This window comes from Streptomyces sp. NPDC088706, from assembly GCF_044752765.1.
Lineage (GTDB): Bacteria > Actinomycetota > Actinomycetes > Streptomycetales > Streptomycetaceae > Streptomyces.
Map to the genome: position 1 here is coordinate 1 of NZ_JBIVLW010000016.1, position 57,671 is coordinate 57,671.

General features: G+C 71.8%; 39 protein-coding genes (1 of these 39 running past the window's edge). 20 read left to right on the forward strand and 19 right to left on the reverse strand.

Annotation, left to right across the window (positions count from 1 at the left end; genetic code table 11):
* Nucleotides 1-915: 915 nt before the first annotated feature.
* Nucleotides 916-1,272, reverse strand: a complete 357-nt coding sequence (locus tag ACIQAK_RS27105; RefSeq protein ID WP_366392838.1) for a helix-turn-helix transcriptional regulator — start codon at nucleotides 1,270-1,272, stop codon at nucleotides 916-918.
* A 1,834-nt stretch (nucleotides 1,273-3,106) separates the two neighbouring features.
* Nucleotides 3,107-3,946, reverse strand: coding sequence for an NAD(P)H-binding protein (locus ACIQAK_RS27110; protein ID WP_366392837.1), 840 nt, complete (start codon nucleotides 3,944-3,946; stop codon nucleotides 3,107-3,109).
* Nucleotides 3,947-4,018: 72 nt separating this feature from the next.
* Here ACIQAK_RS27110 and ACIQAK_RS27115 point away from each other — a divergent pair, with 72 nt between their 5' ends.
* Nucleotides 4,019-4,978 (forward strand): AraC family transcriptional regulator, encoded by a 960-nt coding sequence (locus ACIQAK_RS27115; protein WP_366392836.1) that lies wholly within the window; start codon nucleotides 4,019-4,021, stop codon nucleotides 4,976-4,978.
* A gap of 143 nt (nucleotides 4,979-5,121) precedes the next feature.
* On the opposite strand, the gene ACIQAK_RS27120 is transcribed toward ACIQAK_RS27115, so the two are convergent.
* The 6 genes from ACIQAK_RS27120 to ACIQAK_RS27145 are packed head-to-tail and all read right to left on the reverse strand — an operon-like array spanning nucleotide 5,122 to nucleotide 21,163.
* Nucleotides 5,122-6,303 (reverse strand): cytochrome P450, encoded by a 1,182-nt coding sequence (locus tag ACIQAK_RS27120; protein ID WP_366392835.1) that lies wholly within the window; start codon nucleotides 6,301-6,303, stop codon nucleotides 5,122-5,124.
* A gap of 55 nt (nucleotides 6,304-6,358) precedes the next feature.
* On the reverse strand, nucleotides 6,359-7,414 hold the full coding sequence (locus ACIQAK_RS27125) for an NADP-dependent oxidoreductase (RefSeq protein ID WP_366392834.1): 1,056 nt from the start codon (nucleotides 7,412-7,414) through the stop codon (nucleotides 6,359-6,361).
* Complete coding sequence (locus ACIQAK_RS27130) at nucleotides 7,411-9,135, reverse strand: NAD(P)/FAD-dependent oxidoreductase (RefSeq protein ID WP_366392833.1); 1,725 nt, start codon at nucleotides 9,133-9,135, stop codon at nucleotides 7,411-7,413. The genes ACIQAK_RS27125 and ACIQAK_RS27130 overlap by 4 nt, the downstream gene beginning before the upstream one ends.
* Nucleotides 9,132-10,832 carry an NAD(P)/FAD-dependent oxidoreductase gene (locus tag ACIQAK_RS27135; protein ID WP_366392832.1) on the reverse strand — a complete coding sequence of 567 codons (1,701 nt, stop codon included), beginning with the start codon at nucleotides 10,830-10,832 and terminating at the stop codon, nucleotides 9,132-9,134. The genes ACIQAK_RS27130 and ACIQAK_RS27135 overlap by 4 nt, the downstream gene beginning before the upstream one ends.
* Nucleotides 10,822-20,199: a non-ribosomal peptide synthetase/type I polyketide synthase gene (locus ACIQAK_RS27140; RefSeq protein ID WP_366392831.1), complete on the reverse strand. Its 9,378-nt coding sequence runs from the start codon at nucleotides 20,197-20,199 to the stop codon at nucleotides 10,822-10,824. The genes ACIQAK_RS27135 and ACIQAK_RS27140 overlap by 11 nt, the downstream gene beginning before the upstream one ends.
* A gap of 10 nt (nucleotides 20,200-20,209) precedes the next feature.
* Nucleotides 20,210-21,163: a sterol desaturase family protein gene (locus tag ACIQAK_RS27145; protein ID WP_366392830.1), complete on the reverse strand. Its 954-nt coding sequence runs from the start codon at nucleotides 21,161-21,163 to the stop codon at nucleotides 20,210-20,212.
* A 614-nt stretch (nucleotides 21,164-21,777) separates the two neighbouring features.
* Between ACIQAK_RS27145 and ACIQAK_RS27150 the strand changes: the two genes are divergently transcribed.
* Nucleotides 21,778-22,983 (forward strand): cysteine desulfurase-like protein, encoded by a 1,206-nt coding sequence (locus ACIQAK_RS27150; RefSeq protein ID WP_366392829.1) that lies wholly within the window; start codon nucleotides 21,778-21,780, stop codon nucleotides 22,981-22,983.
* A gap of 35 nt (nucleotides 22,984-23,018) precedes the next feature.
* Here the strand turns inward: ACIQAK_RS27150 and ACIQAK_RS27155 are convergent, their stop codons facing one another.
* Nucleotides 23,019-24,047 (reverse strand): saccharopine dehydrogenase NADP-binding domain-containing protein, encoded by a 1,029-nt coding sequence (locus tag ACIQAK_RS27155; protein WP_366392828.1) that lies wholly within the window; start codon nucleotides 24,045-24,047, stop codon nucleotides 23,019-23,021.
* Between the two features lie 143 nt (nucleotides 24,048-24,190).
* Between ACIQAK_RS27155 and ACIQAK_RS27160 the strand changes: the two genes are divergently transcribed.
* The gene (locus ACIQAK_RS27160) at nucleotides 24,191-25,183 is read left to right on the forward strand and encodes a helix-turn-helix domain-containing protein (protein ID WP_366392827.1); all 993 of its coding nucleotides are present in this window, start codon (nucleotides 24,191-24,193) and stop codon (nucleotides 25,181-25,183) included.
* On the opposite strand, the gene ACIQAK_RS27165 is transcribed toward ACIQAK_RS27160, so the two are convergent.
* The gene (locus ACIQAK_RS27165) at nucleotides 25,170-26,153 is read right to left on the reverse strand and encodes a MerR family transcriptional regulator (protein WP_366392826.1); all 984 of its coding nucleotides are present in this window, start codon (nucleotides 26,151-26,153) and stop codon (nucleotides 25,170-25,172) included. The two genes, ACIQAK_RS27160 and ACIQAK_RS27165, sit on opposite strands and share 14 nt — an antisense overlap.
* Before the next feature lie 176 nt (nucleotides 26,154-26,329).
* On the opposite strand from ACIQAK_RS27165, the gene ACIQAK_RS27170 reads away from it, so the two are divergent.
* The gene (locus ACIQAK_RS27170; protein WP_366392825.1) at nucleotides 26,330-26,995 is read left to right on the forward strand and encodes a sigma-70 family RNA polymerase sigma factor; all 666 of its coding nucleotides are present in this window, start codon (nucleotides 26,330-26,332) and stop codon (nucleotides 26,993-26,995) included.
* A 96-nt stretch (nucleotides 26,996-27,091) separates the two neighbouring features.
* Nucleotides 27,092-27,673: a DUF4383 domain-containing protein gene (locus ACIQAK_RS27175; RefSeq protein ID WP_401849174.1), complete on the forward strand. Its 582-nt coding sequence runs from the start codon at nucleotides 27,092-27,094 to the stop codon at nucleotides 27,671-27,673.
* A gap of 103 nt (nucleotides 27,674-27,776) precedes the next feature.
* Here the strand turns inward: ACIQAK_RS27175 and ACIQAK_RS27180 are convergent, their stop codons facing one another.
* Both ACIQAK_RS27180 and ACIQAK_RS27185 read right to left on the reverse strand, forming a co-directional pair.
* A complete protein-coding gene (locus tag ACIQAK_RS27180; protein ID WP_366392719.1) occupies nucleotides 27,777-28,616 on the reverse strand; it encodes a DUF1206 domain-containing protein in 840 nt (279 codons plus the stop codon).
* Nucleotides 28,617-28,960: 344 nt separating this feature from the next.
* Nucleotides 28,961-29,143 carry a hypothetical protein gene (locus ACIQAK_RS27185; protein WP_401849225.1) on the reverse strand — a complete coding sequence of 61 codons (183 nt, stop codon included), beginning with the start codon at nucleotides 29,141-29,143 and terminating at the stop codon, nucleotides 28,961-28,963.
* Nucleotides 29,144-29,322: 179 nt separating this feature from the next.
* On the opposite strand from ACIQAK_RS27185, the gene ACIQAK_RS27190 reads away from it, so the two are divergent.
* Nucleotides 29,323-29,838, forward strand: coding sequence for a MarR family winged helix-turn-helix transcriptional regulator (locus tag ACIQAK_RS27190; RefSeq protein WP_366392718.1), 516 nt, complete (start codon nucleotides 29,323-29,325; stop codon nucleotides 29,836-29,838).
* 155 nt (nucleotides 29,839-29,993) lie between these two features.
* Nucleotides 29,994-32,132 carry an MMPL family transporter gene (locus ACIQAK_RS27195; protein ID WP_366392717.1) on the forward strand — a complete coding sequence of 713 codons (2,139 nt, stop codon included), beginning with the start codon at nucleotides 29,994-29,996 and terminating at the stop codon, nucleotides 32,130-32,132.
* Between the two features lie 37 nt (nucleotides 32,133-32,169).
* Here the strand turns inward: ACIQAK_RS27195 and ACIQAK_RS27200 are convergent, their stop codons facing one another.
* The gene (locus tag ACIQAK_RS27200; protein ID WP_366392716.1) at nucleotides 32,170-32,700 is read right to left on the reverse strand and encodes a DoxX family membrane protein; all 531 of its coding nucleotides are present in this window, start codon (nucleotides 32,698-32,700) and stop codon (nucleotides 32,170-32,172) included.
* A gap of 203 nt (nucleotides 32,701-32,903) precedes the next feature.
* Between ACIQAK_RS27200 and ACIQAK_RS27205 the strand changes: the two genes are divergently transcribed.
* Both ACIQAK_RS27205 and ACIQAK_RS27210 read left to right on the forward strand, forming a co-directional pair.
* Nucleotides 32,904-34,919: an NADPH-dependent 2,4-dienoyl-CoA reductase gene (locus ACIQAK_RS27205; protein WP_366392715.1), complete on the forward strand. Its 2,016-nt coding sequence runs from the start codon at nucleotides 32,904-32,906 to the stop codon at nucleotides 34,917-34,919.
* A gap of 54 nt (nucleotides 34,920-34,973) precedes the next feature.
* Nucleotides 34,974-35,504 (forward strand): PadR family transcriptional regulator, encoded by a 531-nt coding sequence (locus tag ACIQAK_RS27210; RefSeq protein ID WP_366392714.1) that lies wholly within the window; start codon nucleotides 34,974-34,976, stop codon nucleotides 35,502-35,504.
* A gap of 65 nt (nucleotides 35,505-35,569) precedes the next feature.
* Here the strand turns inward: ACIQAK_RS27210 and ACIQAK_RS27215 are convergent, their stop codons facing one another.
* Nucleotides 35,570-36,559 carry a hypothetical protein gene (locus tag ACIQAK_RS27215; protein ID WP_366392713.1) on the reverse strand — a complete coding sequence of 330 codons (990 nt, stop codon included), beginning with the start codon at nucleotides 36,557-36,559 and terminating at the stop codon, nucleotides 35,570-35,572.
* Nucleotides 36,556-37,455: a phosphatase PAP2 family protein gene (locus ACIQAK_RS27220; RefSeq protein ID WP_366392712.1), complete on the reverse strand. Its 900-nt coding sequence runs from the start codon at nucleotides 37,453-37,455 to the stop codon at nucleotides 36,556-36,558. The genes ACIQAK_RS27215 and ACIQAK_RS27220 overlap by 4 nt, the downstream gene beginning before the upstream one ends.
* 160 nt (nucleotides 37,456-37,615) lie before the next feature.
* Here ACIQAK_RS27220 and ACIQAK_RS27225 point away from each other — a divergent pair, with 160 nt between their 5' ends.
* From ACIQAK_RS27225 to ACIQAK_RS27250, 6 genes are all read left to right on the forward strand, one after another.
* On the forward strand, nucleotides 37,616-38,245 hold the full coding sequence (locus ACIQAK_RS27225; protein WP_366392711.1) for a TetR/AcrR family transcriptional regulator: 630 nt from the start codon (nucleotides 37,616-37,618) through the stop codon (nucleotides 38,243-38,245).
* 245 nt (nucleotides 38,246-38,490) lie between these two features.
* The gene (locus ACIQAK_RS27230) at nucleotides 38,491-39,288 is read left to right on the forward strand and encodes an SDR family oxidoreductase (RefSeq protein WP_366392710.1); all 798 of its coding nucleotides are present in this window, start codon (nucleotides 38,491-38,493) and stop codon (nucleotides 39,286-39,288) included.
* 64 nt (nucleotides 39,289-39,352) lie between these two features.
* A complete protein-coding gene (locus tag ACIQAK_RS27235; RefSeq protein ID WP_366392709.1) occupies nucleotides 39,353-40,366 on the forward strand; it encodes an SPFH domain-containing protein in 1,014 nt (337 codons plus the stop codon).
* Nucleotides 40,363-41,262, forward strand: coding sequence for a hypothetical protein (locus tag ACIQAK_RS27240; RefSeq protein ID WP_366392708.1), 900 nt, complete (start codon nucleotides 40,363-40,365; stop codon nucleotides 41,260-41,262). Before ACIQAK_RS27235 ends, ACIQAK_RS27240 begins: the two co-directional genes overlap by 4 nt.
* 89 nt (nucleotides 41,263-41,351) lie before the next feature.
* On the forward strand, nucleotides 41,352-41,852 hold the full coding sequence (locus ACIQAK_RS27245; RefSeq protein WP_366392707.1) for an NUDIX domain-containing protein: 501 nt from the start codon (nucleotides 41,352-41,354) through the stop codon (nucleotides 41,850-41,852).
* Nucleotides 41,853-42,040: 188 nt separating this feature from the next.
* Complete coding sequence (locus ACIQAK_RS27250) at nucleotides 42,041-42,532, forward strand: ATP-binding protein (protein WP_366392706.1); 492 nt, start codon at nucleotides 42,041-42,043, stop codon at nucleotides 42,530-42,532.
* A 118-nt stretch (nucleotides 42,533-42,650) separates the two neighbouring features.
* Here ACIQAK_RS27250 and ACIQAK_RS27255 read toward each other — a convergent pair whose 3' ends face one another.
* The 3 genes from ACIQAK_RS27255 to ACIQAK_RS27265 all read right to left on the reverse strand — a co-directional run bounded on the left by ACIQAK_RS27255 (nucleotide 42,651) and on the right by ACIQAK_RS27265 (nucleotide 47,136).
* Entirely contained in the window at nucleotides 42,651-43,826 is a 1,176-nt protein-coding gene (locus tag ACIQAK_RS27255) for a spore photoproduct lyase family protein (RefSeq protein WP_401849182.1), read from the reverse strand.
* A 50-nt stretch (nucleotides 43,827-43,876) separates the two neighbouring features.
* Entirely contained in the window at nucleotides 43,877-45,388 is a 1,512-nt protein-coding gene (locus ACIQAK_RS27260) for a cryptochrome/photolyase family protein (RefSeq protein ID WP_366392705.1), read from the reverse strand.
* Between the two features lie 257 nt (nucleotides 45,389-45,645).
* On the reverse strand, nucleotides 45,646-47,136 hold the full coding sequence (locus tag ACIQAK_RS27265; RefSeq protein ID WP_366392704.1) for a hypothetical protein: 1,491 nt from the start codon (nucleotides 47,134-47,136) through the stop codon (nucleotides 45,646-45,648).
* Nucleotides 47,137-47,413: 277 nt separating this feature from the next.
* On the opposite strand from ACIQAK_RS27265, the gene ACIQAK_RS27270 reads away from it, so the two are divergent.
* The 5 genes from ACIQAK_RS27270 (at nucleotide 47,414) to ACIQAK_RS27290 (ending at nucleotide 55,562) form a co-directional block, all read left to right on the forward strand.
* Complete coding sequence (locus tag ACIQAK_RS27270) at nucleotides 47,414-50,821, forward strand: hypothetical protein (protein WP_366392703.1); 3,408 nt, start codon at nucleotides 47,414-47,416, stop codon at nucleotides 50,819-50,821.
* A 17-nt stretch (nucleotides 50,822-50,838) separates the two neighbouring features.
* Entirely contained in the window at nucleotides 50,839-52,449 is a 1,611-nt protein-coding gene (locus tag ACIQAK_RS27275) for a TolB family protein (RefSeq protein ID WP_401849186.1), read from the forward strand.
* A gap of 131 nt (nucleotides 52,450-52,580) precedes the next feature.
* Nucleotides 52,581-53,630: a hypothetical protein gene (locus ACIQAK_RS27280; protein WP_366392701.1), complete on the forward strand. Its 1,050-nt coding sequence runs from the start codon at nucleotides 52,581-52,583 to the stop codon at nucleotides 53,628-53,630.
* Entirely contained in the window at nucleotides 53,627-54,979 is a 1,353-nt protein-coding gene (locus ACIQAK_RS27285; RefSeq protein ID WP_366392700.1) for a hypothetical protein, read from the forward strand. The genes ACIQAK_RS27280 and ACIQAK_RS27285 overlap by 4 nt, the downstream gene beginning before the upstream one ends.
* A 25-nt stretch (nucleotides 54,980-55,004) precedes the next feature.
* Nucleotides 55,005-55,562, forward strand: coding sequence for an SLATT domain-containing protein (locus ACIQAK_RS27290; RefSeq protein ID WP_366392699.1), 558 nt, complete (start codon nucleotides 55,005-55,007; stop codon nucleotides 55,560-55,562).
* A gap of 511 nt (nucleotides 55,563-56,073) precedes the next feature.
* On the opposite strand, the gene ACIQAK_RS27295 is transcribed toward ACIQAK_RS27290, so the two are convergent.
* Nucleotides 56,074-57,671, reverse strand: the end of a protein-coding gene (locus ACIQAK_RS27295) for a hypothetical protein (protein ID WP_366392698.1). Its footprint extends 2,044 nt past the window's final position; the window shows 1,598 of its 3,642 coding nt (coding positions 2,045-3,642); its start codon lies beyond the right edge, outside the window; the stop codon is at nucleotides 56,074-56,076.

Sequence of the window (57,671 nt, forward strand, 5' to 3'; positions counted from 1 at the left end):
CGAACTCCACGACGCCTTCGTCTCCCTGGCTTGCAGCCTGATCTGCTGGAGACGCCTCAAGAAGACACGCACATGATCGTGTTACGAGCTCTAAGGACGTCGCCGATGTCTGGCTCGGCTCGACAAGCGCCGCCTTCTGCGTACGGCAGTCCGACACGAATCCGGACGTCGACGACCATACGCCCGTCGCCACGTTGGACACCGGCGGGTGGCCCGGCCGTATCCATATCGAGAACCGCACCAGCAGCCAGTGCAATAACCGCGCCGACCCCATCGTGGTCGTCACCACCAAGCAGAACGAGGGCGGCGAGTACAAGCCGTTCTCCCTTCTGGCCCCGTACCGTTCCACCCTCAGCTCCACAGTACGGTCACACTCCGGACCGGGGTGCGCCTTCCCGCACCGATGCGGATTTCATCTTCAGCAATCGGGGACAGTGCCTTGTCGGGGTGGGCGGTGTAGACGTAGCGGACAGCGGTTCCCGGGGTGGATGCCGAACAGGTGCACCAGCTGTACTGGGTCGGCGGTCTGCCGGGCCTCGTCCAGTACGCGGTTGCTCCACATCTGGCGCGGGGTGATTCCGGTGCGATCGAACGCGTGGCGCAATGCGCAGTAGCTGACGGGCGGCAGGGCGAGGTGGTGCGCCGAGTGCGTTGTGACCAGCAGGGGCGGGTTGGGGGATGCGGGCCACTGGTCGTGCCGTCGCAGGAGCCAGTCGTCCAGCAGTCAGCGGGTCAGCGTGTCGAGGTAGACCGTGTGCGACTGGCCGCGCGGGTGGACTTTGAGGGTCCGCTGATACTGGCAGCGGCAGCACACCCGCGCCGGGAGTGCTGAAGATCCCACTGCTGGCACCCGACGCACCGCCAACTGCGCCGCGGCTGCGCCGGAGCCACCGCCGGGCAGTCCCTCGCACCGCCTCATCCGCTGCGTCGCGCAATTCGAGTCGGGGGTTGCAGGCGTCGCGGGCCGTCGCCTAGCGGAACCGGACGTACCGGGCCAGGTGGCCTTTCGCCACCTGGGACCGCCCGTGTCTCGACCTCTTCATCACGAGCGGTCTCGGTCGGCTCCGCTTCCAGGAGGTCTGCTTTGGTGCTTCCCAGCGCCTGGCAGATCGGATCTAGGTTCTCCAGCCTCACGGTGACCTGAGTGCCGCCCCACAAGGCGGGCACCTTGCTCGACGACGGATTGAAGCCCACCCGCCGGAACGCCGTCAGCAGGTCCGTCGGCCGCCAGATGTCCTGCCGCGCCGCCACCCAACGCAGATTCCACTTCACCCAAGGCTCCCTGTGTCCGCCACCAGCCGCTGCCCGGCCCACTCGGCCGAAGCCTCGCCGCGCCGCCTGCTCCGGATCTCCCTGAGCGGTCAGGAGGTACCGAACCGTGGTCGTACTCCACCAGTGACCCAGCAACCGCTGCACCTCTCACAGGGACATCCCCCGCTCGTAGTTGTGCGTCGCACACACGTGACACAGCAGGTGGGGAAACAACTCCTCCACCGGGCCTGGGAGATGTTCCACCGAGGCAGCCCGAAGCGCCTGCCTGAACGTCGAAGGCACCATCTTCGGCGCGACCGGCATATCCAGTGACGCGACCGCCACGGGCAATCGCTTGGAGGGAAACAACGGAGCCGACGGATGCTCAGGATCATCCCGGAACAACCCTCGGACTCCTCCACGTACCACCAAAGTAGCTACCGCTCCCTGCTCGAACAAGAACCCTTCGCGCTGCCGGGACCCCGACCCGCGAGCTCCCCGCGAGCTCCCTTGCCATGGACGAGGAAGCGGCCCCGTTGACCCGACTCCCAGTGCACATCCCGCATGCACACTCCGCACAGCTCTGCCGCTCGCACTCCCGACAAGTAGGCGATCTTCGCCATGACGTAGTCGCGGCACGGCAACCGCCTACTTGCGTACCTGCGGCAGTGCACGCCGCCACAAAGAGAAGAACGCGAAGTACCCCTCAATGAGGTTGATCTTGGCGCGCACGGTGGATCGGGCCCGCCTACCCGGCCCAGCGAAGTAGCGGTCGAGGTCCCGCGGCCGCAGGCGCCCAGATACTCGCAGATCTCGATCACAGGCTTCACGAGCTTGTCGACCGTCTCCGGCGTCAGACCCGCCGCATCCCTTGCCCACTGGTACTCGGCGAGAGTGTCAAAGAAGTAGTCACGCTCTGACAGGGTGCCCCGCTCGGCTCGACAACGGTGCAACTGGAAGACCTCAACCGGCCCGGCGCCACCAGGCTCCTCCGCCGACCTCGGCTCCACCGTGCCCCGACGTGTTCGACATTCATCCACGAACACGCAGATTTCGAACCATGCTCGCCGATTTTGCGAGTTTCTTCGGAAACTCCAACGAATCAGGGACACGTCGAACACAGGTCCCAGACCTGCCGACATGCAACAAGTCGCGCGCGGAGATCGCCTACGAACCTGCGCGTACTCCAGTTATCAGGTGGGCGGGAGCCTTCCTCGCCATGTGGGCCGCCTTGGCCGGGGAGCCGATGAGGCCCATCCGGGGCTGCGGCCGCTGGAAGTCGCTGCGGCCCGCCCCGTCCAGTACGGCGGTCCGGGAGCCCAACGCTCCTCCCAGGCCGGTGAGCTCGGTGTAGGCGGGCGTGATGTCAGCGTTGCGAGCAACGGGGTGATACGGGGCAGACCGGACGCGGGAGCGCCCCCGCCCGGACGGACGCCGGTCGCACCGGTCCGCGAGGGCCTCGGTACACCTACCTCCACAATTCCCTGCGGGTCGGATGGCCGGGGAGCGGACCGCGCGCCGGGAAGGGGGAGAACCGTCTCAGGTGGGAGGGGAGGGGCCTGACGCGTGCGAGCCGCTGCCCGTGGGACGATCCTCACCCTTCGCGGACACCGGCGCATCCCGGCGGGCTCACCGCGTTCGGCGTCCCCTCCGGTCATGGTGCCCCACCGGATCCGTCCGGTGGGGAGCCCTCCGCCGCGTTGCCCGGTCCGGCCTTACCGCTCGGCCTTCGCCAGTGGGGTCGGCCCGTTGGCCCGCAGTTCCCGTGCGGCTGTCGCACCGGCGGAACCGAGGCCCACGACGACGGCGCCACAGCCGCCGCGCGGGCAGCGGGTGCGACCGGACCTTGTGCAGGTCAGTCGCGCCACGCCCCGGCGGCCGCGGCATCCGACACGAACTGGGTGAAGGGGCGGGCCGGACGGCCGAGGGCCCGCTCCAATCCGTCGGACAGGTGGCTGTCCATGTCCCGTCGGATCGGTCCGACGGCGTCGGCGTAGTCCTCGGCATCGGCCTCGGGCCAGCCCTCGGCGACCAGTTCGGCCACGAAGTCCTCCGGCGTAACGGCCGTGTAGCGCACCGGACGGCCGGTGGCCCCCGCGATGATGGCGGCCGCCTCACCGATGGTCACCGCGCTCGGCCCGGACAGCTCATAGGTCTCGCCCACGTGCTTGTCCTCGACGAGGGCCGCGACCGCGGCGATGTCCTCGGCGTCCACGAAACTCGCAGCCCCGTCGCCGGCCGGCAGGCGCAGCTCCCCGGCGAGCACCGCGTCGCGGAAGGGGCCCTCGCTGAAGTTCTGCGCGAACCAAGCGGGCCGCACGACCGTCCATGCCAGGCCGCTGCCACGCACGGCGTCCTCGCCGTCGATGTGCGTCCGGCCCACGATGCCGTCCTTCGACGCGTAGCCGGGTACGTCGGCGCCCCGGCCGGAGAGCAGTACGACGCGTTCGACCCCCAGCTCCTTGGCGCGCTGGACGAACGGCCGTGTCAGCAACTCGCCGTCGCGCGGTACGAGAAAGACCTTCCTTACGCCCTCAAGGGCGGCATCCCACGTGTTCCGGTCCGTCCAGTCGAAGCGGGGGTTACCGGAACGCGACCCCACGCGCACCGGGAGGCCCTTCGTGCGGAGCTGGGTCACAGCGCGTCCCCCGGCTTTGCCCGTACCGCCAGTGATCAGAATCGGGTGTTCAGTCATGGATCGACTCAAGCCTCCGGGCCAGGGGGGAAACCATGGTTGAGACACCCACGTCGATGTTCGAGCGTCTACATGGGACGGGTGGATGCGTTGGCGGATCCGCTGGACGGGGTACATGCGCACGGCGCCCTCTTCACGCGTACGGTCGTGAGCCCGCGATGGTCCCTGCGCTTCGCCAGTGGCGCCCAACTCACCTTGGTCGCCGCGCTCGATGGCCGGGTCTGGATCACGCTCGCCGACGACGAGCCGGTCGAGGTCGGCCCCGGTGACACCGCCGTGCTACGCGGGCCCGCCTCGTACGCGGTCGCGTTGGACCCCGCTTCGCCGCCTGGGCAGGTCATCACCAGCGCGGACTACTGCGCGCGCACCGCGCAGGCGGTGGCGAGCGGCGGCCCCTCTCTCGGCGCGCGTACGTGCGGGATGGGCGAAACGGGCTCGCCCCTCTTCATCAGCGGGGCCTACGAGAGCCGGGGCGGAATCAGCGACCGTCTCCTGGGTGCCCTGCCGAATGTTCTCGTCGTGTCGGCGGCCGACGGCGACCGTACGCTTCTCCCTCTGGTCGCCGATGAGGTGCGGCGCGAGAGACCCGGTCAACAGGCCCTCCTGGACCGCCTGTTGGACGTGATGCTCGTCTCGACGCTGCGTGCCTGGTTCGACCGGCGGCGTAGCCACGCGCCCGCCGGGTACCGCCCGCCGGACGACTCCGTCCTGGCGAAGGCGCTTCGGCTCATGCACGAACACCCCGCCCACTCGTGGACGGTGCGGGCTCTCGCCACCGAGGCCGGCACCTCCCGGTCCGGCCCGGCCCGCCGCTTCGCCCGCCATGTCGGTGAACCTCCCATGACGTATCTGGCCACGTGGCGCGTCGCTCTGGCCGCGGATCTGCTGCGCGACACCGATGCCACGGTCGGCTCCATCGCCCGCAAGGTCGGGTATGCCGACACGTTCGCCCTCAGTGTGGCGTTCAAGCGGCGCCGCGGCGCCACGCCCACCCGACACCGTGCGGCCATCCTGCGCACCGGACCGCGATGACCACCTGAAACGCGTCGAGAGGGATGCTTCCGGATAGGTGTGACACCGGGAGAGTGACCGAAACCGAGCAGCAGAGGGCCGGCGGCTCGAGCGAGCCACCGGGTCGGGCTTCGAGCAGGCCTGCCGGAGGGGGCCGTGCTGCGCTACCACCTCGCCCGCAGGCTGCGCGGGCTGCGTGACGTCGTTCCGGTCCGCCAGGTGATGGTGTCCATGGGCTCCGCGAGGCGCAGGTCCGGGAAGCGGGCGGATAGACGGTGCAGGGCGACCTGGAGTTCCGTGCGCGCCAGCCAGGCACCCAGGCAGTAGTGCGCCCCGGCCCCGAAGGAGAGGGTGGGGGCCTCCAGCGGGGCGAACAGGTCGTCGAGCGTGTGGCGGGGGAAGACCTGCGGGTCGCGGTTGGCGGCGCCGCAGTCCGCCAGGACGACCGCGCCGGCCGGGATCACCACCCCGCCCACCTCGATGTCGGCGGCGGCGTGGCGTGCCGTTCCCCGGTCGTCGCCCAGCGGGATGAGGTGGATGAGCCGGTCCGCCGCCCTGGTGGCCGCCTCCTCGTCCTGGGCGATGCGGCACCAGCTCTCCGGGCGTTCGCCGAGGAGGTAGAGAAGTGCGTTGCCCAGCATGGTCATCGTGCTGTCGTGGCCCCCGACGACGAGCCCGCACACCAGGCTCACCAGCTGCGCCTCAGGGAGCCCGCCCTCCTCATCAGCGGCCGCCACCAGGCTGCTGATCAGGTCGTCGCCGGGGTCGCGCCGCCGCTGGGCGAGGAGATCCGCGCCGAACGCGCCGAACTCCTCGAGCACGGACTCCACCTCGTCCCCGGCGTGGGAGCCGTCCGAGAAGGCGTGCTCGCTCCAGTGACGCATCCGGTCGCGGGCCGACGCGTCCAGACCCATCAGCCGGCTGATCACCGCCACCGGAAGCGGCAGGGTGAACTCCTCCACCAGGTCCACCGGTTGGGCCCGGGCGCCCAGCCGGTCCAGCAGTTGTTCCACGATGGCGGCGATCCACGGGCGCCAGCGGGCGACGGCCCTCGGGGTGAAGGCGCGCCGCAGGGTCCGCCGCAGGCGCAGATGGTCGGGGCCGTCCTGGTTGAACATGAGGTCGGGGTCGTTCACGAGGTCGGGTACCTCGGAGAGGCGCGGTGCGTCGGCCGCGTACAGCTGGGCCCGGCCGAAGCGGGGATCGGAGAGCACCTGGCGGACGTCGGCGTACCGGCTGACCAGCCAGGCGGGGGCGCCGCCAGGCAGCTCGGCGGGGCGGGGCGGGCCCGGTTCCTCGAAGCGCAGGCAGTGCAGGGGGACCAGGGACGGGTCGGTGGTGGTCATCGTGGCTCCCGGGGCAGGGCGTACGGATGAGAAGGACGGGGAACGACAGCGGTCCTCACAGCGCCACCAGCACCTTGCCCCGGCTCTCCGCCCGGTCGCGGTAGAGGCTTCCGTAGGCGGCGGGGATGGCGTCGAAGCCGTGGTGGAGGGTGTGGTCGCAGATGATCTCGCCGCGCCGGACCCGGCCGCCCAGTTCGGTGTGGAGGTCCTTCCAGTTCTGCTCGGTGAACCACTCCGGCGAGAAGATCCCCCGGACCGTCGCGCGCGGGAACATCAGGTACGGCAGGAGCCGCGGGCCGGTCCCCTCGTTGCCCACCTGGGTCGCCCACTGCCAGCACACCGCCACCTGGCTGCCCACGTTGAGCATGGAGAACACCACGTCGGTGACGGTGCCGCCGAGGTTGTCGAAGTAGCGGTCGACGCCGTCGGGGGCCGCCCGGCTCAGCGCCTCGCGGACAGTGCCGGCGCTGTCCGTGTGCCGGTAGACGACGACCGTGTCGAAGCCGAGGCCGGTGAGGTACTCCGCCTTCCGCGGGGACGAGGTGGTCCCGATCACCCGGGCGCCCGCCAGCGCGGCGAGCTGGCCGACCAGGGCGCCCACCGCGCCGGTCGCCCCGCTGATGACGAAGGTGTCCCCGGGTCTGATCGTCATGTACTTGGCGAGAGTGCCCCACGCCGTCATCCCGGGTCCGCCCAGCACGCTCAGGGCGGTCGGGAGCGGCAGGGCCTCGTCGTACCACCGGGGGTCGAGTCTGCGGTAGGCCGGGAAGACCATGGGGAAGGTGCCGGTCTGCCAGAGTTCGGCCGCGCCGGTGGAGACGACGTGGGACCGCCAGCCGCCGAAGCCCTGCACGAGGTCGCCGACGCGGTGGGCGGCGCGCGGTCCGGCCTCGACCACTTCCATGATCGAGTCGGCGCCCATGTGGGCCCCGATCGGGGTGTCAAGGGCGATGCCATGGAGGTAGGGGTCGACGGAGACGTACAGCGTGCGCAGGAGCATCTCGTCGGGGGCCAGAGCCACATCGACCTGCTCGACGACCTTCTCGTAGACGCGGTCCACATCGGGCACGCCCTCGACGTGCTCGCGGACCACCCATTTCTCGATCTTCATGTGCTCTTCCCTGTCGTCGGTACGACGGTGGCCCCTCGGCCGGCCGGTACGGGGATGACGCGGTGCGTCGGTGGGGGCGCGGTGCGGTCGACCGACGCGGTGAACTCCCGTCCGTCGTCGCGGCAGATGAACTGCGTGACGTGGCGCCCGGCGGCGGCGGCCCGGATCAGCCCGCCGGTGGTGGCCCAGACCCCGGACTGGTAGAAGTTCGCCAGGCCCGGCAGCCCGGGGCCGTGCTTCTTGACGATCTCCTCGAGCGTTTCGCCGCTCTCGACGAACGGCTGCCAGCCCAGCACCGTGCCGTCGTAGTTGCCGGTGTAGCGGACCTGGGTGAGCGGGCTGGAGACATCGCGGACGACGATCGCGTCCCGCAGGCCGGGGAAGCGTTGTTCCAGGAAGTCCACGAGGGCTTCGCGCGCCCGCTTCTTGGCCGCGTAGTAGCCGCGGCCGTGGCGTACGGGCAGGGTGTGCAGCTCCTGGCCGCCGCGGGTGCGGGTGACCTGTTCGGGACCTTCGTCCAGGGCCCGCCAGGGGGCGATGTCGCAGAAGTACGTGGCGTAGACGACGGCGGTGCCGTCCGGGGAGAGTTCGGGGTAATGACGGCTGCGGAACTGGACGTTGATGCTGGCATGGCGGATGCCGGTGAGCTGGGCCGCCGTGTCCTCGTCGAGCAGGTACGTCGTGCAGGGGTCGCCCTCGGGGAAGGGGCGCGAGAGGCCGAGGAAAAGGGTGAAGTAGCCGGGGAAGACCATCCCCGGCTCGTGGATGGTCCGGGTGTAGAGCTTGCGGTACTCCTCACCCAGGTACTTGCCCTCCAGGAACCTCATGGTGGTGGTGTAGCCGTCGCAGGCCGACACCACGATGTCGGCGCGCAGTTCGCTGCCGTCGCTCAGCCGGACGCCCACCGCCCGGTCGTTCTCGACGATGACCGTCTCGACCTTCGTGTTGTACGAGATCTCCCCGCCGAGCCGGCGGTAGCGGGCCTCGATCGACCGGGCGAGGCCGAGGGAGCCGCCTTCCGGGACTCCTGCGGAAAGGTTGGCGTGGGAGGCGAGCTGGAAGTGGAACGGGAGGACGGGGAAGGCCGGGTGCTTCTCGTACAGGATGAAGTTGAACGCCTCCCGCAGGAGTGGGTCCTTGAACCTGGCCGAGTACTCGGACATCAGGACGGTGATCGTGGTGCGGACGGCGTTGAAGTAGGGCACGAACGAGGCGAGCATCCGCCACCGCTCGACGCGGCCCATCAGTCCGACGGGTTTGAGGAACGGGTAGACCGCGAGCGCCTTGCGGAAGCTGCGCAGTTGGGCGCAGAACCTGCGTACGGTACGGGCGTCGGCGGGCGAGATCCCGATGAGGTGGGCCTCCAGCCGGTCCGGGTCGGAGTAGAAGTGGACGGCCCGTCCGTCCAGTCCGCGCACGATGTTGAACACGTCGAAGTGGCGGATCTCCTTGCCCTGCAACGCGCCCAGTTCCAGCCAGATCCGGTGCATCTCGTTACCGGGGCCGCTGCCGAGGAGCCAGCTGACGCAGGCGTCCAGCGTGAAGCCGCCACGTTCCCAGGCGGTGCAGCAGCCGCCGGGCAGTTCGTGCATCTCCAGGATGTGGGTGCGGTAGCCGTTCATCCGCGCGTAGCAGCCGGTGGAGAGGCCGCCGAGGCCGCCACCGATGATGATCATCGATTCGCGGGGACGGCGGGTCCTGTCGGTCGTGGACGTGGTCATGAACTGGTGTCCTCCCGTGCTGACCAGCGGTCCAGCTGAGGCAGCTTTCCCAGCTTCCCGGTGTGCCACGGCTCGGTGGCCTCGCTCTCCCACGCCCGGAATTCCAGGCCCAGTTCGCGGCAGAGGTACTGGACGGCGAAACGTCCGGTGGAGGCGGCGCGGATCAGGCCGCCCATGCCGATCCACTGCCCGGCCATGGAGAAGCCGCTGAGGCCGGGGAGCCGCATGCGGTCCCTGCCGATCAGGCGGGAGGCGGTGTCGTCGGCGTCCGAGAAGGCCTTCCAGGCGAGGATCGAGCCGTTGTGGTTGCCGGTGTAGCGGTGCGTGGTGGCGGGCGAGGCCACGTCGATGAGGTCGATGCGGTCGGTGATGCCCGGGGAACGGCGCTCCAGGAAGCCGCGGACGAAGTCGGCGACCTCGTTCTTGCGCGTCCGGTACTCCCTGCGGTTGCTGGTGCGCAGATTCTTCCAGTAGGTGTAGTCGCTGAAGTAGGTGCAGTGCAGGACGGAACGGCCCGGGGGCGCGAAGCCGTCGCAGTAGCGGGAGCGCGCCTGGACGACCAGGCTGTTCTGCAGGGCGCCGGGGAGGCGCCTGCCGTCCTCGTCGGAGAGGAGGTGGGTCGTGCTGTGGGCTTCGCGGGGGTCGAATTCGCCGCGCAGGCCCACGAAGGCGGAGACGACCGCGGGGAAGAGGGTGCCGGGGCGGTGGAGGAGGTCGGTGTAGAGCTTGTCGATCCTCGGTCCGGTGTACCGGCCGCCGAGCAGTCCGTGGACGGTGGTGTGGCCGTCGCAGGCGGAGACGATGTGCTCGGCGAAGTACCTGTCACCGTCGCGGAGTTCGATGCCGACCGCCCGGTCGTTCTCGACCAGGATATTCTCCGTGCGGGCCCGGTAGGTGACGCTCCCGCCGAGGCCCAGGTACCGCTCCTCGATCGAGCGCGAGAGTCCGAGTGAACCTCCCTGGGGGAAACCGGCGTTGAGGTGGTACGCCGCCGCCATGTTGAACAGGTACGGCAGGAGCGGGAAGCCCTCCGGGTCCTGGAAGAAGATGTTGCGGAACGCCCGGCGCAGCAGCGGGTCCTGGAACCTGTCGGCGAAGACGTGCATCGGGGTGGCGGCCGTCCGCCAGAACAGCCGGAACGCCGGCAGCACCGTACGCAGGGTCGCCGCCCGCTCCCGTACGGTGCGCAGCGCCGGTGCGGTCAGGAACGGGTACAGCTCGATGGCGATGAACCGCTTCAGGTCGCGGGTGAACGCCCGGATCAGGGGCGCGTCGAGGGGTGAGATCGCCAGCAGGTGCGCTTCCAGCCGGTCCGGGTCGTTGTAGAACGTGACCGACCGGCCGCTCTCGTCCTCGACCTTGTTGAACAGCTCGAAGTTGGTGACCGTCTTGCCGTCGAGCGCGCCCAGCTCCCGCCACACCTGGTGGGCGTCGTTGCCGGGCGCGGTGCCGATCAGCCACTCGATGCAGTAGTCGAAGAGGTAGCCCTCGCGCGACCAGGCGGTGCAGCAGCCGCCGGGGAGGACGTGCTTCTCGAAGATGCGGGTCCTGGCTCCGCTCATCTGGGCGTAGCAGCCGGTGGAGAGGCCGGCCACGCCCGCGCCGATGACGATGACGCGGGGTGGTGTGCCGGGGGTGCGCTCGCGGCTGCGCCAGTCGTCGGCGGCGTGTCGGGAGGTGCCGATGTCATCCGCCATGGGCCGTGCCTCCCGTCAGTGCGGTGCGTACCAGGGCGGCGTTGCGGGCGAGGTGCTTGGGGTCGAGCAGGTCGGCGTGGACGCCGGAGCCGCGGAGCACGACGGTGGTGCCGGTGGAGCTGCCGTGCCAGGTGCCGCGCTCACCGGCGGCGTACAGGGCGGTCTTCTCCTCGTCGGTGATCACGGTGACCGGAGCGGCGACCGTTCCGGTGTTGGGGGTGCGGCCGCAGAAGGTGAGGTACTCCGCGGCGTGGGCGAGGGTTTCGCGGGTGACGGCTTCCGATCCGGTGTGTTTGCGCAGGTGGTCGGCGAGTTCGGCCTCGAAGGCGCGGATCCCGTCGTCCCCGGGTTCGTAACGCTCCAGGATGCGGCGGGAGTCGAGGATGACGACGTGGCCCACCCGGCGTCCGCGCCGCTCCAGCTCCTTGGCCGTCTCGAAGGCGAGGTTGCCGCCGAGGGAGTAGCCGAGGAGCAGGCAGGCGCCCTCGGGCCGGGCGGTCTCGATGAGGTCGGCGTACCGGGCGGCCTTGTCGTCGCCCGGCAGGTAGTTGAAGCCGATGACGGCGTACTCCGGGAGTTGGGCGGCCAGGCCCCGGTAGACGAGTCCGTGGCCGCCGGCGGGCGGGAAGCAGAAGAGGGGCGGGGACTGTCCGGCGTTGAAGGTCAGATACGGCAGTTCGTCGGTGCCGGTGCTGTGCAGCACCTCCGCCACGGTGGCGGCCATGCCGTGCAGGGTGGTGACCTGGTAGAGGCGGCTGACGGGGACGCTGACGCCGAACTCGGTGCGCAGGTGGTGCAGGAGCTCGATGAGCTTGACGGAGGAGCCGCCGATCTCGAAGAAGTCGTCCTCCAGGCCCACCTGTTCCAGGCCGAGCAGGGTCTTCCAGTGCCGGGCCACGCTGATCTCGTAGAGCGTCACCGGCTCCTCGTGGGGTCGCGCTCCGGTCTCGGCCCGGGGTGCGGGCAGGGCGGCGGTGTCGAGCTTGCCGTTGGCGGTGAGCGGCAGGGCGGGCAGCTCGACGAAGTACGACGGGATCATGTACGAGGGAAGGGAGGCGGCCAGGTGGCGGCGCAGGGCCCGCCGGTCGAGCTCGGCGCCCGGTGCCGGCACACAGTAGGCGCAGAGCGCGGCCTCTCCCCCGGTGTCCGTGGTGACGGTGACGACAGCCCGGGCGAGCGGGGGCCAGTTGGCGAGGTGCGCCTCGATCTCGCCGATCTCGATGCGGTGGCCGCGCAGTTTGACCTGGCCGTCCGTGCGGCCGAGCAGGTGGACGCGGCCGTGCGCGTCCCAGCGGGCGTTGTCGCCGGTGCGGTAGAGCCGTTCGGGCCGGGCGCCGGGTCGGTTGCTGAGCGTACGGGTGACGAAGCGGTCCGCCGTCTGCCCGGGGTCTCCGGCGTAGCCGAGCGTGACGCCGTCGCCGCCGATCCAGAGCTCGCCGGGGACCCCGGGCGGGACGGGTTCGCCGTGGGCGTCCAGGACGTGCAGGGTGCTGTTGGGCAGGGGCCGGCCGATGGGGACCATCAGGCCCGGCTCCAGGTCGTCGACCGGCCCCTCGAAGAAGGCGCTGTCGATGGTCGCCTCGGTGAGGCCGTAGGAGTTGACGAGCCGCGTCGCCGGACCGCACAGCGCGCTCAGCCGCTGGTACTCCGCCACCTGCCAGGCGTCCGAGCCGACCACCAGCAGCCGCAGGAAGTCCAGCGTCAGCCCCTCCCTCACGCAGTGGTCCATCAGAGTCCGCACCACCGCCGGGACGAACTCCGCGCAGTCGACCCGCTCCTGACGCATGGTCCGGTAGAGGCGTGTGGTGTCGAAGAGCAGGTCGCGGTCGGCCAGGACCAAATTGCCGCCCGAGCAGAGCGCGCGGACCAGGTCGCCGGTGAACACGTCGAACGACGGCTCGGCCATCTGGAGGTGCGTCCGGACGTCCGTCTCCAGCCGGTACTCCTGGCACCAGGCCCCGTACGCGGAGGCGAGGTTGCGGTGGCTGACGCGGACGGCCTTGGGGCGGCCGGTGGAACCTGAGGTGGTGATGACGTACGCGGGTGAGTCCGGGGCCGTGTCCCGCCGGGGCCCTTCCGGGTGGGGCCGGGCCGCGTGCAGGGCGTCGAGGGTCAGGGTGATCACCGGCAGCGCCGCCGTTCCCTCGCGTGCGGGCTCGCCGGAGACGATGACGATCCCCGCTCCGGTGGCCCGGACCAGGTGCGCGACGCGGTCGGCCGGCCGGCCGGGGCGCAGCGGCAGGTAGGCGCCGCCGGCCTTGAGCACGGCGAGCAGGGTGACGATCAGCTCCGGCGACTTGTCCAGGCAGACGACGACCACCGAGCCGTCCCCGACGCCGAGGGTGCGCAGCCGGGCCGCTGCCTCGGTGGCGCGCCTCTCCAGCTCCCCGTAGGTCAGCCGGCGCGCGCCGCCCCCCGGGAGCGGCATGGTCACGGCGACCGACGCGGGGCGGGCTGCGGCGACCTCGCTGATCAGGGCGTGGACCGGGGTGAAGGGTGAGTCGACGGTAGCCGCCGGCAGGGCGGGGCGGCTCCACTCCCCCACCAGTTGTTGACGTTCCCTCTCGTCGAGCATCCTCAGCCGCGAGAGGGGCTGTTCGCCGGGGGCGCGGGTCATCCCATCGAGCAGGCGGGTGTAGTGGCTGGCCATCCGCCGCATGGTCCGGGGAAGGAAGAGGTCGGTGTTGTACTTGAAGACGCAGTGGAAGCGGTGGTCCGCCTCGTCCTCGTAGACGGAGAGGGTGATGTCGAACTGGCCTTCCTCCTCGGGCAGTTCGATGTACTCCAGCCGGTAGCCGTACTGCTCGGTGGCGACCTTGTGGGTGAGCAGGATGAACATCGCCTGGAAGACGGCGGAGCGGCTGGGGTCGTGCTGGAGGCCCAGCTCGTCGACGAGCAGGACGAACGGGTATTCCTGGTTGTCCAGGCCGCCCAGGACGGTTCGGCGGACCTGTGCCAGCAGTCCGGCCACCGTCGGGTCGCCCGCGAGGTCGGCGTGGAGCGGGAGCGGGTTGACGAAGTAGCCGTACACGGAGGCGAATTCCTGCCGGGTCCGGCCGGTCACCGGGGAGCCGACGACGATCTGGTCCTGCCCGGAGTAGCGGTGGAGCAGGAGGTAGTACGCGCTCAGCAGCACCATGAACGGCGTGACGTCGTGGGCACGGGCCAGGGCGTGGACACGGGCGCTGAGTTCGGTGTCCAGCACGAAGAACTCGGAGGCCCCGTTGTGGGTCTGGACGGCCGGGCGCGGCTTGTCGGTGGGGAGGTCCAGGAGCGGGACCTCGGCGGGGAGGTGGGAGCGCCAGTAGTCGAGCATTCCGGCGGCCTCGCGCCCGGCGAGGAAGGTGTTCTGCTGGTTGAGGAAATCGACATAACGGGCTTCCACCGGAAGCAGTTGGGGCTCCTGGCCCTGCCGCAGTGCCTCGTAGACCTGGAAGAGCTCTTCGATGAAGGTGAAGGTGGAGATGGCGTCCGAGACGATGTGGTGGACGGCCTTCATGATGACCCAGCGGTCGTGCCCGCGCCTGAAGAGGCGGAAGCGGACCAGCGGGTCGTGGGCGAGGTCGTAGGGCTTGCGGTACTCCGCGACGACGGTGGCGTGGATGGTCTCCCAGTCCTCGCCCTCGACGTCGAAGAGGGCGAGATCGGGTTCGGCGTCCTCGGAGACTCGCTGCACGGCCTGCCCGTCCTCCAGGAGGAAGTTGGTGCGCAGGGCCGGGTGGCGGGCGATGATGCGGCGGACGGCCTCGAACATCAGGTCCGGTTCGAGGGCGACGTTCACCTCGACGGCGCCGCCGATGTTGTAGGCGTACCCGTCCGGGTCGAGGTGCTTGAGGAACCAGAGCGCCTTCTGGTTCTGCGTCAGCGGGTAGCGTGACGCGTCGTCGTGGAGGGCGACGGCCCGGCCGGTGGAGTCGGAGTCGTCGGCCGATGCCAGCTCCGCCAGTCCGTCGTGGAGCAGTGCGGCGAGCTCTCCGGCCGGGGTCCCGCTGAGCAGGGCGACCACGGGCAGGGCGACGCCGAGTTCGGCGTGGATGCGGGCGCGCAGTTCCATCGCCAGCAGGGAGTCGAGTCCCAGTCGGCCGAGGCCTTCGGCGGGGTCGATGCGGTCCGTGCCGGTGCGCAGGACGGCCGCGCAGAGGGCGGCGAAGCGTGACGCGACCAGTGTGCGGCGGGTCTCCTCGTCGGCGGCGCGGAAGGTGTCGAGGAAGCCGTCGCCCTCGGCGGCGGCCGGGGGCGGGGCGGCTGCCGCGGCCAGGGCGGTGACGAGTGGGGGCGGGGAGGGGTACCAGGCCAGGAAGGTGGGCCAGTTCACGACGGTGGCGACGACCAGCTGGGCGTGTTCCTGGCCGATGACGCGCTCCAGGACGGCCATGCCGGCGTCGGGGGCCAGGGAGCTCATGCCGCGGCTGTGCAGGTAGTGGCCGGCCAGGCCCAGCTCCTCGATCATCCCGGTGGCCCACGGGCCCCAGTCCAGGCTGAGTGCGGGCAGGCCCTGGGACCGGCGGTGGTGGGCGAGGGCGTCCAGGAAGGCGTTGCCGGCCGCGTAGTTGGTCTGTCCGGCCGTGGTCAGCAGGGAGGCGATCGAGGCGAAGAGGACGAAGTGGTCGAGGGGTTCGTCCCGCAGGTGCCGGTGGAGGAGGTAGGCGCCGACGGTCTTGGGGTCGTGCACGGCGTCGAAGGCGGCCCGGTCCAGGTCGGTGACCAGGGCGTCGCGGACCTGTCCGGCGAGATGGAACACCCCGCGCACGGCCGCTCCGCCGGTGCGCCGGTAGGCGTCGAGCCAGCCGGTCAGGGCGTCCTCGTCGGTGATGTCGAGGGGAGCCAGGACGGCATGGACGCCGAGCGTCTCCAGCTCGCGCAGGAGGCCCACCGCCCGGCCCTCGGGGGTGGCGGGGTCGATGGAGCCCCACTTCTCGCGGGTGGGCACCGGCGTGCGCCCCACCAGGATGAGCCTGCGGGCTCCTCGCCGGACGAGGGTGCGGCACAGCAGCCGGCCGAGTGCGCCGAAGGCGCCGGTCACCAGGTAGCTCCCGTCGGCCCGCAGCCGCAGCGGCAGCGGCCGGGTCAGGCCCTCGGCCGGGCGCAGACGGCTGGTGAGCCGGCCGTCCGCCCGCAGGGCGATCTCCTCCTCGTCGTCGGCCAGCACCTCCCTCAGCAGCGTCTCGGCCTCGGCGAGGGGCCCCTCCGGACCGGGCCGACGCTCGGGGTCGAGGTCGATCAACTTCCCCGGGTGGTCGCTGAGTTCCTGGTGGCGCAGGACGCGTCCGACGCCCCAGGCGGGGGCACCGAGGGGTTCGACGGGCTCGTCGGGCAGGACGGGCTGGGCGCCCCGGGTGACGATGTGCAGCCGCCCGGCCCCGCCCCGGGCGAGCAAGGTCCGGGCCAGGGCGATCAGGGAGTACGAGCCGGGGCCCGCGTGGTCGCGGACGTCCTGCCGGTCGCAGGCCGCCAGGGAGGGCCGGTCGAGGTTCCACAGGTGCAGGACGGCCCCGTGGAACGGCTCACCACCCCGGTCCAGGTCGGCGAGGAGGCGTTCCAGATCGGTGGTGGAGCCGGGGCGCGCGGTGAACGACCCGTCCGGCCCCGCCCCGGCGTACGCCTCACCTCGGCGGACCAGGTGGCAGCGTTCGCCCCGGGAGGCGGCGAGCGCGGCGAAGGCGTCGGCGATGCCCTGGGTGTCGGCGAGGACCAGCCAGCCGTGGTCCCGGGCGGCTATGGCGGCGGGCGCGAGCCGGTCCTCCTCCCCCAGCTGCGGGCACGGCGTCCAGACCGTCTCCGCGAGCCAGGAGTCGATCGTGCTGCGGGCGACGGCGGTCGCCGCCTTCTCCACGTCGGCGGCCCGCAGTCCCTGGATCCGGCCCAGCGGCGCACCGTCGTCGGCGTACAGGGCGATGTCCCCGAGCGTGGTGTCCGCGTCCGAGGGGCGCACCGTGGCGTGCGCCCAGAGCGGCTGGTCACCGACCGGTTCGAGGGCGACCTCCGCCAGCGAGAGCGGCAGCCTGATGCCGCTCCCCGGTGCCGGGTCCTGGAGGATTCGCGGGGTCAGCAGCGCCTGGAAGCAGGCGTCGAGCAGGACCGGGTGCAGGTGGTGGCCTGCCGCGTCGACCATCTCGGGCGGGCGGATCCGGGCGAGGACCTCGCCAGGGCCGATCCACACCTCCTCGACGGCCCGGAACGCGGGCCCGTAGTGGTAGCCGAGCGCGGCCAGTGCGGTGTAGCAGTCGGGGCCCTCCAGCCTGCGGACGGTACGGGCGCGGATCGCGGCGGCGTCGAGCCGGGCGGCGGTCCTGCGGCGCTGCCCGGTGCGGACGATCCCGCTCGCGTGCACGGTCCGCTCCGCGTCGTCCCCGGTCGCGGCGGAGGCGATCGTGAAGGCCGCGTCCTCCAGGGAGAGCGACACCTCCACGGTCCGGTCCTCGCCGTCCGGCAGGTAGAGCGCCTTGCGCAGGTCGATGTCGGTGAGGTGGGCGGTGGTGGCTCCGGTGAGCCGGAGGACGGCCTGGGTCGCCATCTCGATGTAGCCCGCGGCGGGGAACACCACGGTGTCCTGGATGCGGTGGTCGGACAGGTAGGGCAGGGACTCGGTGTCCAGGCGGGCCTGCCAGGCCGGTTCCGTGCGGTCGGTGCGCCGGCCGAGGAGCGGGTGGTCGATGTGGCCCAGGCGGACCTGGGCGACCGGCCGCGGCTCGGTCCAGTGCCGGTCGCGGCGGAAGGGGTGGCGGGGCAGGGTGACCGGCCGGCCGGAGGGCTGGAGGACGTCCCAGTCGATGTCGGCGCCCAGGTTGTGGAGCGAGGCGAGGGAGAGCGCGAACCGCTCGCTCTCGTCCTCCTGGCGGCGGATCGAGGGCAGTGTCAGCCCGGCCGCCCCGACCGCCCCGGCCGCCTCCAGGCACTCGCGGATCGCGTGGCCGAGGACCGGGTGCGGGCCGATCTCCAGGAACACCTGGTGGCCGTCGCCGGCGAGGCGGTCCACGGCGGCCCGGAACCGTACCCGGTCGCGTACGTTCTTCCACCAGTAGGCGGCGTCCAGCTCACCGCCCTGGGCCACCCCTTCGGTGCCCGTGAGGTGGAGCGGGAGCCGGGCCGGGCGCGGCGCCAGCGGCGCCAGTGCCGTGAGCAGGTCGTCCTTGATCCGCTCCATGCCGACGCTGTGGTAGGGCACTTGTACGGTGAGGAACTTGGCGAACAGCTGCTCGGCCCGCAACTCCTCGGCCAGCAGGGCCAGGGCCGCCGCCTCGCCGGCCAGCGTGATGGAGGTGGGGCTGTTGACGGCCGCGATCGAGACCCGGTCCCGGTAGGGGTGCACCCGGCGCTCCGCCTCGTCCTCCGGCAGGCTCACCGCGAGCATGGTGCCGGTACCGGCCAGGGTCTGCTGGAGGCGGCTACGGTGCACCACGATCCGGGCCGCGTCCTGGAGGGAGTAGACCCCCGCCTCGTAGAAGGCGGCGATCTCCCCGGTGCTGTGGCCGACCACGGCGTCCGGGCGCACGCCGTACGCCCGCCACAGCGCCGCGAGACCGACCTGGAGGGCGAAGTTCGCGGGCTGCGCCAGCCAGGTCTCGCCCATGCGCGAGGCGGATTCGTCGGCGGACATCTCGTCGATCAGGGACCAGTCGGCGAATTCCCGCAGCGCGCGGTCGCATCGGGTGACGGCTTCGAGGAACACCGGTTCGTCACGGAGGAGTTGGCGGCCCATCCCCCACCACTGAGGACCCATGCCGGTGAAGACCCAGACCAGGCGCCGCGTTTCGGCGTCCCGTTCCCGGCCCTGAACGGCCCGGGGGTGGGCCTCGCCCCGCTGGACGGCGGCGAGCGCCTCGTCCAGGGAGGCGCGCGAGGAGTGGACGACGCAGAGCCGGTCGGTGAGGTGCTGGCGGCGGTGGGCCAGGGTGTGGCCGAGGTCGGTCAGCGCCACGGCCGGGCCGTCGTCGCCGGCCAGTTCGCCGCGGATGCCGGCCGCCAGCTCCGGGAGGGCGTCCGGGTGCCGGGCGCTCAGCGGCAGGATGCTCCAGGTCCGTTCGGCGGGGGCGGCCTGGTGGGCGGGCGGTGGGGCCTCCTCCAGGACGACGTGCGCGTTGGTGCCGCCGAATCCGAACGAGTTCACGCCCGCCCGGGCGGGTCCGTCGTGCTCGGGCCAGGGGGTCGGCCGGGTGGGGATCTCGTACGGCAGCGCGGTCTGGTCGATGGCGGGGTTGAGCCGCTCCAGATTGATGTGGGGCGGGATGTGCCGGTGCTCCAGGCACAGGACGGTCTTGATCAGCCCGGCGATGCCGGCGGCGGACTCGGTGTGCCCGATGTTGGTCTTCACGGAGCCGACGTACGCGCGGGCGCCGGGCTTGCGTCCGATGGCCAGGGCCCGGGCCAGGGCTCCCGCCTCGATCGGGTCGCCGACCGGGGTGGAGGTGCCGTGCGCCTCCATGTACTGGAGGTCACCGGGTGCGATGCCCGCCTCGGCGCAGACGCGCCGGATGAGGGCGACCTGGGCGTCGGGGTTGGGCACGGTGATGCCGTTGGTGTGACCGTCCTGGTTGACCCCGCTGCCGAGGATCACCGCGTGGATCCGGTCCCCGTCGCGGACGGCGTCCTCCAGCCGCTTCAGCGCGACGAGGCCGACGCCCTCGGCCCGTACGTAGCCGTCGGCGGCGGCGTCGAAGGTGCGGGAGCGGCCCTGGGGAGAGAGGAAGCCGCCTTTCGTCTCGGCGATCGTGTACTGCGGGGCCATGTTGAGCAGGGTCCCGCCGGCCAGTGCGAGACCGGTTTCGCCGCTGCTGAGGGCCTGGCAGGCCAGGTGGACGGCGACCAGGGAGGAACTGCACGCGGTGTCGAGGGAGAGACTGGGGCCGCGGAAGTCGTAGCAGTACGAGATCCGGTTCGACACCATCGTCATCATGGTGCCGGTAGCGGTGTGCGCTGCCAGCGAGGCGAAGCCCAGGTCGGCGAACTGGAGGATCTTGTAGTCCAGGGTGAACGCGCCGACGTAGACGCCGACGTTCTCGCCGGCCAGGTCGGCCGGGCGCTGACCGCCGTCCTCCAGCGTCTCCCAGGCCACCTCTAGCAGTTTTCGCTGCTGGGGGTCCATATGGTCGGCCTCGCGGGGGCTGATCCCGAAGAACGCGGGGTCGAACTCGTCGAAGCCGTCGATGTATCCGCCGCGGCCGCCGACGAGGCGGCCGGGTTTGTCCCGGAAGCGGCTGCCGAGCGTGGTGACGTCGTACCGGTCGGGCGGAGTGGGTGTGATGCAGTCCTTGCCCGCCATCAGGTTCCGCCAGAACGTCCGGTGGTCCGAGGCGCCGCCGGGAAGGCGGCAGCCCATGCCGATGATCGCCACCTTCTGACGTAACGCGTCGCTGTTCGCGTCGGCCATGTCGCACTCCTCAAGTCATCGATTCGTCGTCATGTCGTCGCAGCCCCGGCCGTCGCCGCCAGGGGTGCAGGAGGCCGGCGACGATCTCTCCGGTGCCGGGGAAGGACGCCGGGTCGTGGAGGCCGACGGCGGCGGGTTCGCGGCCGGGGCGCCAGGTGAAGCTGCCGAAGAGGTGGTCCCAGCACGAGAGGTCGGAGCCGTAGTGGCCGGCTTCGGAGAGATCGGTGCTGTGGTGCAGTCGGTGCTGTTCGGGGCTGGCCAGCAGATGGTTGAACCGGCCGATGCGGACGTCGATGTTGGCGTGGACGAAATAGCCCTGGGCGACGACGAAGAGGCCGGTCACCAGCACGGCGGAGCGGGAGAATCCGGCCACGGCCAGGGTCAGTTGGACCAGGCTCTGGGCGAGCACGATGTCCAGCACGTGGTTGACGCCGTTGTTGGCGACGTTGACCTTCTGCGGCACGTGGTGCACCCCGTGCAGGCGCCACAGCAGGGCGCTGGTGTGGCCCAGCCGGTGCACCAGGTAGCTGACGAGGGATCCGGCCAGCAGGGCGCCCGGGATCTCGGCCCACAGGTGGCCGGCCTGCTCGTCGGGCGAGATCCACCCCACGGCGGCCGTGACCAGAAGTTGCGCCAGTCCGCTTCCGGCCGTCGTGAGCAGAAAATAGATGCCGTACCAGCGCCACTCGTCCTTTCCGGGGTGCCAGGTCCGGTCATAGGGAATCAGTCGTTCGAGAAGGGCCAGATACCCGAGGGTCCCCATGAGGAAAAGCGGACTCACGATGGCCGGATCCCAGCGCCGAATCACTGCGGACGCACCGACGAGAGCGACGGCCAGCAGGAGCAGCGGATAGGCGGTCCGACGGAGGACGGAAGTCGGGGAGATTCCGGCACCACTCTTCCCGCCATCCGAATAGCCAACCGAATCGATCGCGCCATCGGCGGACCGTGCGCACTCGTCCATCCGTGCCCCTCCACAGGAGATGGGATCTAGGAGAGAACATCGCATCGGTGCAGTTCAAGGCGGACCCGGGGGGTGGCTGGCACCCCGGGCGTGAACAGCCGTTCCCGTAACCGATCGATTGCGGACGCCCGGCTCCGGTGAAACCGGCCGTGGCGTGGACCGATGCCCCCCAGCTCCATCGGCCCAGGTCATTCATTTCCGATTCCCACGGCTTTAACCGCCACCTCGTCACCGAAATCACGGTTTCCTTCGTGGGCGTTCGCCACTCACCCGCCGCGCCGAGGATTTACGGACGAGAGGAATGCAGGGAACTCTTTGCCGCCACCTGAGCGGGTCAATTAATACGAGGAATTCTCTCATAGGATCATCCCTGTGCCGTGTGACGGCGCATAAGTGTGCGCTGTGACGTGCGCGTGTGCGCGGCGGCGCACGATGAGCACGGGGCGATGCGCCCGCGCACCGCTCGGCGCGAGGCGTCCTTTCACGGGTGGGGACACCCTGCGATGATCGGCGCCGAACCGCGCGCCCGCCCCCCGGGGGCGCTGCCGCGGCGACGTTACTGTCGGCGCCATGGCCGTGCCCCGGCCCGGGCGCCCACGAGCGAGGGAGTCTCCATGACGTACGACCTCAGCACATTGCGCGCGCAGTTCCCCGCCCTCCGGGCCGGTACGGCGCACTTCGACGGGCCGGGCGGCACGCAGACCCCGGCACCCGTCATCGCGGCGTTCACCGAGGCACTGAGCCGGCCGCTGTCGATCCGGGGCGCCACACTGCCCGGGGAGGTCCACGCGGAGACGCTCGTCGGCGACTTCAGAGCGGCGCTGGCGGATCTGCTGGGCGCGGACCCGGGCGGGATCGTCTTCGGACGCAGCTCGACCCAGCTCACGTACGACATCTCCCGCGTGCTGTCGCGGAGTTGGGTGCCGGGGGACGAGGTCGTGGTCAGCCGGCTGGACCACGACGCCAATATCCGCCCCTGGGTGCAGGCGGCCGAGCGGGCCGGTGCGGTGGTGCGGTGGGCGGAGTTCGACCCGGCGACCGGGGAGCTGCCCACGGAGGCGGTCGGCGCGCTGCTGACCGAGCGGACCCGGCTGGTCGCGGTGACCGGGGCGTCCAACCTGATCGGCACCCGGCCCGACGTCGCCGCGATAGCGGAGCTGGTCCACCGGGCCGGTGCGCTGTTCCACGTCGACGGGGTGCACCTGACGGCGCACGACTTCGTGGATGTGGAGAAGCTGGGCGCCGACTTCTTCGTCTGCTCGCCGTACAAGTTCTTCGGCCCTCACCACGGCGTGCTCAGCGCCCGCCCGGAGCTGCTCGAAACCCTGCGCCCCGACAAGCTGGTGCCGTCCAGCGACGCCGTCCCGGAGCGCTTCGAGCTCGGCACCCTCCCCTACGAGGTGCTGGCGGCCACCCGCGCCGCCGTCGACTTCATCGCGGAGCTGGGCTCCGGCGGCGCGGCCACCGGGCGGCGGGACCGGTTGCGGTCCGCCTACGCGGCGATCGGGGCCCACGAGAGCGCCCTGCTGGGGACGGCCGAGAAGGCGCTGGGCGAGCTGCGCGGGGTGACGGTGCACTCCCGGGCGGCGGACCGCACGCCCACGCTGCTGCTCACCTTCGAGGGGCGGGACGCCTCGGACGCGTACCGCTTCCTCGCCCGCTCCGGCGTCCACGCCCCGGCCGGCTCGTTCTACGCCCTGGAAGCCTCCCGCCACCTGGGCCTCGGGGACGACGGGGGCCTGCGCGTGGGGCTGTCCCCGTACAACGACACGGACGACGTCGAGCGGCTGCTGACGGGGCTCGCGGACTTCCTGCGCTGAGGTGGCGAGCCCGGCATGACCCGAACAGCGGGGCCCTAGGAGTGCAGTTCCACCGTGATGTGCGGGGAGAGCGCCCTCAGGAAGTCGTGGGCGTCGAACATCTCCCCCGCCGAGGCCACGCCGGCCACCCGGGTCCGTCCGGTCAGGACACGGTCGACCGCTTCGACCACCAGGGGCGCGCTGACCGCGTAGATGTCCTGGCCGCGGGCCACGGCCCGGCGTTCGGCCCCGCCCGCGCGCACGACGACCTCGACGATGAAGGTCTGGTCGGACCGCCCGCGCTCGTCGACCGCCGCCGGGGCCGGCGTGTCCGGGGCCGCGATGTCCCGGGCCGCCTCGGCCGTCATGTAGGTGCGCACCTCGGGGATGGGCAGGTGACTGGGTACGGTCACGACGTCGGCCATCGTGAACTCGCCGATGACCTGCCGGGGGCCCACGGGGGCGGGGAAGGTCCATTCGAGGGCCGGCGGGGCGTCGTCGCGGTGCTGGAGCCGCCCGCCGGTGTGGACGATGCGCCGGCCACCGCGGCGCTCCCGCGAGACCGCACCCGCCGTGCGCGTCCCGGCGGTGGGGTGCCAGCTGCTCAGTCCGTACGCGATGTGCGCCTCGTCGGCCGTCGTCCAGTCGCCCATCGCCGCGGTGGTCAGCAGGTCCCCGAAGCCGCCGAAGAAGGCCATCGCCGGGACGATCACCGCTCCCGCGTCCCGGGCCCGGTCGGCGAAGTGGGCGAAGGTGTCGAGGTTCGCCTCGATCTCGGCCGCCACGTCCAGGTAGGGGATGCCCGCCCGCAGAGCCGCTTCGATCACGGGGGCACCCGTCGTGGCGAACGGCCCGGCGCCGTTGATGACGGCCGCCGCTCCGGTCAGCGCCCGGTCGAGCGAGGCCGGGTCGTCGGCCGAGGCCGTGCGGGCTTCCAGCCCGGTTCCGTACGCCAGCGCCTTCAGCTTCCCGGCGTCGCGGCCGACGAGGAGCGGGAGGAAGCCGCGCTCCGTCAGCTCCGCCACCACGAACCGCCCGGTGTGCCCGTACGCGCCGAACACCGCCACCGTCTGGCCCGATCCCATGATTTCTCCCCTGGTACGCGGATGATCCGCCGCCCCGGCCGTGACCGCGACCCGGCTTCCCGTCTTCCTGATACCGACATCCTGGCCGGGACCGGCCACCCGCCGCGATGGTCCGGAACGCCATGCCCCGTACACTTTCGGACATGACCGCTGTCGCGCTGGCCGTCACCGACGGCATGCTGCATTTCGAACTGGCCCTGGCCTGCGAGGTCTTCGGTTCGCACGCACCCGCCGGGGCGGACTCCTGGTACGACCTCTCGCTCTGCGGGCCGGGCGCCGTACGGGCGGGCCGGTTCCGGCTGGAGCCCGACCGGGGGCTCGACGCCCTCGCGGGGGCCGACACCGTGATCGTCCCCGGCTGGGTCGATGTCGATCAGCCCCCGCCCGCCGAGCTGATCGACGCGGTGCGCGCGGCCCACGAGGCGGGCGCACGGGTGGCCTCCCTCTGCACCGGCGCCTTCGTGCTGGCCGCCGCCGGTCTGCTGGAGGGCAGGCGGGCGACCACCCACTGGGCGCACACCCAGGTGCTCGCCGAGCGGCATCCCCGGGTGACGGTCGACCCGGACGTCCTGTACGAGGACGACGGGCGCGTGCTCACCTCGGCGGGCAAGGCCGCCGCCATGGACCTGTGCCTGCACCTCGTCCGCCTCGACCACGGCTCCGCGGTCGCCAACGCCCTCGCCCGCCGCCTGGTCGTACCGCCCCATCGGGACGGCGGCCAGGCGCAGTTCGTCACGACCCCGGTCCCCGCACCGGGCAACCATCCGCTCGCCGAGCTCTTCCCGTGGGTGATGGCCCGACTGGACCAGCCGCTCGGCGTGGAGGACCTGGCCCGCCGGGCGCGGATGAGCTCGCGCCATCTGGGCCGCCACTTCAGATCGGTGACCGGCACCACCCCGTTGCAGTGGCTGCTCACCCAACGAATCCGCCGTGCCCAGGAGTTGCTGGAGACCACCGACGACACCCTCGACGCCATCGCGACCGCCACCGGTATGGGCACCGCCACCACTCTGCGCCGCCACTTCCACCGGACGGTCGGGGTGCCGCCGGACGCCTACCGCCGTACCTTCCGGGTGCGGGCCCGCCTCGGCGGGGACGGACAACTCCCTGGCATCCAGGGGGTCATCGTCGACTGATGGTGGCGAGCGCGTCCAACGCCTCGGCCAGACCGGACGGATGGCGGACCCCGGACGGCAACTGCCCGGCCCAGCCCGGTCCGGCGACCAGGACGACCGGCCGTCGGCGGGCACCCCGTACGCCCCACTCGATGGCCTCCACCCGCGCCACCAGCGCACGGCTGGCGGTGGACCGCGCCTGAGCCCAGAGCACGACGGCGGCGGGCCCGGTGCGCCGCACCGCCTCCTCCATCGCCTCCACCGGCAGGGCCGCACCGAACATCCTTACGGGCAGGCCCTGCTGGGCCAGTCCGGCGGCCAGCGCCTCCAGGGCCAGCGTATGGCTCTCGCCCGGGGTGCAGGCGAGCAGGGAGACACCACGACCGGCGACCGGTGTGCGCTGCGCGGCGGCCCGGCGCAGCGCGCTGGAGACGTGCCAGGACAGGAGGTGCTCGACCTCCACGTACCGCTCCCCCGCGGTCTCCCACTTGCGGCCGACGGCGTGCAGCGTCGGCATGATGACCGACTCCCAGGCGGCGAGCAGCCCGTACCGGTCGATGGCCGCGGCCAGCAGTTCGTCCATGGCCTGCGCGTCCAGCCGGACGGCCGCCCTGGCCAGCCCGCGGCACTCCCGGCGGGCCCGGCCGACCGGAAGCGCCCCGGGGCCGTGGAAGGACTGCGCCCCGCTTCGGCTCTCCTGCTCGTCCGGCCGGGGTGGGGCCCCCTGGGAGGCCGCCGCCAGGGCCGTCCGCGCGGCTTCGGCCGGGGGCATACCCGCGTTCGTGAGGCCGCACATGCACTCCAGCAGCCCAATGTCGGCCGACGTCCACCGCCGGTGCCGACCGCCCTCGCGGGAGGCCGGGCCGATCCCGTAGCGGCGGTCCCACGAGCGCAGGGTGGTCGGCGCCACGCCCAGCAGGCGCGCCACCGCGCCGGTGGTCAGGCCGCCGGCGGCGGGCCCTCTGGTCAGCGTGGAGACCGCGTCGTCCATGCCTTCACCATACGACGCAGAAACGATGCACGTTGCCCGGCGCACGGCCACCCGGTTGGCTGAAGATCAGCGGGGCGCCGGGCATGCCCGGAACACGGCCCGTCCCGTACGGAGAACCGCATCGGCCGGCGCCGGTCCGAGCAGCGGATCCGCGGCGGGGCGGAGAGGACGGACACATGACGGTGCTCCTGAGTCCGGTCGGCCCGGCGGCCGCGACGCCCGCCAGGGCCGAGGACCGTGTGAGTCCGGTCGGCCCGGCGGCCGCGACGCCCGCCAGGACCGAGGACCGTGCCGAGTCGGCACGGCTGGCAGCGGGGTTCGTACGCGGCGACGAGGAGTGCTTCGCCCTGGTCTACCGGCGGTGGGGCGACCTGGTGTACTCGCTGGCGGCACGCTCCCTGGGGGACGCCCGGGAGGCCGAGGACGTGGCGCAGCAGACCTTCCTCGCCGCATGGCGGGGCCGCCACGGCTACCACGCGGTGCGCGGACCTCTCCCGGGCTGGCTCGTCGGCATCGCCCGCCGCAAGATCGCGGACGCCCACGCGGCCCGTTCCCGGCGTACGGAGCTGGCAGCCGCGCACGCCGCGCGCGAGGGGTCCGAGGCGCCCGGGGCGGCCGGACGGCCCGAGGCGGCGCTGGACCGCGTGCTGGTGACGCAGGAGCTGCGCAAGCTGCCCCCGGTCCAGCGGCGCATTCTGTGTCTGGCGTTCTTCGACGACCTCACCCACGTCCAGATCGCCGAGCGGACCGGGTTGCCGCTCGGCACAGTGAAGAGTCACGCCAGACGCGCGATATTGCGCATCCGGCGTTCCGTCGCGGAGAGCTCCGCCTCGCCGGAGTGAGGTGACGGGGAAGCGGGCCGGAGGAACCATAGGAAGGGGGGAGCGGACATCGGGGCCCGCACGGGCTATCGCATCAGGCACCGACAGGAGAGGGCAATGAAACTGAGCGACGAACTCCCCGTGGACCACCGGCTCGCGGCCGTGTACCGGATAGGGGCGGGTCTGTGCGGAGCCATCCTGCTGGTCTTCGGCATCCTCGGCTTCACCAACCAGCTGGGTTTCTTCGACACGAGCGGCGCACAGGTGGCCGGGTTGTCGACGAACGGCCTGCTGAGCCTGATCTCCGTCGTGGTCGGCCTGGTGCTGATCGCCGGGGCGTTGATCGGCGGAAACGTCGCGTCCATGGTGAACATGACGGTCGGCGTGCTCTTCCTGCTCAGCGGATTCATCCACATCTTCATCCTGGACAAGGGCGCGAACCTTCTGGACTTCGGCATGTCCAACGTGATCTTCAGCTTCGTGATGGGGCTGCTGATCCTGATGTTCGGGATGTACGGGCGGGTCACCGGCGGGCTGCCCCACGACAACCCCTACTGGCGTAGCTGGCACCCGGAGCAGGCCGCCCGTGAGGACACTTCCCGCCGGGGCGCGGCGGCCGGCGGCCCGCCGCGGCTGACCGGCAGCGCGGGTCCGCGCACGGCCTCCCGGGACACCGGCCCGCGGCTACCCGGGGCCTGACGGCACAACGTCGACGGGTCGGGACCGTGCCGATGAGGCACGGTCCCGACCCGTCAGCAGCGTCGGCTCAGGTTCTGCGGTGATGCAGACCTTTTCGCGGGGGTCAGACCTTGCGGTAGCGGGCGTTGAACCAGGAAAAGACACCGAAGGCGACCAGGCCGAGGGCGATGACCACCAGGAGCCACGGGCCGACGGGGGTCTCGGTGAAGGAGCGCAGGGTGTCGTCCATCCCCTTGGACTGATCCGGGTTGTGCTTGACGGCCGCGGCGACGGCGAACCCGCCGGCGGTGGCGAAGACGGCACCCCGCGCCGTACCGCCGAACACGCCGGTGAAGTCGACCGTGCGGCGCACCTTACGCGACATCTCCGACATCTTGAGGTGCTTGTGGTACTTACGCATGATCGCCCGGACCGCGATCCAGATACCGGCACAGGCGATCGCGGCACCCCCGATACCGACGATCCACTGGCCCCCGGGCCACTCCAGCGCCTTCGCGGTGACGTCCTGGGACTGCTGGTCGGACGAACCGCCGCCGCTGCCCGAGTCACCTGCGGCGAAGGACAGGACCGAATAGGCGACGAAGCCGTAGAAGACGAAGCGTCCGGCGGCCATGGCCCGCTTGGAGGCCTTGTCACCGTCGGGGCCGACCTGGCCGAAGAGGGCCTCGGACAGCCGCCAGAGCGCCATGCCCACCAGCGCGATGCCCAGCAGCCACAGCAGGACCTTGCCGAACGGCTTCTCGGCTATCTCCGCTACCGCGCCGCCCCGGTCGGCCTGTTTGCCGCCTCCGGAGAGCGCGATCTGCAGGGCGAGGGCGCCCACGAGGACGTAGATCACCCCACGGGCCACGAACCCGGCGCGGGCCCCGGCCTTCATCGCGGTGCTGTTGGCGGCTCTCTTGGCCTGGCCGCGCCCCTGTGCTGCTACTGAACCGGTATTCATGTCATGCCGGTTGCCCCGGTCCGGCGGATCAACTCCTGCCGGGCCGGGGCGGGCCACCGCGGCCGGGCCGGAGGCGGGCCCGCCGGCCGCAGCTCGAAGCCGATTCGTCGCCGCGGGAGGCCGACCATCGGCCGCGCACGAGCCGACTCCCGGCCGCGCACAAGCCGACTCCCGGCCGCTGGAAGCCGCGCAAAAGCCGACTCGTGGCCGCTGAAAACCGACGCGCACGTAATACCGGGCAGACGAATACCTCCGCGCACCTTTTTCGTACGCGCGCAGGGAAATTCCCGTACGGTCGGCTTTCGCCGATCGATCATCCCGATCCGACACCGGTCACGGCATTACTACGACCCGGCGGCGAAGCTGTCCGGAAATTCAGTGTCGGGCAGATTCTCGTACCGGCTCAGAGCCAGCCCCAGCCCGAAGAAGGTGGGCGCCCATTCACCGACGAAGATGCCCCACCGGTCGGCCCGGTCGACCCCCTGGGCCTCCGCCAGAACGGTGGCCCGACCCAGGTCGTGCCCCAGGGCCGGGCCGACGTCGTGACGGCACCCCGCCCGTGGTCGGTGCCCGGACCGGGTGCCCGGACCGGGTGCCCGGACCGGGTGCCCGGACCGGGTGCCCGGACCGGGTGCCCGGACCGGGTGCCCGGACCGGGTGCCGGTCCGGGCACCGGCCACGGGCCACGGTTCTATACGCTGGGTACGTGACCAGCGCTGACAGCCGACAGACCCGGAGCGCCGCCTCGGAATCCTCGGCGGCCCCGGAGCCCGGATCCGCCGCCGGTCTCCAGGCGTTCGCGGTCGAGCTCCGCCGGATGAACGGCGAGATCAACCGGATGACCCACGGCTTCGCGGCGCACCAGCAGCTGCACCCCACGGACGTGAGCGCGCTGGCGGCCATCCTCGACGCCCCCACCCCCCTGACCCCGGGGGCGCTGCGCGAGCACCTGGGTCTCACCTCGGGCGCGGTGACCGCCTGCCTCGACCGCTTGGAGCGGGCCGGTCACATCCGGCGGGCCCGGGAGAGCGCCGACCGCCGGGTGGTGCACGTGTACTACGAGGCGAGTGCCCGGAAGGCCGCCCGCGCCTACTTCATGCCGCTCGCCGAGGCCACCGACCGGGCGAGGGCACGCTTCACCGAGGCGGAGCTCACCACCGTCCTGCGCTTCCTCGCCGCCATGAACGAGGAACTGTCCGAGGACCCTGCGGCGCGTCGCTGAGATTTCCCCCCGCCAGGTGCATCCCTAAGGGCATGGCTCGCCGAAACACTTCCCTTACGCTCCCCGCCAGGCTTCCTCTTCGAGCGCTCCGCTAATGTATTTCAACGATTGAGATTGTTCATCGCTGAGATATCACTCGTACCCCCGGGAGAGGCATGTCCACATCCGCACGGTCGGCCCGCTGGCTGATCCCTGTCGTCCTGCTCATCGCCTGGCTCGGCATCGGCGGCGGGCTCGGTCCGTACGCGGGCAAGCTCGGCGAGGTCGCCACCAACGACCAGGCGGCGTTCCTTCCGCAGAACGCCGAGTCCACCCAGGTCATCGATGCGCAGAAGGCGTTCCAGCAGAACGAGACCCTCCCCGTCATCCTCGTTTGGACGTCGAAGGACGAGGGCGCGCCGGTGCGTGCTGCCCAGCGGGAAGCCGCCACCGGTGCGCTCGCCTCGCTCGCGGGCACCGAGGGGGTCGTCGGGAAGCCGTCCCCGGCGCTGCCCTCCGAGGACGGCCTCGCGCTCCAGGGCATCGTGCAGCTGAGCCCCGGTCTCGGGGAGGAGCTGCCGACGGTGCTGGAGGAGGTCAAGAAGGCCGGTGCGGCCGTGCCGGGCGCGACGGTGCAGCTGGCGGGGCCGGCCGCGAGCCAGGCCGATCTGTCCGAGGCCTTCGCGGGCATCGACGGACTGCTGCTCGGGGTGGCCCTGGTCACGGTGCTGGTCATCCTGCTGCTCGTGTACCGCAGTGTGCTGCTGCCCTTCCTCATCATCCTCGGCGCCGTGTTCGCCCTGGGGCTGGCCTGCGCGATCGTCTACGTGCTCGCCGACCACGACATCGTGCGGGTGGACGGCCAGGTGCAGGGCATCCTGTCGATCCTGGTGATCGGCGCCGCGACGGACTACGCGCTGCTGCTCACCGCCCGCTTCCGGGAGGAACTCGGCGTCCACGGCGACCGGTTCACCGCGATGCGGGTCGCGCTGCGCGAGTCCTTCGGGCCGATCACGGCCAGCGCCGCGACGGTGGCCGTGGGCCTGCTCGCCCTGCTGCTCAGCGACCTCACCAACAACCGGGCGCTGGGGCCGGTCGGCGCGATCGGCATCGTCTGCTCGGTCCTCAGCGCCCTCACCTTCCTGCCCGCCGCCCTGGTGCTGCTGGGCCGCGCCGCGTACTGGCCGGCGAAGCCCAGGCCCGCGCAGGACGGGTCCGGCGGTCACGGCATCTGGAGCAAGGTCGCCGCGCTGGTCGACCGGGCCCCGCGCAAGGTCTGGGCGATCACGCTGGCGTTCCTCATCGCCTGCGCCGCCTTCGCTCCCACCCTCACGTCCAAGGGCGTACCGCTCGACGAGATCTTCGTCAACGACGCCCCCTCCGTGGCCGCCCATGAGACGCTGGGCGAGCACTTCCCCGGCGGCTCCGGCAATCCGGCGGTGATCATCGCGTCGGCCGGCAAGCTGACCGAGGTGAGCGGGGCGGCGAGGCGCACCGACGGGGTGGCCTCGGTCGCGCCGGTGGGCGAGGGCGGCCGACCGGGCGGCGGCGAACCGCTCGTCGTCGACGGCAAGGTCCGGATCGACGCGACCCTGAAGGACGCCGCCGACAGCGACGACGCCAAGGAAACGGTCGCCGCACTGCGTAAGGCGGTCCACGCCGTGCCGGGCTCGGACGCCCTGGTCGGCGGCTACACCGCCCAGCAGTACGACACCCAGCGCACGGCCGAGGACGACCGCACGCTGATCGTGCCGGTGGTGCTGGCGATCATCCTGGTGATCCTGGTCTTCCTGCTGCGGTCCCTGCTGATGCCGGTGCTGCTGGTGACCACGGTGGCGCTGAACTTCCTGGCCACGCTGGGCATCTCCTCGCTGGTCTTCACCCATGTGTTCGGCTTCAGCGGTACGGATTCCTCGGTGCCGCTGTACGGGTTCGTCTTCCTGGTGGCCCTGGGTGTCGACTACAACATCTTCCTGATGTCCCGGGTCCGCGAGGAGTCGCTGCGGCACGGCACCCGGGAGGGCATCCTGCGGGGGCTGACCACGACCGGCGGGGTCATCACATCCGCCGGTGTCGTGCTGGCGGCCACCTTCGCCGCGCTGGGCGTGATCCCGCTGGCGTTCCTCGTCCAGATCGCCTTCATCGTCGCCTTCGGCGTCCTGCTGGACACCCTGGTCGTGCGGTCGCTCCTCGTCCCGGCGCTGGTCCGGGACATCGGACCGAAGTCCTGGTGGCCGGGGGCGCTGAGCCGCGAGAGGGCGGACGGCCGACGCGAAGCGGCGTACGGGACGGAGTCCTGGGGCGGGGGCCGGTAGGCGCAGGGAGCCGGCGTACGGGCGGGGCCGGCGCTCCTCAGAGCGTCTCCTGCGGCGGCTGCTCGGCCTGCCCCTTGGCGCGCCTGCCGACCACCACCGCCGCCGCGGCCGCGCTGCCCGCGAAGGCGAGGGCGACCATCCAGGGCCGGTCGAAGATGTGGCAGGTGACGTGGTCCACGGAGTAGCGGCCGGGGCCGGTCAGACCGATCGCGGCGGCGGTGAAGCCGAGGAACGCCGGGTACTCGTAACCGCCACCCTGGGCGAAGAAGCCCGCCGGGGCGTGCACAGCCACCGCGCCCGCCATCGCTCCGGCCGCCGCCGCACCGGCGGCGGGGGTGGCCAGCCCGAGGGCCAGCAGCACACCGCCGCCCGCTTCACCGAGTCCGGCGGCGACGGCGCTGTGCTTGGGCGGATGGAAGCCCATGGCCTCCATCGCGGCCGTGGTGCCCTGGATGCCTCCGCCGCCGAACCAGCCGGCCAGCTTCTGGCTGCCGTGGGCGGCGAGCACCGCGCCGGTGCCGACGCGCAGGGCGAGCAGACCGAGATCACGCCGGTTGACGCTGACCATGGGGACTCCCGGGATGAAGGGGTTCGACTGTGGTCCCACTCTCGTCGGCCGGTGCCGGGCGGGCCCGGCCGAGTACGCCGTACGGGACACGGGCCGGGCGCCGCGGGGCCGGGTATGCGACGCACCTCATTATGCAACTTGTTGCACAAGCTACTCGACGTGGTCTACAACTGACGTGACGACCCTGTGCGGAGGAGACCCCGATGAGCCTGTACCCGACCTTGCTGAGCCCTCTGGACCTCGGGTTCACGACCCTCCCCAACCGGGTGCTCATGGGCTCCATGCACATCGGCCTGGAAGAGGCGGAGCGCGGCTTCGAGCGGATGGCTGCCTTCTACGCGGAGCGCGCCCGGGGCGGTGTCGGCCTCATCGTCACCGGCGGTATCGCCCCCAGCGAGCGGGCCTGCTCCTTCCCCGGCGGGGCGAAGATGACGACCGAGGCGGAGGCGGAACAGCACCGGGAGATCACCTCGGCGGTGCACGCGGCCGGTGGCCGGATCGCCATGCAGATCCTGCACTTCGGACGGTACGCGCACCACCCGGACCTGGTGGCACCGAGTGCGCTCAAGGCCCCCATCAGCGGGTTCACCCCGAACGCGCTGACCGGCGACCAGGTCGAGGAGACCATCGAGGAGTTCGTGCGGGCGGCCGGGCTGGCGCGCCTCGCGGGCTACGACGGCGTCGAGATCATGGGCTCCGAGGGATACCTGATCAACGAGTTCATCGTCTCCGCGACCAACCACCGCACCGACCGCTGGGGCGGCTCGTACGAGAACCGCGTCCGGTTCCCCGTCGAGATCGTGCGCCGGGTCCGCGAGCGGGTCGGCAGCGACTTCATCCTGATCTACCGCCTGTCCATGCTGGACCTGGTGCCGGGCGGCTCGACGCTGGAGGAGGTCGTGACGCTGGCGAAGGAGATCGAGGCGGCGGGCGCGACGATCATCAACACCGGCATCGGCTGGCACGAGGCGCGCATCCCCACCATCGCCACCTCCGTGCCGCGCGGAGCCTTCACCTGGGTGACCGAGAAGGTGCGTGGCGCCGTCTCCGTGCCACTGGTGACGAGCAACCGCATCAACACCCCGGAGGTCGCCGAGGAGATCCTCGCCTCGGGCCGGGCGGACCTGGTCTCCATGGCCAGGCCCTTCCTCGCCGACCCGGAGTTCGTCGCCAAGGCGGCGGCGGGCCGGGCCGACGCGATCAACACCTGCATCGGGTGCAACCAGGCGTGCCTGGACCACGTCTTCAGCCTCCAGATCACCTCCTGCCTGGTCAATCCGCGCGCCTGCCACGAGACCGAGCTGGTCCTCAGCCCGACCCGCACCCGTAAGCGCGTCGCCGTCGTCGGGGCCGGTCCGGCCGGCCTCGCGTGCTCGGTGACGGCCGCCGAGCGGGGCCACGCGGTGACGCTGTTCGACGCGGCGGACGAGATCGGCGGCCAGCTGAACGTGGCCCGCCGGGTGCCGGGCAAGGAGGAGTTCGACGAGACGCTGCGCTACTTCCGTACCCGACTGGCCGAGCTGGACGTCGAGCTGCGCCTGTCCACCCGGGCCGACGCCGGGACGCTGGACGGCTTCGACGAGATCGTGCTCGCCACCGGCGTCGAGCCGCGTACCCCCGCGATCCCCGGCACGGACCACCCGAACGTCGTCAGCTACCTGGACGTGCTGCGCGACGGGGCCCCGGTCGGCGACCGGGTCGCGGTCGTGGGCGCGGGCGGCATCGGCTTCGACGTCGCGGAGTTCCTGACCGACGGCGGTGACGCGGCGAGCCAGGACGCGGAGACGTTCTTCCGCCAATGGGGCGTGGACACCGCCTACGCGGAGCGCGGCGGCCTGCGCGTCCCCGAGCGCCCCAGGACGCCCCGTACCGTCCACCTCGTCCAGCGCAAGACCACCAAGGTCGGCGCGGGACTCGGCAAGACCACCGGGTGGATACACCGCACCGAACTGCGCCGCCGGGGCGTCGAGATGATCGCGGGCGCCTCCTACGACCTGATCGACGACGAGGGCCTCCACCTCACCGTCGACGGGGAGCGGCGGGTGCTGCCGGTGGACACGGTGGTGCTCTGCGCGGGCCAGGAGCCGCGCCGGGAGCTGTACGAGGAGCTGCGCGCGGCGGGCGGCCCGGTCCACCTGATCGGCGGCGCGGACGTGGCGGCCGAGCTGGACGCGAAGCGGGCGATCCGCCAGGGCACGGAGCTCGCCGCGGCACTGTGAGCCCGCGCCCTCGGTCCCGGTCCCGGTCCCGGTCTCGTCCTTAGGATGCACGTCATGTCACTGCCGCACGCGATTCTCACCGCACTGCTGGAGAAGCCGTCCTCGGGTCTCGAACTGACCCGCAGGTTCGACCGGTCGATCGGCTACTTCTGGTCGTCGACCCACCAGCAGATCTACCGCGAGCTGGGAAAGCTGGAGCAGGCGGGACGGATCAGGGAACTTCCGCCGGCGGCCCCGGCGCGCGGGCAGAAGAAGGAGTACGAGGTGTTGCCCGCGGGCCGCGAGGAGCTGGCGGCCTGGGTGGCGCTCCCCGAGGACCCCCGGCCGGTCCGCGATCCGCTGCTGCTGCGGATGCGGGCGGCCGCGGTCGTCGGGGTGAACGGCATGGGTGTGGAGCTGCGCCGCCATCTCGCGCTGCACGAGCGGCAGTTGGCGGAGTACCGGGGTATCGAGGAGCGGGACTTCACCCCCGCGCCGACGACCGACGAGGGCCGGCTGCGGCATCTGGTGCTGCGGGGCGGCATCGACCTGGAGACGTTCTGGATCGGCTGGCTGACCCGCGCCATCGGCGACCTGGACGGCTGAGCACTGCGGTCGGCCTGGACGGCTGAGCACCGCGGTCGGCCTGGATAGCCGACCTGCGGGAGGGGTCAGCCGCCCGTCCGTACGGTGACGGGCTCCGCGCCGAGCGGCGCACCGTCCGCGAGCCGCGGGCTGCCGATGACGACCCGGGAGGCGACCGGGTCCATCGGGACGACGCTCCCGACCGCGCCACCCGGGTCCGTGCCGCGCGCCCGGTCCCCGCCGTCCGTGCTCTGCGCCTGGGCCCGGCTGAGCAGGATCACCCCGCGGACGGCGGCCGCCGTACCGAGCAGCGCCGGGACCAGACCGACCGGCCCGCCCTGAAGGCGTTCGCCGAGGAGGGCCAGGCCGATCGCGGCGGCGGCGACCGGGTTGGCGAGGGTGACGACGGCGAGCGGAGCGCCGAGGCCGCCCCGGTAGGCGGTCTGGGACAGCAGCAGGCCGCCCAGGGCGAGGGCGGAGACGAGCAGCGCCACCGTCACCAGCCGCCAGCTGAACAGCGGGCCGCCGGAGTGGTCGGTGACGGCGACCGTGAGGGTCTGGGTGAGCGCGGAGGCGACTCCGGAGGTGATCCCGGAGGCCGCCGCGTGCCGCAGCCCCGGGCGGGCTCCCGGGCGGCTGAGCCCGGCGACGACCGCCATCGTGGCCGCCCCGACACCGAGGGCCTCGGGAAGGGTGAGGGTCTCGTGCGGGGCGGAGCCGCCCGCGGTCAGCAGCAGGGCGCCGAGGCCGAGCAGCGTGAGGGCCGTGCCCCGCCACTCGGCGCGCCCGACCCGGCGGCCCGCGGCGCGCGCCCCGAGCGGGACGGCCGCGACGAGGGTGAGCGCGCCGAGCGGCTGGACCAGGGTGAGCGGGCCGTAGTTGAGCGCGGCGACGTGGAGCAGCGCTCCCCCGGCGTTGAGGCCGACCGCCGACCACCAGGCGCCCCGGCCGAGCAGCCGCAGGACTCCGGTGGCGGGCTCGGTGCGTCCGGCCAGCCGGGACTGGGCCACGGCTGCCGCCGCGTAGGCGCCCGCGGAGACGAGGGAGAGCGCGACGGCGATCAGCGTGGCGTTCATCGGACGGCTCCCGTTCCGGCGGGGGTGCGGGCCGGGGGCGCGGTGGCGGCGGCGCACGAGTCCATCGCCGCGTGCGCATCCGGGACGGCGTACGCCGGTACGCGCGCGCTCCCGCCGAGCACCGCCCCGGCACCGGCCGCCCACGGCAGGTGCGCCGGCACGTTCCGGGCCGGGCGCGGCAGCCGCAGCGCGGCGAGCGCCACCGCCAGCAGCGCCACGACGACGATCGCGTCGAGCCAGTAGTGGTTGGCGGTGCCCACGACGACGAGCAGCGTGATCGCCGGGTGCAGCAGCCAGAGCCGGCGCCACCGGGAACGGGTGGCGACGATCAGGCCGACGGCGACCATCACGGCCCAGCCGACGTGCAGCGAGGGCATCGCGGCGAACTGGTTCGCCATCGTGTCGGTCGCGGGCCTCGCCCCGTACACCGTCGGCCCGTAGACCTGGCCGGTGTCGACGAGCTCTGCGGCCGGGAGCATCCGGGGCGGGGCGAGCGGAAGGAGCAGGTGGAGCGCGAGAGCGGCCCCGGTGAGCACGGCGAGGATGCGGCGCGACCAGAGGTAGTGGAGCGGGCGGCGCCAGTAGAGCCAGACCAGGAAGAGAACCGTGGCGGGGAAGTGCACGGTGGCGTAGTAGGTGTTCGCCGCGTGGATCAGTGTCCGGCTGTGCAGCAGCAGACCCTGGACGGCACCCTCGCCCGGGAGGTGCAGGGCGCGTTCGAGGTCCCAGACGTTCCCGGCGTTGCGGAACGCCTCCTCGACATGGCCGTCGGCCGCCCGGCGGCCGAACTTGTAGGCCAGGAAGAGTCCGGCCACGAGAAGGAACTCGCGGACGAGGGGCGGTCGGGCACGTATGTCCGGCTCCTGGTCCGTGGGCTCGGTGCGGGCGTACGTCACCCGGTGCCCCCTTGGATGCGAAGCGGTGTCAGGACGGCATGGCGAACCCGTGCCGAATCGATACGCCAGTGTACCGATACGTTGGCGTATCGGTACACACGCGTATAGGTACACTGGCGTATCGAGAACCTCGCCCCACCGCCGCAGGAGGGACAAGTCCATGCCGTCGCCCGATTCCGTACAGGAGTCAGCCCTCGCTTCCCGCCGGTCGAAGATCACGCCGGAACGGGCGCAGGAGCTCTACACGGCGGTGCTGGATCTGCTGCGGGAGAGCGGATACGAGTCGCTGACCATGGAGGGCGTCGCCGCCCGCACCCGCTGCGGCAAGTCGACGCTGTACCGGCAGTGGGGCTCCAAGCCGGAACTGGTCGTCGCCGCGCTGCACGGAACCCGGCGGATGCGGCTGCCGGACATCGACACCGGGACGCTCGCCGGGGACCTCCTGGAGGCGGCCCGGACGGTCGGCGATGCGTCGGGGCGCGACACCCCGCTCATGCACGCGCTCAGCCACGCGGCGCTCCAGAGCCCCGAGCTGCTCCGCGCCCTGCGGGAGGCGCTGATCGTGCCGGAGATCGCGGCGATCGACGCGATGGTCCGGCGGGCGCAGCAGCGCGGCGAGATCGCGGCGGACCTGCCGGGCGCGGAGTACGTGGCGGCCCAGCTGCTCGGAGTGATGCGGGCCCGCCCCCTGCTGGAGGGCCGGTACGCGGACGCGGCGTATCTCAGCAGGTTCGTCGAGAAGGCGATCCTGCCCGGACTCGGGCTCACGGCGGGCGCGCCGGAGTCCTGACAGCCATGGACTCCGGCACATCGGAGTCCTGACAGACGGGGACCGTCCGTCCCAGCGGAGGGGGACGGTCCACCCGGCGCCGCGCCGTGGGGACGGGGGCGGCGCACCGCCCGGGCGGCCGGTGACCTCTTCGGGGCTCACCGGCCGCCCGTGTTCCCGGGGCACCGGCGCCCCCCATCGCGTCTAACAAACGATTGGTAGATTCCGCGCACGCGCATCGAAGCGCCACCGGCGAGGGGCGGGCCATGGAGCTGGGCAATCCGATCGACTTCGGCGGGCGGGCGGCGATCGTCACCGGCGGCACCCAGGGCCTCGGCGCCGTCATCGCGGAGGTGTTCCTGGCGGCGGGCGCGGAGGTCATGGTCTGCGGCCGCACCGAGCCTGCCACGCTGCCGTCGTCGGGCGGACGGCACGCCGTCTTCCACCGCGCGGACGTCCGGGACCCGGCAGCCGCGGCCCGGCTGGTGGCGGCGACGGCCGAGCGGTTCGGCCGGCTCGACATCCTCGTCAACAACGCGGGCGGCTCCCCCGACGCCGACGCGGCCACCGTCTCCCCCCGCTTCGTCGAGAAGGTCGTCGCCCTCAATCTCCTCGCCCCCTTCTACGTGGCGCAGGCCGCCAACCTGGTCATGCGGGAGCAGCCTGAGGGCGGGCGCGTGATCAACATCGGCAGCGTCTCGGCCCACGACCCGCAGCCGGGCACCGCCGCCTACTCGGCGGCGAAGGCGGGGCTGCTCGGCCTCACCTGGGCCCTGGCCCTGGAATGGGCGCCGAAGGTCCGGGTGAACCACATCACCGCAGGGCTCGTCCGCACCGCGAGCGCCACCGAGCTCTACGGCAAGGACGACGGCGCCACGGTGGCGGGCGTCGTCCCGATGGGGCGGCTGGCGGTCCCGGCGGACGTGGCCCACGCCTGCCTCTGGCTCACCGGGCCGCACGCCTCGTACGTCAACGGAGCCGACCTGGCCGTGCACGGCGGCGGCGAGATCCCGGCCAGGGTTCTGGCCCGAGGAACCAACGAACCCCCCTTCTCGTCACCTTGACCATATAGCCGACACCCCTTATCGTCTCAGTGACGAGATCGAGTTCATGTCCGAGGGGGTCCCCATGGCCGACATCACCCGGCGGTTCGGCTGGCGCCATCTGCGCTCCGCGCCCACCGCCCACATCCGCCACCACAAGCGCGGCCGGCTCGCCCACGACGGGCGGGGGCTCAGCTTCTGGTACCGGTCGCTGTCGGCGGCGCTCTCCGAGGTGCCGGTGGACGACCGGGAGCTGGCCATGGCGTTCCACGCCCGTACGGCGGACTTCCAGGACGTCACCGTGCAGGCCACCGTCACCTACCGGGTCAGCGACCCGGCCCTGGCGGCCGACCGGCTGGACTTCTCCGTGGACCCGGACACCGGGAGCTGGCGCGGCGCACCGCTGGAGCAGATCGCCACCCTGCTCACCGAGACCGCGCAGCAGCACACGCTGGACGTCCTGGCCCGCACCCCGCTGGCGCAGGCCCTGGTGGACGGGGTCGCTTCCGTACGTGAACGGGTCGCCACGGGTCTCGCCGCCGAGCCGAGGCTCCCCGCCACCGGGATCGACGTGGTGGCCGTGCGCGTCGTCGCGATCCGCCCCGAGGCCGAGGTCGAGCGCGCCCTGCGCACCCCGGCGCGCGAGCAGATCCAGCAGGAGGCGGACCGGGCCACCTACGAACGGCGGGCGGTGGCCGTCGAGCGGGAGCGCGCCATCGCCGAGAACGAGCTGGCCAGCCAGATCGAACTGGCCAGGCGCGAGGAGCAGCTGGTCGACCAGCGCGGCACCAACGCCCGCCGGGAGGCCGAGGAGAAGGCGGCGGCCGACGGCGTACGGACCGAGGCGGAGGCGTCCCGCAAGGTGCGCCTGGCCCGGGCGGACGCCGAGGCGGCACGCGAGACGGGCTCGGCGCGCGCCGAGGCCCAGGCCGCCTGGCTGCGGGTGCACGGCGAGGTCGATCCGGCCACGCTGCACGCCCTGGCGGCGACCCGGCTCGCGGAGAACGTGCCGCGCATCGAGAGCCTCACCCTCTCCCCCGACGTCCTCACCGGGCTCCTCGCCAAGCTCGGCCGCGCGGAAGGCGGGGCGGGAGCGTGAGCCTCGCGCCCCGAGCCGTCCTCGTCCACCGCCGGACCGAGTACGAGGAGCTGCTCGCCCGCCACGGTACGCACGGGCAGGCCGCGTTCTTCCTGTCCAGCCGGGGCCGCTCGATCGAGGAGGTGGCCCGGCGCCACCGACGTACCCAGGAGGCCCTGCGGGACGTGGCGGCGGCCGTGCCGCTCACCTGGCGCAGCTCCCGGGTGGAGCGCGCGGACCTGGACCGGTTCCTGTTCGCGCCGCAGGACGTGGTGGTCGTGGTCGGGCAGGACGGGCTGGTCGCCAACGTGGCCAAGTACCTGTCCGGCCAGCCGGTGGTGGGCATCGACACCGACCCCGGGCGCAACCCCGGCGTCCTGGTCCGCCACCGCCGCACCGACGCGGCCGCCCTGCTGCGCGCCGCGACGGGTGCCGGGCACGGGGTGGAGGCGCTGACGATGGTCGAGGCGGTCGCCGACGACACCCAGCGGCTGCTCGCGCTCAACGAGATCTACCTGGGTCCGCCCGGCCACCAGACGGCCCGCTACCGCCTGGGCCCCGACGGCGCCGGGGCCCGGGGCGAGGCCCAGGCCTCCTCCGGGGTCCTCGTCGGCACGGGGACGGGCGCCACCGGCTGGCTGCGCTCCCTGTGGCTGGAGCGTGGCAGCTCCGTGCCGCTGCCCGCGCCGTGCGACCCCCGGCTGCTCTGGTTCGTCCGCGAGGCGTGGCCCTCCCCGGCAACCAGCACATCGCTGGTCGCCGGCGAACTGGACCGGGGCCAGGGGCTGCGCCTGACCGTGGAATCGGACCGGATGGTGGTCTTCGGGGACGGCATGGAGTCGGACGCCCTGGAGCTGACCTGGGGTCAGAGCGTACGGCTGGGCATCTCGGCGACGGCGCTGCGTCTGGTCGTCTGAGCGGACCGGCCCGGGCGAGTTCCGACGATGTCGTTACGGTGTGTCCCGTACCGGTCCAGAGAAGCCCCGGAGAGCGGAGACCCAGCACCATGACCACCGATTCCCTCACCGGCCCCGCCCGCAACACACGCCCGCCCACGGCACAGGCGGCCCTCGGGGTCGGCGTGATCGTCGAGGACGGGCAGGGGCGGGTGCTCCTGGGCAGGCACCACAGCGGTACGTGGGAGCTGCCCGGCGGCAAGGTCGACCCGACGCACGAGTCGGTCGCGGCGGCTGCCGCGCGTGAGCTGCGCGAGGAGACCGGTCTCGGCGTGGAGGAGAGCGCGGTGGACGTCTTCGCCATGCTGCACGACGTGATCGGCGGGATCAACCGGATCAGCATGGCGGCTCTCGTCCGCCTGGGTGCCGGGGTCCCCGAAGTCACCGAGCCGCATCTGATCAGCGCCTGGCGGTGGACCGCCCCCCAGGAGCTGCCCACGCCGCTGTTCGACCCGTCGGCGCAGATTCTGGCCGCCTGGCGCCCGGACCTCGGCCTCACCCCTCCGCCCGCCCACCTGCTGCGGATCGCCGCTGACGGGGGCCGGGGCTGACGGGGGCCGGGGCTGACGAGGGCCGGGGCTGACGCGGCCCCTTCGGTCCCACCCCTCGGAGCAGCCGCTCCCCCGAGGCGGCGCCACTCGGAAATACCTGCACGCACCCTGGCCTGAAACGTGTGGGTGGGGGTAGGCGGGTGGTGCGACAGCTGCGCGCGCAGCTGATCTGAACGGGGGAATGGGTCATGGAACAGCTACTGACGTCCGGCGAGACCGAACAGGGCGGGCAGGAGCCCGGCACGGCCACCGTGAAGGACAGCGCCGCGTACGTCATGGACTCGGGCGAGATCGCCCGGACCCGGGCCTTCGTCCGGGAGTTCCTCACCGACGCCCGGTCGACGCACGGTCTGCACGTGTCCGCGCGGGCGATGGACGTCGCCCAGCTGGTGGTGAGCGAGCTGGCCACGAACGTCTGCAAGTACGCGCCGGGGCCGTGCCTGCTCGACCTCGAAGCGGGCGACGACATGCTGGGGATCACCATGTGGGACTCGGGCTCCGTGCTTCCCGCCGCCGCCCAGGCCGACCCCACCCGCGCCGGTCAGCACGGTCTGGAGATCGTCCTCATGGTCTGCCAGAGCTTCGAGGTGCGCCGCGAGCCGGTGGGCAAGCGCGTACGCGTGCGGATCTCGCTGCTCGACGACCCGCAGGGCGATCCGGCCGGCCACGCGTCCTGGTAGCGCCCGGCTGAGGCGCCCAAACCGGCACCCGCCTGTTCCGGCGGACCACCCCGCCCCCGTCCCGTTGATACACCCGTCCCCTTACGACACGCCTGTCACGTAAGACACACCCGTCACGTCAGAAGGCGTACCTGACGCGCAGCCACGGCGCGTGCGTGGAGATCAGTTGCCGCATCCGCGTCAGCGACTGCCGCTTGATCTCCTGGGCGTAGCGGACGTTGATGGCCCCGTTCTGCGAGCGCTTCGTCTCTTGGGCGTCCGGCTGCCACAGGACCTCCTCGGCGCGAGGGTGCCAGCCCAGATTGACCTCGTGGAGCTCCCGGTTGTGGGTCAGCATGATGATCTCCGCCGCCGCCTGTTCCTTCACCCGGTCGGGCAGGACGTCGTCGAGGTGGATCAGCAGGTCGGTCCAGTCCCGCTGCCACCCCGGGCGCAGGACGACGGGCGAGAAGTTGAGGTGGACCTCGTAGCCGGCGTCGAGGAAGTCGGCCGCGGCGGCGATCCGCTCGGCGATGGGGCTGGTACGGATGTCCAGCAGTTTGGCGTCCTCGGGCGGCATGAGGGAGAACCGCACCCGGGTACGCCCCTGAGGGTCGAGCGTGAGCAGATCCGGGTTGACGAACTTGGTTGCGAAGGAGGCCTTCGCCGTCGGCAGGGACCGGAACGCGGCGACGAGATCCGCCGTGTTGTCACAGACCAGGGCGTCGACGGAGCAGTCGCCGTTCTCACCGATGTCGTAGACCCAGGCCCGGGGATCGCACTGGTTGGGTTCCGTCTTGGGGCCCTGGGCCCGTACGTGGCGCCGGACATGGGCCACGATCGCCTCGATGTTGGTGAACAGCGTGATGGGGTTGGCGTAGCCCTTGCGACGGGGGACGTAGCAGTAGGCGCAGGCCATCGCACATCCGTTGGACGGTCCCGGGGCGATCCAGTCGGCCGACCTGCCGTTGTGGCGCGTCCGCAGCGTCTGCTTCACCCCGAGGACCAGCGTTCCCGACTTGATCCGGACCCACCGGGCGATGTTGCCGTCGTTGCCGTGGAGTGACGGGATCCCCCAGTGGCTCGCGATCTCCGTCACGGGCACTCCGGGAAGGCGGGCCATGATCTGCCGGCCGCGCGGGGAGTCGAGCGCCGCCGGCTCCGCGTAGACCTCCCGCACGTCGAGCATCCGGCGGGCGGCCGGGCCGTCCCGGAACGCCGGGTGCGGCCCCGGCTCCTGTGCGGGGTCCGACCAGTCGAAGAGCACCTGCTGCTCGGGCTCTTCCGGGGCGGAGTCCGCCGGGGGCTGGTCCACGTACCTCTCCTCATCCGCGCCTCGCGGGCACTCGCACCGGCCGTAGGACGTCAGTCGCGGCGCTCCCGCTCCTGCTCCAGCAGCGCGTCGAGATCGCGGAGCCGGTCCAGGCCTCGCACCGCCTGCGTCATCCGCGCGTTGTGTTCGAACCGGTCGCGGTGGCGGTGCAGCAGGTTCCAGTATCCGGCGGTGAAGGGGCAGGCGTCGTCACCGACCCGCACGGACGGTCTGTACCGGCAGGGGCCGCAGTGGTCGCTCATCCGGTCGATGTAGGCGCCCCCGGAGGTGTAGGGCTTGGTGGTCATGCGGCCCCCGTCGGCGTACTGCGACATGCCCACCACGTTCGGGACCATGACCCAGTCGTAGCCGTCGACGAAGCTGCGGTGGAACCAGTCGGTGACGGCCCGGGGGTCCCACCCCCGCTGGAGGGCGAAGCTGCCCAGGATCATCAGGCGGGGGATGTGGTGGGTCCAGCCGGTCGTCCTGACCTGTTCCACGACGTGGGAGAGGCAGTTCGCCTCGGTGCCGTCCGGGGACAGCTCCCAGAACCAGTCGGGCAGCGGCTCGTGGTGGCTCAGGGCGTTGCTCGCGCGGTACCGGGTGCCGAAGTGCCAGTAGAGGTGCCAGACGAACTCGCGCCATCCGGCGATCTGCCGCACGAACCCCTCGGCGCTGTTGAGCGGGACGTCGCCCGAGCGCCAACGGACCTCCGCCCGCTCGACGCACTCGGCGGGGTCCAGCAGCCCGAGATTGAGGGAGGAGGAGAGCAGGCTGTGGCTCATCGTCGCGTCCCCGGAGAGCATCGCGTCCTCGTGCGCGCCGAACGTGAGCAGCCGGTGGTCCATGAAGCGGCGCAGCGCGGCGAGTGCCTCCCGGCGCGTGGCCGGGAACCCGCGCGGCCCGTCGTCGCCGACGAACCGCACGTCCCCCTCGCGCGCCCAGCGGTCGAGGTCGGACCGCACCTCGTCGTCGATGTCGTCCTCGCGGGGGCGGTAGGGCGCCGGTACGCCCAGGTCGGTGACGCCGCGCGGCGGGGGTTGCCGGTTGTCGTGGTCGAGGTTCCAGCGGCCGTCCACGGGGCGGTCGCCGTCCATCAGCAGGTCGTGCGTCTGGCGGACCCATCGGTAGAAGTCCTCCTGGCGGAGGCCTTTCGTGCCGCGGTCGTCCGCCCAGGTCCTGAACTCGTCGTGGGTCACGAGGAAGCCGCGCGCCGGCAGGACGCGCACCGAGGGCAGCGCGCCCACGAAGGCGCGGGCCGCGTGGGACGTGGGATGGTGCACGGTCACCTCGGCCTCCCCCACCGCCTCGCGCAGCCCCTGGCGGTAGGTGTCCGCCTTGACGTACCGCACGCGGTCACCGAGCTCGGCGGCCCGGTGGCGCATCGCCGAGAGGATCAGGTGCGCCTTGGCACGGTGGAAGCGTCGCCGCCGGAAGACGCTCCTCGCCTCGATCATCAGCAACGGCGCGTCCCGGTGCGGCCCGCCCCGGGCCGGGTCGACGAAATGGGGGCCGAGCTGGTCGCCGAACAGCCAGTGGTGGGTGCCTGACTCTTTCCCGGTCATGCCGAGCGCTCCTTGACGACCTGGTGCCCGGCCGGCTCCATGCGCGGCACGGCACGATGCGTCCACCGATCAAAGCGCACGACGGGACGCGCGGCGCCCGCCACACGCCGACGCCGGTGAGAAGGGTTGGCCGAGCGTTGCCAGGAACGGGTGAGGGCCGGTCTCGGATCTTTCCGGGACCATCCTCCGCCGGCCCGGTGGCTCGTCGGCGGGGCGGGAGCGTCGACCGGGGGCCGGCGGCAAGCACGATGGGGGGTTCAGCCGTGCACGTCCCGGCAGCGTTCGTCGTAGGCGCCGGGGTGGCAGAAGATGCCCACCACGGAGCGGCCGATGGTGAGGCCGACGGCGTTGTAGGGCTCCCGGGTGACCGTGACCGGGGCGCCCGGGGTGTGGCGGTCGTCGGCCATGTTGGAGGAGCTCACCTTGCCCTCTAGTGCGCCCTCGGCCCCCTCTCGCAGGGTGCCGGTGACGAGCCCGCCCCAGGTGGAGGTTTTCGCGTCGTCACAGGGCGGAGCATCGGTGGCGCAGTCGCGCATGGTGCGGAAGCGGTAGGTGAACTCGCCCCGCACGGAGATCTTCAGGGTGGCCTGGGCCCAGCTCCAGGTGCCCGAGACCGCTCGTAGTCCCTCACCGCTGGTGGGGAGCGGCTTCGGTGTGTGACCGCGCGGAGTGCCGAGCCACACCCGGGTGCGGGCGGGTGGGCGGCCGTCCGTCGCCGGGTCGGTGCCGAAGGCGAGCAGCGCGCTGTCGTACTCCGCTGCCGCGTCCACCTGCACCGACTGCCGGAAGCCGTCCTTTCCGCTGTCGGCCATGGTCCAGCGGCGGCCATCCGACGAGGACCACAGCGCGCCGGTGGCCCTGGTGGCGGACTGCTCCGATCCCAAGGCCAGGTAGCCGCCCGGCACCGTGACGATCTGCCTGATCCGCGCACCGCTCGTGGGTGCCGCGGTGCCCGCGCGCGGGGCCAGCGGTTCGGACGGGTTCGGCCTTCGCCGCCAGGTGTGGCCGTCGGAGCTGCTCAGGGTGAAGGTGCCGGACGTACCCCACGGGTCCCGGCACCGCGCCCAGACGGTGAAGCCGTCCGCGTCGGCGAGCGCGCCGACCTCGGGCGGTTGGTCCGGCCACTGGGGGCAGGCGACCTCATGGGGTGCGCCGAACGCGCCGGTCCCCGTAGCGGACCAGATACGCAGGGCGTGCCCCCTCTTCTGGTCGGTCCCCGCCTCGAACGGCCCGCCGTCGTGGCCCACCACGAATGAGCCGCGAGGTCCCTGAGCGGCGGCCAGCACCACGTCCGAGGAGTCTCCCGCAGCAAGGAGCTCTGTCTTCGCCCATCGGCCTCGGCCCCGATAGCGCATGACTGCCGGAACATCCTCGCCGTCCTGGAAGAGGTGGCCGCCGGCGATCACCTCACCGCCGTGACCGGCGAGGACGTCCACCGACATCTGCTCGGCCGAGGGGCGGGACGGCTGCCAGGAGATTCCGTCCTCGGAGCGGTACAGCTCCGAGCTGCCGCCCTGTGTCCGGGCCGCGAGCAGGAAACCGTCCTTCGATGCCACGAGCGACCGGGCCGACAGCCCGAAGAAATCGGACGGCAGTTCGGTGATCGGAATCTGACGCCACTGCGCGGCGGAGGCATCCGGCGCGGGCCGGTCGTCGCTGTCTCCCCCCTGGCAGGCGGCCAGCACCATCCCGGCGCCGACCAGGCACAGCAATCTCCTCAGACGTCGGCGTGGAGTCAGGAAGGCCACTGCTCTCCTTCGATCGCGTGTCGCCCATGCCGGGACAGAATGGCAGAGCTTCGACGCCTCTGTGACACGTACGTGCAGATGACGAGGACTTCGCATCGGCTCGCGGGTGATCACGAATTGCGACTCCTGTTCCTGGTGATTCTGCTGTTGCGCTTGTTACCTGAATTCACCTATCACTTGGCAACTGCCTGCCATTTCTCAGCCATTTCGACCGCCCCGGGCCCGCGGTGCTGCCACGATGACCTCCCACCTGAACGTGCAGTCATGGAAGGCAGTTGTGGCCGAAGAACACCTGCTCCCTCATACGGTCCGCGAACTGTTGCACCGCCTGCCGGCCGGAACCGACGAATGGGATCTCTTTCCCCGACTCACCGGTAGGGAACAGCCGTTGTGGGAGCTCCTCACCGGCTGCATCGCCGAGGACGACGTCGAGACACTGCGGCGTCTGATGGCCGGCCGCACGCCGATGCACGACGTACTCGACGAGGCACCCGGCTATGCCGCGCTGCACGATCCCGTGGACGCTCCGTTCGTGCACGGCGAGTCGGCGCCCGGGCGCGCGTTACGCGCCTACGCGGCCCTCGGGCTCGCCCTCGCCGGGGCTGCCGACGAAGCCGAGGAGCACCTGCGGACGGGCAGGTCCTGGCTGTCGCACAGCGCTGCCGCGACGCGGCAGGTCGCCTCGGCCCAGGGCGAGTGGAGCGCGCCGACCGGCTCCCGGCACGGTGCTCGACTGGCCGGGCTGCTCGCAGCCGACGACATCCCCGCCGAGATCCGCGCACACCTCTCCCTCGCCCTGCTGGCACTGGACGGAGGACTACCCAGGCCCGTACGCGGGCCGGAGGTCACGGTACTGGCCGAGCGTGGCGGCACCGGTGCGGACTTCCGGCTCCGACTGGACCTGGTGCGCGGGCTGCCCTCGGGACTGCTGCCGGATCCGCGCACCATGTCGGCCTTCTTCGGTGATCAGGGTTTCCGTGGATCCCTCGAGGACGCGTGGCAGACCTCGCGTCCCGCGAAACTCCGCGGTGCGGTGCTCTGGTCGCTGAGGAACGCCGACGGCCCCGTCGACCACGTGAGTGACTCCTCCTTCGGCGCGGCCTTCGCGGTGCTGCTCACCGAACTGGGCAGGACGCGGGGCAGTTGGGCCGGACGGCTGCGCATAAGCAGGATCAACCCCGATACGTCCGTCATCGGGGCGGTGAGCGCCGCGAATCCCCGCGTCATCGAGTCCGTGACCGGCTACGAGAGCAAGTTGCGCGTGGTGAGGCAAGGCCACCGGGTCGTGGTGCCCGAACGCGACGAGGAGAGGGCCCGGCGGTGCCGCAGCGAAGCCACCGTCGTCGGCGCGGTCACCGTGGAGGAGGCCGCCAAGGAGGCGCGACGTCTCGACCTCCGTGCGGTGTCCCGGCTGGGGGTCGGCGTACTGGCGACGCTGCTCGCCGGCTCCCTCGTGGCGTGGGGCCTGGCCAGTGACGAGAGCGAGCGGAACAACCGCCGTGCCGTGGCAGCCGAACTCGCCGCGCGGGCGATCCAGCTCAAAAGCAGCGAACCCCGCACGGCCGGCCTGCTCGCCCTCGCCGGATACGACATCGATCCGGAGAACGACGAGGCCAAGGCCGCCATCCAGGAGGTCCTGGACAGCAATCGCAACACGGTACGCAGTTGGGTCGCCGACCGCACCCGGGTCGACGTCCTCGCCGTCGACGACGGACATCGCGCCTACACCTCGGGCGTCGACGACGCGATCCGGGTGTGGGACACCCGGTCGGGGCGCGAGCTGGCCGAGGTGAAGGGCCGCGCGGCCGGTCTCGTCCGCAGTGTCGAGTCGGGGTTCCTCGCCGCACACGACGGCAGGGACATCAGGCTGTTCAACGCATCGGGTGACAAGCCGCAGGCGCTGGGTGAGGTGAAGGCACCGTCCTGCACCGGGCAGTACAGCGAGATCGTGGGGTGGGACTTCACGTCGAACGGCTCCTTGCTCACCACCGTGTGGGACGGGGGTGCCGTGGCCACCATCGACCCCGTCAGTCGCACGGTGACCGAGTGCGTGCAACTGCGCGACATCGCGGGAAAGAAGCTCCTCGACCAACTGTCCGCGCGCCGGATAGCGATCAACGCCGACGTCGTTTCCGGCTACTCCGGTCCGGGTGGCGGCGCCGACCAGGCCGTCCTCCTGCTCACCACGAACGACGTGGTCGCCGTGGACCTCCGGACGAAGAAGGTCTCGCTCCTGGTCCCCGCCGGCGAGGTCCCCGGCAACGCGTCACTGGTCCGCGCCGCCGGGGATCTCGTCACGCTGGCCACGGGCGGCGGCGTCCTGGCCTGGAACCGGGACACGCGCAGCAGGATCGCCTATCCGCTCGGCGCACTGGCCACCCGGCCCGAAGCCATGGAGCAGTACGGTGACGACGTCGTGGTCGCCGGGAGGAGCGGCACCGCGGTGATCCCCGTGCAGCCAGGCATCGACAGCGTTTCCGAGCCGCTCTCCGTGCCCAGTGGCGGACGTTCCGTTGCCGCGGTCCAGGCGGAGGACGGGACGGTCGTGGCCGCCGGCGACGCCCGCGTCACCGTGCTCGGCAACCATCCGGTACAGCGCACCCTTCCGTCCGGGGACCCGTCCACGGGTGCGGTCTTCGGTCCCGGTCACACGCTCCTGCTTACCGACTACAGGACGAACAGCTCGTACGGCGTCTACTCGATCGACCTCGACTCGGAGCCCGACCCGGCCGGTGCCGCGCCACCCTCGTACGAACCCGTGACGGACTACCCGGCCTCGTCCGCCTACATCAACGACCTGGCGATATCGGACAAGTTCGTGGCAGCCGCCGGGCAGACCCGCGGCTTCACCGCGGTGACGGTGTGGAAGCGGGACGGCACCTATCAGCAGGAACTCCTCATGTCCCCCGTGGAGGACCGCAAGCGAAAGGCGGAGGACCGCATCGCGGGCCAGGTCGCGTTCGTGCCCGGAGCCCGGCTGCTGGTGGCGCGGAACGCGCTGGGAGACGTCGGCTTCTGGTCGACCAGAAGCTGGGACCTCCTGGGCACGATGCCGCTGCGATCCGACTCCACGGCCATGGCCATCCACGGCACGACCGGCATCTTCACCGAGGAGGGAAAGGAGAAGACACGGTTGGTCATGGTGGACCTCGTCACCCGCAAAAGGCTGCGCACGGTCGCCGCGCCCCACGTCGCACGACTGTCGGTGTCGAAGGACGGGTCGAAACTCGTCGCCCTCGACTGGACCAGAAGCACCGTCAGCGTGCTGGACGGCCGGAAGCTGACCCCGCGAGGCAAGCCCCTGCGCCTGCCCCCGGGGGACTTGGCCCGCGATGTCGCGATCTCGCCCGACGGCAGGCAGGTGGCGTCGGCCATGGGGGATCACGTCCTCGTCCACAGTCTTGAGAACGGGCAGCAGGCGATGCCGCCGCTGCGTGACACCGGCGGCAACACCGTGGTGCAGGTGAACTGGTCACCGGATGGCGCGTATCTCACCGGAAGCACCCTGCCGCCCGAGCGGGAGCACCGGCAACCGGGCCCCGTCAACATCTGGAAGCTGACCGAGGGTTCGCTCAAGCGGCAGATGTGCGACTGGGCCGAGGGCGGGCTGTCGCCCGACCAGTGGAAGGAGCACGTGGACGAGTCCGTGGCGTACATCGACCTGTGCGGGGACGTGACGAGATGAACCGGCCCCGCAGATGGGTGGGACGATTCGCCTCCCTGCTCGTGGGCGCGACGCTGCTGGTGGCGGCGTGCACCGCGCCGAGGGACGGCGCCACAGCGGAGGGCGACGAGGCGAGTGCCGCCCGCGGCGCCCCCGTGCTGGCGTTCGTCCGCCCGCTCGCGCGGGAAATCGTCCTGGCGGACGCCGACGGCCGTACCTGGCGCGGCGTGCGGCTGCGCGCCGCCCCGGACCACGTCCGGTGGTCCCCCGACGGTTCGGCGCTGGCGTGGATCGACGACGAGAGCGACAGCCATGGCGGCCGGATACTGCACCGGCTCGACGTCACGACCGGCCGCGAGCGGACCACCCCATGTGCCTGTGGAGGAGTTGGCTTTCTCGGCGACGAAGTCGCCACCCTGTCCAGCGACGGCGACGCTCTTCTGTTCCTCGCGGCCGACGGGCAGACCCGTCGCGCAGCGCTGAGCGAACCTCTTGGGGATTACGCCAGGGTCGCCGCCGGCGGCCGGGACCAGGTGACGATCGCCGATTTGCTACCAGAGCGCGAGGTGGGCCGCGGCCAGTACCGACTCGTCGGGGCCGACCGCTCCGGCACGGTTCGGCCGTTCCTTCCGGCCCGGGCGCCGACCTCGTTCGCGGACGGGATCGGCTCCCCCGACGGGAGGCGGATCGCCTGGGCGTCGGCCGACTCCGGCGGAGCTTGCTGGAACGTCGGGAACGTGTTGCTCGCCACATACGGCGATAAGGGCCGTCAGACGCCCGAGCGCCCCGTCGACGCGGTCATGGGGCACGCTCTGCTGGAGGAGCGCGTCCTTGTGACCGGGCTGGCCTGGGCGGGTGAGGGCCTCACCGTGACCTTCGGGCCGATGACGGGCTGCCAGGCCGCCCCTCCCGAGAGGTTCGTGTCGTACTACCAGCACGACGGAGCCTGGCGTTTCATCGGCACGGGCATGAGCGCGGTCGGCTACGGCGCCGGAGGGCGCGGCGCGCGGCTTCTGGTCCCTGAGCGGCCCGAGCGGCGCGAGGAGGACGACTCCTACCTTCCGCTGCTCGGCGACCTGGAGTTCTCGGACAGCCGCGGCGAGCGCCACGTCCTCGGCTCCGGGGTGTCGGCCTTCGTGTTCACCCCGGCCGAAAGCGCGAAGGCCGCGCCACCCGCACGGGTCGCCCAACCGAAGGACGATCGCGTGGCGAGGACGACGGACCGTGGTGAACCGGTGCCGACCCATCTGCGGGCGCTCGCAGAGGGCATCAAGGACGCGGCCGAGGACGGAGACGTGGCACGTCTGCGGAGTCTGTGCGACCACTGTGACGGCGAGACGAAGGACGCTGTGCGCACCGCCGAGGGTCGCCGCGAGCTGGTGCGGCTGCTGAGCAGCCACCCGGGGCGGACGGAGAACGGCATCGTGTTCCCCGGGCTCGCGGCACACCGCTGCGTCGACGAGCCGGAGCAGGACATCACCTGCACCGCCGAGCAGCTCCGCGACATCGCCCTGCTGGACATTCCGGTGGTGGGCGGCATCGATGACGCCTACGAAGGCCAGGTCTACGAAGCGGAGTCGGACCACCGGCTCCAGCTGCGGTCCGGGTCCGGCGGGAAGGCCCTGTGGGTCGGGAGGTACTTGCCGTGACCTGTACGGACGATGTCGAGGGCGCTGGTGCGGCGGAGCCGGCGGTACCGGAGTGCCGCTGCGGCCGCGGTTGCCCGCCGTACGCTCGCACCACGGAGGGCGTGGAACGTCGTGCGCCGGACGGCCCGGTCATGACCGGAGACACGGTCGACGGCGAGGGCGTGGTGGGCTTCGGTTATGAGCCGCAGCCCCGGGAGGTCCCGGCAACCGCGCGAGACGACCGGCTGCTGACGGACGGCGACCTGAGCCGTGACGGGCTTCCGTCCCGTCCCGTCCCCGCACTCCGGCCTCCGGGCCCGGGCGACGAACGGCTCCCTCACGACAGACTGCCCGAGGGCGTGGTGATTCCCTCGGCGCGGAGATCCCCCTGCCTCCCGGCGGCGGTGCGCGACCTCCTGGCCGACGCAACCGGGCCATGGGCGAGCGTAGTTCACCCGATCACCCGCGTGGTACGGGCGGCCGGACACGAGCTCTGGCTGACCGGCGGGGCCACCCGTGAGCTGCTGTCCGGCCACGGCCGCCAAGCGGTCAGGGACCTGGACCTCACGGGCACCGCGCCGGCCGGGCGCTTCACGGGGTTGGCACGCCAAGCCCTTGAGGAAGACGGCGAGACCTACGAGTTGACCCTCCGGGTGAGCCCCGACAGCCTTGTCTGCATGGTCGAGGGTGTCGGTCTGTCCTCGGCGCTGCTGGAATACAGAGGTCTGGGGCAGAGCGGGTTCGGATTTCCCGCCACGGGAACCGACCTGGCCGCCGACAACCGGCAGCGGGACTTCACCGTCAACAGCATCCTGTACGACTTCGAACGTCACCTCGTCATCGACCCGAGCCGGCGTGGTCTGCCGCATCTCGCGGGACCAGGGCGCGCTCTGGTACCCGTCATCCGCTCGTCGGACCCCATGGTGCGGGCCGAGCTGGCGCTGCGGGCGGTGAAGTTCCTCGTGCGCTGGGGGGAGGACGGTCCAGTGGACACGCGCGAACTCCGCTCCTGGACAGCGGAGTTCCCCGACGATCTGGCCGGGCAGGTCCAGGAGCGTGGCGAGCGGTCCTGGACACAACTGCTGGTCCTTCACCACGAGAGCCTGGGCGATGTCCCCGCGGACCGGCAGACCGCCGTGGCCGGCACCCTGGGGCCGAGTGTGGAGCGCCTGCTCAAGACACTGCTGGGGAGCCCTGCGTGAACGGATCGCCTCCCGCCGGCGCGAACGCACCCATCCCCCATCGGCCCCTCGCCCGCTGGGTGGCGCGCCTGGACACCGCCGGCTCCGAGCCCGGCGTTCACCACGTCACGGGCCTGGTGAACGACGGAGCCGAGCGGACGGACGCCCGGGCACTCCCCCGGTTCCAGGATCCCGCCTGGCGTAGAACCGGTGTGACCGCCCGGCGCGGTGACGGACCGCCCGTCCCTGCCCTGGCCCTCCATCACCCCGTACGGGGCATCCTCTACGTCGAGCTGGACCACTACGGCCGGCCGCTGCCCGCGAGCCCCGCGGGCGCGGAACTGGTCACCCGCATCGAGACGCACTGGGACGCCCCGCCCGCGGAACCGAGCGTCCTGCGGGTCCTCGGCGAGGAGAGTCCCGACCTCAGACATGTCCTGCTGCACCGGCTCGCCGACGAGACCGATCCGCCCGCGTCCCTCTTCCACACCCTGCCCTGGGCCGACCTGGACACGGTCGCGGGCAATGTCCTGACCATGCTCGACGGGTCCGGCCCTGTCGAACGCCCGGGCCGCGAACTCCTCCATTGGTTCACCCCTGCCGCCATCCGGCTGGCGGGCCCTCTGGCCGTTCTGGAACGCGGGATGCGGGAGGGCCGGGACCCGGTCCTGCTGCGCCACGAGGCCGTCTCCCTGCTGACCGGCCTGCTGGCCGCCCGTCCGGAACGGATCCCCGACACCACCGCGGAGCGGCTCGTCCGGCTGGCCGACCGGCTCAGCACACGGGACCCCCTCCTGCGGCACACCGCCCGGGTGGTCGCCGCCCGCCTGCGCACCGGTCGGCCGGACCGCCGGTCCCCCTCGCTCACCCTGCGCCTGGACCCCCTGCTCCCCGCGGCCGCCCGCACAACGGGCGCCAGCTACCGGAGGACCGCCCGGGACGAACTGTTCGAGGTGAAAGCCGAGCACACGCCCGGAGGCCGGATCCGCGTCACCTTGACGCTGCCCCACCCCGTAGAAACGGCCCAGGACACCTGGACCACCGCGCCGGACGGCCTCGTCGCCCCCCTCTCCGTCCGGACGGCGGAGCCAGGAGCGGGTCGGTTCTGGATCGCGCTGCGCAGCAGGGCGACCTCCTTGCAGGGAGCTCTTGAGCTGTTCGCTCCGGCGGGCCGCCTCGACCTGGTCGCGGACGAGCCCGCCGTCCCGTTCGCCGGGTTGCGCGCCGTCCCCGCCCCGGAACTGCTCCCCTCGCTGCGTGCCTCATCCGCCGCCACCCAGCGCCTGTGGGAGCGGGCCGCGGCCGCGTTGCCACCCGATCATCCCGTTCCTGCGGCCCTTCGGCTGTACCAGCAGGACGTCACCCACTGAAACGGACGAGATGAGGAGTCGCACCGTGGCAGAGAGCCCACCCGCCGATCCCGAAGGCCGTCGGACGGCGATCGCGGATGAGCTGCGCAGACTGGAGGAGAGCGCGATGTACAGCGCGCAGACGCAGTTCGAGACCGCGAAACACTGGCGGAGCATGCATCTGATGATGGGGGTGCCCACCAGCCTGCTCGCCGCCGTGGCCGGCACCACCGCCCTGGTGGAGTCGACGGGGCGCATCGCCGCCGGCATCCTCGCCCTCGTCTGCGCCGGGCTCAGCGCCGTCATGACCACGGTGAACGCGCCCCAGCGCATGTCCCACGCCACGACCTGTGCCAACGCCTACCTGGAGGTACAGACAGCTGCACGCCAGACCCGCACCGTGGATCTCCCCGCCCTCACGCTCGACGAAGCCCGCGTCGTTCTCGCGGAGTTGACATCCCGTCGCGGCGAGCAGAACAGGGCCGCGGATCCTCCGGGCCGGCGCGCGTACCGGCGCGCCCAGAGCAACATCGGGTGCGGCGGGCAGACCTACGCGGTGGATCGCGGCAGCACGGCGATGACATCGGACGCGACGACGCCCTGAGCAGCCGGTGCCGGAAAAGGCCGGTCTCGGATGACTCCGAAACCGGCCCTGATCTGCGACTGTCTCCAGTCGGGACGACAGGATTTGAACCTGCGACCCCTTGACCCCCAGGAGTAGGGGTCATCCGTTTTGTCTGCACATACATCCAGAAATCAGGGAGCACAGCGTGTGGTGACGTGCGTGCCGTTCAGGTGCGCGGACACCGTCTGGTCCCCAACTGGTCCCCATGGGTCGTGTCCGTGACACGCACGCCCAAGGGGCGCAGCCGGGTCAAGAGGCCGGCTCGCCAGGGCCTGCCACGGCATGACACCTGGCAGCCTTGTGCAGATGGTGTGCCACCATTGCCAGGAGTTGCTGCTGCATCACTGCTCCTCATAGACCAGCTGCCCTTATACGGCCGGGGCCTGATCAGCCGTATAGGGCGGAACTGGCGCTCATGAGCGCGGAGCGCTGGTTGGCTGGTATCAGGGCTTGGGCAGGAGCGCGGTGCCGTTTTGGTGATGACTGAGCTTCAGAGGGTGAACCACCTTTCTTTTTCCGCGATGGTGGGCAGCGGGTCCGGGGAGGTACTCCCTGCGACGCAGCGTTCGGCAGCCAGCAGCCACGCCATCGGGTAGCGGTCCGGCTCCTCCATGATCGAGAATGCGAAGGGGGCGATACCGGCGGAGGCGTCCGCGATATCGACGTCGATGACGCCGCTGGGGCCGTGAGCTTTGATCCCTTCAAGCAGTGTGTTGGATGGCTGCGCGAGCATCCGGGAGGTCAGCGCCCGCAACGAAGGCCATGCGCTGACCCCGTACTGAGCCATCCGCGTCAAGGCCGACTCATCGAGGTGCGCCAGCGGGTCCAGACGTTTCAGGCTCACGCTGTGCTGGGCGACCAGCATTTGGGTGAGTGCCGATAGGGGGGTCGCTGAGTCGGACAGGATGCCGGGCCGCAGCCGACGGGCGATAGCCGAGGCGCCAAGCCGACTTGAGCTGCGGCACAGCGCCAGCTGCTGCGGGAACGTCATGACAGCCAGAGCCTGGTCCAGGTGAGCGAGGTGATCGCTGACCACGTCCGCGTCGGCGCAGGTGAGCAGAGCAAGCGCCCACGTCCTGCGGGAAAGGGAGTCGGGAGCCGCGACGTACTGCTGAGACCACCACTCGGGCGCAGACCTGTTGGCGCGTACGTCCTGCAGGAGGCGTCCGTAGTCAGGGCTCTCGCCCAGTGGTTCCGAGTTCCGGGTTAGATTGCCTCCGGTCAGGAATACGGTGCGAGGCGAGGCTGCGCCGATGACGGCGACTTCCGCGGCGAGCCAGCATGGCCCGTACAGGGAACTGAGCTCCCGTGCGGTGTTGCCCCAGGACGATGTCGTTCCCTTCTGGCCCCGTCCAGTACGAAGAGCGGCCTGGATGAGTGACCACTGCGGACTGCGGCGTTTGAGGCGCTGCAGTGCTGTCTGCCTCTGTGTGTCGGTGGGCGCTTGGAGGTGGCCGACATCGATGGCGTCGCTGTGCTGCGGAGGGTGTGCTCTGTGGATCAAGGTTTGGGGTGAAACAACGCGCAGGATGTCGTGGACGTGGGATGAGGCAGGGGAATCCTGGTCGCAGCAGTGCCCGTCCAGAGCCGCGTGGAGCATCCAGCGCTCGGTGTTGGAGTCTGGTGGCGGGCAGACTCCTGCCGCCACCGCCGCGGCGGCCTCGAGGGGATTTTCTAGGGTGAGTGCGGCCACCGTTTCCTGCGGCAGTCGACTTCCCGCTGCATTCGCACGGCCGATGCCCATCCAGAGAGCCTGATTGCTGCCGCCAGCGGCGGCCTGCACCTGCGGCTGCCACCAGGCATCGAATGCCTCGCGTTCGCCAAGTATCTGTACAGCCAGACCGACTCGGTCAGCGGTCATGGGGGACCGAGGGCCTCCAGCGACCTGGGCGAGAAGGCTTTCGGCGAGGAACTTGCCTCCGCGGTCCGCGCTGAGCGCGGGGGTCTCATCGGACGCACCGAGGGCGTGGTGAAGTAGCCGAACGCTCAGATCGTCGGTGAACAGGTCTGCAGCCCGGCGCAGCGACCGGACCCGGCCGTTGAACACTCCATCGGACAGCAGTGCCCATGAAGCCAGCCGCACCTGGC

Bases quoted from the DNA above. Each gene is read 5' to 3' on its own strand.
- ACIQAK_RS27110 (WP_366392837.1), bottom strand. From the start codon at position 3,946: ATGACTGAACACCCGATTCTGATCACTGGCGGTACGGGCAAAGCCGGG.
- ACIQAK_RS27115 (WP_366392836.1), top strand. From the start codon at position 4,019: ATGGGACGGGTGGATGCGTTGGCGGATCCGCTGGACGGGGTACATGCG.
- ACIQAK_RS27120 (WP_366392835.1), bottom strand. From the start codon at position 6,303: ATGACCACCACCGACCCGTCCCTGGTCCCCCTGCACTGCCTGCGCTTC.
- ACIQAK_RS27125 (WP_366392834.1), bottom strand. From the start codon at position 7,414: ATGAAGATCGAGAAATGGGTGGTCCGCGAGCACGTCGAGGGCGTGCCC.
- ACIQAK_RS27130 (WP_366392833.1), bottom strand. From the start codon at position 9,135: ATGACCACGTCCACGACCGACAGGACCCGCCGTCCCCGCGAATCGATG.
- ACIQAK_RS27135 (WP_366392832.1), bottom strand. From the start codon at position 10,832: ATGGCGGATGACATCGGCACCTCCCGACACGCCGCCGACGACTGGCGC.
- ACIQAK_RS27140 (WP_366392831.1), bottom strand. From the start codon at position 20,199: ATGGCCGACGCGAACAGCGACGCGTTACGTCAGAAGGTGGCGATCATC.
- ACIQAK_RS27145 (WP_366392830.1), bottom strand. From the start codon at position 21,163: ATGGACGAGTGCGCACGGTCCGCCGATGGCGCGATCGATTCGGTTGGC.
- ACIQAK_RS27150 (WP_366392829.1), top strand. From the start codon at position 21,778: ATGACGTACGACCTCAGCACATTGCGCGCGCAGTTCCCCGCCCTCCGG.
- ACIQAK_RS27155 (WP_366392828.1), bottom strand. From the start codon at position 24,047: ATGGGATCGGGCCAGACGGTGGCGGTGTTCGGCGCGTACGGGCACACC.
- ACIQAK_RS27160 (WP_366392827.1), top strand. From the start codon at position 24,191: ATGACCGCTGTCGCGCTGGCCGTCACCGACGGCATGCTGCATTTCGAA.
- ACIQAK_RS27165 (WP_366392826.1), bottom strand. From the start codon at position 26,153: ATGGACGACGCGGTCTCCACGCTGACCAGAGGGCCCGCCGCCGGCGGC.
- ACIQAK_RS27170 (WP_366392825.1), top strand. From the start codon at position 26,330: ATGACGGTGCTCCTGAGTCCGGTCGGCCCGGCGGCCGCGACGCCCGCC.
- ACIQAK_RS27175 (WP_401849174.1), top strand. From the start codon at position 27,092: ATGAAACTGAGCGACGAACTCCCCGTGGACCACCGGCTCGCGGCCGTG.
- ACIQAK_RS27180 (WP_366392719.1), bottom strand. From the start codon at position 28,616: ATGAATACCGGTTCAGTAGCAGCACAGGGGCGCGGCCAGGCCAAGAGA.
- ACIQAK_RS27195 (WP_366392717.1), top strand. From the start codon at position 29,994: ATGTCCACATCCGCACGGTCGGCCCGCTGGCTGATCCCTGTCGTCCTG.
- ACIQAK_RS27200 (WP_366392716.1), bottom strand. From the start codon at position 32,700: ATGGTCAGCGTCAACCGGCGTGATCTCGGTCTGCTCGCCCTGCGCGTC.
- ACIQAK_RS27205 (WP_366392715.1), top strand. From the start codon at position 32,904: ATGAGCCTGTACCCGACCTTGCTGAGCCCTCTGGACCTCGGGTTCACG.
- ACIQAK_RS27210 (WP_366392714.1), top strand. From the start codon at position 34,974: ATGTCACTGCCGCACGCGATTCTCACCGCACTGCTGGAGAAGCCGTCC.
- ACIQAK_RS27215 (WP_366392713.1), bottom strand. From the start codon at position 36,559: ATGAACGCCACGCTGATCGCCGTCGCGCTCTCCCTCGTCTCCGCGGGC.
- ACIQAK_RS27225 (WP_366392711.1), top strand. From the start codon at position 37,616: ATGCCGTCGCCCGATTCCGTACAGGAGTCAGCCCTCGCTTCCCGCCGG.
- ACIQAK_RS27230 (WP_366392710.1), top strand. From the start codon at position 38,491: ATGGAGCTGGGCAATCCGATCGACTTCGGCGGGCGGGCGGCGATCGTC.
- ACIQAK_RS27235 (WP_366392709.1), top strand. From the start codon at position 39,353: ATGGCCGACATCACCCGGCGGTTCGGCTGGCGCCATCTGCGCTCCGCG.
- ACIQAK_RS27245 (WP_366392707.1), top strand. From the start codon at position 41,352: ATGACCACCGATTCCCTCACCGGCCCCGCCCGCAACACACGCCCGCCC.
- ACIQAK_RS27250 (WP_366392706.1), top strand. From the start codon at position 42,041: ATGGAACAGCTACTGACGTCCGGCGAGACCGAACAGGGCGGGCAGGAG.
- ACIQAK_RS27260 (WP_366392705.1), bottom strand. From the start codon at position 45,388: ATGACCGGGAAAGAGTCAGGCACCCACCACTGGCTGTTCGGCGACCAG.
- ACIQAK_RS27280 (WP_366392701.1), top strand. From the start codon at position 52,581: ATGACCGGAGACACGGTCGACGGCGAGGGCGTGGTGGGCTTCGGTTAT.